We start from the raw sequence: 45,818 nt of genomic DNA on the forward strand, positions 1-45,818 counted from the left end.
CCGACGGTCCTCGCCGATGTCCCGCCGGACAGCCCGGTGGTGACGCAGGAGCAGTTCGGACCGGTCCTGCCGGTGCTGGCCTACCGGAGCGTCGACGAGGCCGTCGCGGCGGCCAACGACACCGGCTTCGGTCTGGGCGGTTCGGTCTGGGGGACGGACCTCGACCGCGCCGAGGCGGTGGCCGACCGGCTGGAGTGCGGGACGGCCTGGATCAACCACCACGCCGAGCTCTCCCTCGCCCAGCCCTTCGCGGGCACCAAGGAGAGCGGGGTCGGCGTCGCGGGCGGGCCGTGGGGGCTCTACGGGAACCTCAGGCCGTTCGTCGTGCACCGCCCGGAGGAGGGGTGAGGTTCCGCGCGGCGGTCCTGCGCTCCCACCAGGGGCCGTTCACGGTCGAGGAGGTGGCCCTGGGGACGGGGCCGGCCGACGGCGAGGTCCTGGTGAGGATCGCGGGCTGCGGGATGTGCCGGACGGACCTCGCCGTCCGGCGTTCGGCGGGCCGCTCACCGCTGCCGGCCGTCCTCGGCCACGAGGGGGCGGGAGTCGTGGTGGAGACGGCCGGCCCGGACACCGGCCTGCACGTCGGGGACCACGTCGTGCTGAGCTTCGACTCCTGCGGCCACTGCCGGAGCTGCCGGGGCGCGGCCCCCGCCTACTGCGACTCCTTCGCCGCGCTCAACCTCTTCGGCGGGCGCACGGAGCACGCCGCGCGGTTCACCGACGCGGCCGGGGGAGGACTGGCCCCCCGGTGGTTCGGCCAGTCCTCGTTCGCCGAGTACGCGGTGGTCCTGGCCCGCAACGCCGTCCGGGTCGACCCCGCACTGCCGGTTGAACTGCTCGGACCGCTCGGCTGCGGCTTCCTCACCGGCGCCGGAGCGGTCCTGAACACCTTCGCGGCCGGTCCGGGCGACACCGTCGCGGTCTTCGGCGCCGGAGCGGTGGGCCTGGCCGCGGTGATGGCGGCCACCGCCGCCGGCGCCGTCACCGTGGCCGTCGACCGGTACACCGAACGGCTCGCCCTCGCCGAACGGTTCGGCGCCGTCCCGCTGCCCGCCACCTCGGCCGACCTGCCCGGCCGCATCCGGCGCCTGACCGACGGCGGCGCCCGGTACGCGCTGGATACCACCGGCTCCGTCCGGCTGATCAACGACGCGCTCCTGGCGCTGCGCCCGACCGGACACCTCGGACTGGTGGCCCGGCTCAGCGGCGCGCTGGCGATCGAACCGGGGGCACTGGACCGGGGCCGGCGGATCTCCCACCTCTGCGAAGGGGACGCGGTGCCGGGGCTGCTGGTGCCGAGGCTGACCGCACTGTGGCAGGCCGGGCGGTTCCCCTTCGACCAGCTGATCCGGACGTATCCGCTCGCCGCGGTCAACGAGGCCGAGCGCGACTGTGACGAGGGGCGCGTGGTCAAGCCCGTGCTGATCCCGGCCGGGTGAGCCGCCGAGCGGGTGCCTCCGCACCGGCTCGCCGCTCCGCACCCGGCTCGCCGCTCCGCACCGGCTCGCCGCTCCGCACCGGCTCGCCGCCCCGCGCGGGCTCGCCATCCCGCGCGGGATGCGCGCCGCCGCGGGGGAGAGGTGCCGCCGCGCGGAGTACCTACCGCTTCGCGCCCCCGCGCGGGATACGTTCGTTGGCGTATCTTCCGCCGCGATCCCCCGGGACCGTTGACCGCCGTGCCTCCCGACGATTGGCTCGTCGGGAGCCCGCTTCCGGGAGGGAGCCCGGCCGGGCGATCACCAGGGGAAGGGACAGACCCATGGCACGCACCACCCGCACCACCAGCAACCGGTGGCTGGCCGGCGGCGGCAGCGTCCTCGCGGCGGCTGCCGTACTCGCCGTGACCGCCGTGCCCGCCCAGGCCCGTCCGGCGGCGCGCGGCACCGTCCAGGTCAGCGTCGGGGTGAACGGCGCCGGGCCGGACGACCAGTCCTGGAACCGGCAGATCAGCGCCGACGGCCGCTACGCGCTCTTCACCTCGTGGGCGACCAACCTGGTCTCCCAGCCCGCGAAGAGCGGACGCGACGCCTACGTCCGCGACCTGGCGACAGGCCGCACCGAGCGGGTCAACCTGTCCGACGACGACAACGCGCTGGACGGCTTCACCGACTACGCCGCGATCAACGCCGACGGCCGCTACGTCGCCTTCGAGAGCGACGCGGTGAACGTGGTCCCCGGCCTGCCGGTCCCGGGACGCACCGAGGTGTACGTCCGGGACCGCCGCACCGGCCGCACCGAACTGGTCAGCGGCGGACCGGTCAGCACCGACACCGACCGGTTCCACGCCTCGTACGCGCCCTCCGTCAGCGCGAACGGCCGCTACGTGGCGTTCGTCTCCAGCCGGACCGACCTCGTCCCGGCCCCCCAGGGCGACGGCGCCTCGCTGGCCAGGCCCTACACCTGGGACTACAACATCTACGTCACCGACCGCTGGACGGGGAAGACCCGCCTGGTGACCCGCGGCGTGGACGGCAAGCCGGGCGACAGCATGTCCCTCAACCCGACGATCAGCGCGGACGGCCGCACCGTCGGCTTCACCTCGCTGGCAGGCAACCTGCTGCCCGCCGACCAGACCCCCGCCGACCAGAGCTCCGCCGACCGAACCCCCGCGCCCGCGGCCGGCGCCGCCGGTCCCGCCGCCGACGTGGAGCTCGCCCCGGGCAGCGGCGCGGACCTCCCCCGCGGCGCCCGGCCCGGCCTGGCCCGGCCGACGACCGGCGTCTACTACACGTACGACGTGGCGTCCGGCCGGATCTCCGCCGCCAGCCTCGCCCCCGACGGCACGCTCGGCTACGCGAGCTTCGACGCGACGATCAGCCCCGACGGGCGGCGTGCGATCTACGCCCTGCCCGAGCCCGGCGGGTCGACCAACGGCCACCGGTACCACACCGTGCTGTACGTCCGGGACCTCGGGGAGGGCACCGTCACGAAGATCAGCGGGGGCCTGCCCGGCACCGCCTCGGTCGGCTCCTCCGACCACGGCCGGATCACCGCCGACAACCGCTGGGTGTACTACTCCTCCGCCGCCGACAACCTGGTGGCGGGCCCGCAGCACGCGGCCTGGGACGTCTACCGCCACGACCTGCGCACCGGCCGCACCGAGCGGGTCTCCACCGCACCGGACGGCTCGCTCGGCAACGGATCGTCGGTCGACCCGGCCGTGGACGCCCGCGGCGACACGGTGGTGTTCGGCTCGACCAGCGGCAATCTGCTGACCGGCCCCGGCGGCCCGGAACACACCGACTACCAGGTCTACGCCCGCACCACCGGGCACCACGGCGACGGCGACGACCAGGGCCAGGGGCAGGGGCAGGGGCAGGGGCAGGGGCAGGGGCAGGGCCGGGAGGACTGACCGGCGCCACCGCTCGGACCTCGGAGCGCGGACGGCGGTGGGCCGTGCGGTGGGGGCGGGCCGATCCGCCCCCACCGGAAGGATGGGTTGCCGAGAGGTGGCGCCCTGTCAACTGCGTTGTACCCGACCGAATGTCACGGTTCCGTCGCCGTCCTGTCCTCATGATTGTGACGCTGTGCATGCCACCATTCGCGGTCGGCCGGTCGTCCTGTGGTGTGTCCGAACACAGTTCAGTACGCGCCACCATCGGGGAGCCACCATGTTCGTCCGCCGCCGCCGTCCGCTGCTCGCCTCCGTCGTGCTCGTCGCCGGGGCGGGTCTCGCGTTGACCGCCTGCGGGCCCGACAACACCGACGCGGTCGGCGGCTCGACGGCGCCCGCGACCACCGCGGTGGCCGTGACGCCCTCCGCGACGGGCGCGCCGGCCACCGGTGCCCCCTCGGCGCCGGCCGGTGCCACCGGTGCGCCCAGGACGAGCGCGCCGGCCACCGGAGCGGCGTCGCACACGCCGTCCGGGGTGAGCCCGTCGAGCGGCACCCGGCCCGACGGCGGGAGTGCCGGCGCCGCCGCCCGCCCGTGCGCCATCGACAGCCTGGCGATCCACGCGACGGCCCGGGCCGGGGCCCCGACCCAGTGGGTGATCGAGGTACGCAACAGCGGTACGGCCGCCTGCAGCCTGAGCTCCACCCCGGGGGTCGACCTGGGCAACTCCACCGCCGCCGACCGGAGCAAGAACATCAAGCCGGTGCTCGCGAGCGGCACAGCGCGGTTCGCCGTCCCGGCGGGCCAGAGCGCCTACGCGGTGATCGACCTCGACCCGAGCGGTGCCACCACGGGTACCGTCCCCGGCATCAACGAGCTCAATGTGCTGGTCGACGACGACGACACCAACATGCCGCTCGCCAACACCCGGAACTTCCCGCTCGGCAGCGGCGCACGGGTCCTGAACCCGCAGATGGGCATCTACCGGTCCAGCGTGGCGGAGGCGGTCACCTCGATGGCCGCCGCCCCCAACTAGCCGACCCGCCCGGCTCGGCCCGGCTCGGGGGAGGGCTGGCGGGCACGGCCGGGGTCCTGGCGACCCCGGCCGTGCCCGCCCGCGCGTTCTGCTCCCGTGCCCGTCCGGACACCGGTACCGCGCTCGGCGGCGCCGGTGGCTCAGCGGCGCCGGTCCTTGCCCGTCGCGGGCGGGTCCTCGGGCAGCTCCGCCTCGATCCGCTCCTTGCGGACCGTGCCGGTCACGGTCTCCTGCTCGACGAGCTCCTCGGTGGTCAGCCGCACCCGTTCCACCGGCACGGCCTCGGTCCGGACCACCGGCCGTTCCTCGTGCAGCACGACCTCGTGCTCGGCCTCGCCGATGGGATCACCGGCGAGTGCGGCGTCCCGGTCGGCCTCGGTGATCGGCTCGCGTTCGACGCGGACCTCCTCGTGGCGCACCGGTACGGTCCGCTGCTGCTCCTCCTCCACGACGTACTTGCGCAGGCGGGCGCGGCCGGCCTCGTGGCGTTCGGTCCCGACGGTCATCCGTTCCTCGGAGCGGGTCATCGCGTCGTCCTGGTCGGCCGCGGTACCCGCCCGGGCGCCCGTACCCGCGGTGGCGGCGGCAGCGCCTGCCGCGCCGGTGGCCGAGGTCCGGTCCCCGGAGTGGGCCCACCCGCCGTCGCCGGGCTGGTTGGCCTCGTGCCAGGCGTTGTCCCAGGCGATGCCGTAGTGGTCGTACAGACGGTGCTCCTCCTGGGCGGAGAGGTGGTTGCCGCCGTCGACGTCGACGTTGGGCGCGTCCTTGACGGTGGCCTTCGGGTAGGGCACTTCGAGGTGGTCGTCGACGATCCGGGCATCGCGGATCGGGACGAACGACTCGCTCGTCCCGAACCATCCGGTCTTGACGCTCACCCACTCCGGCTTGCCCGTCCTGTCGTCGAGGAACAGGTGGTCGGCCTTGCCGATGCGGTGGCCGTCGGCATCGTGGACCGGGTGGTCGAGGACGGTACGGATCTGCTGTTCGGTGATCATCAGTTACGCCTCCTCCATGGGTCTGAGGAGCGCCTTGCCATCGGGGTCGGGCCGAAACGGCCTCCCGCATGACGTTCGCTCAGCGTCACCGGTGTCGTGAACCCGCTTGCGCCACCGCCTGGATGGGGTTGCGGCCGTGGGTGGCGACGGAGCGTTGCCGGTGTCGGTGAGCGGGCCCCGGGAACGGGGCGTACCCGTGCTGGCGGTGACACGGTGGGTGGCGGGTGGTCGGCGGCGGGAGAGCCTGCGGTTCACCCGTTCGGCCCACCGTCGGGGTCGGTGCCGGTCACCCTCCGGAGCCGGTGGGGAGGACCTGGTCGGGTGGATTCGGGACCGGCCGCCCGAAGGTCTCCGGCCTGCGGCTTCGGCCCGTGACATCGGCCCGTGACTCCGGCCCGTGACTGCGGCCGACCCGTGGGGCACCATCACCGGTGCGTCCGGAGCCACCGCTGCGGACAGCCCGCCCCCGCCGCCGGGTGGCCCGGCCTCCGCGTTCTCCGGACTTCGTCCTCGAACCTCCCGTACAGTGCGGTCCAGAGGGTGGGCCCATCGGTCGGCACGAGCCGATCCCGGACATCTTCGCCCCTTCGACGGGGGCGGAACTCCGGACCTTGCTACGAGACCGGCCCCGGTTCCGGCCGGGACGCCGACGGGGGAGACGACGTGGGGGAACTGGACGGCAAGGCCGCCCTGGTGACGGGCGGCTCGCGCGGGATCGGGCGCGCCGTCGCCCGACGGCTCGCCGCCGAGGGGGCGTTGGTCGCGGTCCACTACGGTGCGAACCGAGCGGCCGCCGCCGAGACGGTGGCGCTCATCGCCGAGGCCGGCGGTGTGGCGTTCGCGGTGCGGGCCGGGTTCGGCGAAAGCGGCGCGGTGGACCGGCTGTTCGAGGAACTGACCGCGGGGCTGGCCGAGCACGGCGCCGACGGTCTGGACATCCTGGTCAACAACGCGGGTGTCCACTCGGCCAGTTCGATCGGGCAGCTCACCGAGGACGAGCTGGAACGGCTGCTCGCGGTCAACGTGCGCACGCCGATCTTCGTGATCCAGCGGGCGCTACCCCTGCTGCGGGACGGCGGCCGGATCGTCAACGTGGGCTCGGCGGCCACCCGGATCGCGAGCCCCCTCCAGATCGGCTACACCGTGACCAAGGCGGCGCTGGCCGCTCTCGGCCCGTCGCTCGCCAACGAGTTCGGCCGGCGCGGGATCACCGTGAACACGGTCGAACCCGGGGTGGTACTGACCGACATGACCGCCGGGTGGACGGGCGCTCCCGAGGCGGTGGCCGGACTGGAGTCGATCACCGCACTCGGACGGATCGGCGAACCGGAGGACATCGCCGATGTGGTGGGCTTCCTGGCGGGGCCGCGGGGCCGCTGGGTGACCGGCCAGACCCTCGACGTCTCCGGCGGCACCTACCTCGGCCCGATCCCTGCGGGGTGATCCGCAACCCCCGACGACCACCGACGGGTTGACACCGTACCGGCCGGGCGGAACGTCCACTGGGCACTCGACCCACTTCACCTACTGAGCGGGGCCCGGCCGGTTCGTCCGCTGCTTGTCGGGTGCGCGCGTGCGGAACGCTCGACCGGGAGATCCCGGTCGAGCGTTCCGCGGTAGCTGACTTGCCGTCAGTTGGCGGCGAGGAGCTGGAGCGTATCGATCACGCGGTTGGAGAAGCCCCACTCGTTGTCGTACCAGGCGACCACCTTGACGTGTCGGCCGTCGACGCGGGTCAGGGCCGAGTCGAAGATGGACGAGGCCGGATTGCCCGTGATGTCGGACGACACGAGCGGGTCGTCCGAGTACTCGAGGATGCCGGCGAGCGGCCCCTGCGCCGCGGCGCGGTACGCGGCGAGGACCTCGTCGCGCGTCACGTCGCGGGTGACGGTGGTGTTGAGTTCGACGATCGAGCCCACCGGCACCGGCACGCGGATCGAGTCGCCCGACAGCTTGCCGTCGAGGTTCGGCAGCACGAGGCCGATCGCCTTGGCGGCGCCGGTCGTGGTCGGCACGATGTTGACGGCGGCGGCACGGGCCCGGCGGGCGTCGCGGTGCGGGCCGTCCTGCAGGTTCTGCTCCTGCGTGTAGGCGTGCACCGTCGTCATGAAGCCGTGCTCGATGCCGGCGAGGTCGTCGAGCACCGCGGCCAGTGGCGCGAGGGCGTTGGTCGTGCAGGAGGCGTTCGAGACGATCGTGTGCGCGGCCGGGTCGTAGGCGTCGGTGTTGACCCCGTACGCCAGCGTCACATCGGCACCGTCCGACGGTGCGCTGACCAGGACCTTCTTCGCGCCGGCGGCGAGGTGGGCGCGGGCGGCCCCGGCCGAGGTGAAGCGACCGGTCGCCTCCAGCACGATGTCCACGCCGAGTTCGGCCCACGGCAGCTGCGCGGGTTCACGCTCGGCGAGCACCGTGATGCGACGGCCGTCGACGACGAGGGCGTTTCCGTCGACGGTCACCGGGCGGCCGAGCCGGCCGGCCGTCGTGTCGTAGGCGAGCAGCCGCGCGAGGATGGCGGGCTCCGTGAGGTCGTTGACCGCGGTGATTTCCAGGTCGCTGTCACGTTCCAGCAGCGCACGCAGCACATTGCGTCCGATGCGGCCGAATCCGTTGATGGCGATGCGCGTCATGAGTGGTGTCCCTTCGGTTCACCACCAAATCTCGCGTACGGCGCCCGCTCACGACAGCGGCGTGATTGCCACGGTTCAAAAGGATCACGCCAGCTCACCCGTCCTCGAAGGTGATCCGAGCGGGCCCCGGCCGTCGTCCAGGAAGGCGAGGAGGCGAGGTCGTGCTCGGCCTCCCCGCCCCCACCGTCGCCGGCTTCGCCCGGGACGGGATCGTCGAAGCGCTCGGCCCCGACCGCTGCCGACTCGTCCTCGGATCCTGGCCCTGGACCGGCCTGGCCGCCGCCCCGGGCAGCTTCGACGCCGACATCGAGGTCGTCGGCCCGCCCGAACTCGGGAGCGCGTTCGCGCACCTCGCCACGCGTTGCGCCAAGGCCGTCGGAGCCTCCGGCCCGCCCCCGGCCGGGACGCCGTAGACCCGGAACACCCCGCGTGGAACGGCCCGGGCTGCTCCTAGGACTGCTGGGCCGTGAAGGTGCGCCGGTACTCGCTCGGCGTCGTGCCGAGGATGCGACGGAAGTGCAGCCGCAGATTGGCACCGGTGCCCAGACCGACGTCGGCGGCGATCTGCTCGATGTGCCGCTCGGAGCGTTCCAGCAGCTCACGGGCCCGGTCCAGGCGGGCCCGCATGACCCACTCCATCGGCGTGTACCCCGTGTCGTCGACGAAGCGCCGCGAGAAGGTGCGCGGCGACACCGCGGCGTGCCGGGCGAGCAGGTCGAGGGTGAGGGGCTCGCCGAGCCGGTGCAGCGCCCACTCGCGGGTGGCGGCGAACCGCTCGCCGAGTGGCTCGGGCACACTGCGCGGCACGTACTGCGCCTGGCCGCCGCTGCGGTAGGGGGCGGCGACCAGGCGACGGGCGGCGTGGTTCGACGCGGCCACCCCGAGGTCGCCGCGCAGGATGTGCAGGCACAGGTCGATGCCCGAGGCCGCGCCGGCGGACGTCAGGACGCTGCCCTCGTCGACGAACAGGACGTTCTCGTCGACCTGGACGAGCGGGTGCTTCGCCGCGAGCGCCCGCGCGTAGTGCCAGTGCGTCGTGGCGCGCTTGCCGTCGAGCAGGCCCGTGGCGGCGAGCGCGAAGGCGCCCGTCGAGATGGCGGCGAGCCGCGCGCCCCGGTGGTGGGCGGCGATCAGCGCGTCCACGACGGCCCGCGGCGGGTCGTCGCGGCCCGGGAACCGGTACCCGGGGACGAAGACGATGTCGGCCCATGCCAGCGCGTCGAGGCCGTGGGCGACGAGGTACGACAGGCCGTCGCCGCCGGTCACCGGACCTGGCGCGGCCCCGCACACCCGCACCTCGTACGGCATGCTCGCGCGGGTCGTGAAGACCTGGGCGGGAATGCCGACATCGAGCGGTTTCGCGCCCTCCAGGACGAGGACGGCGACGCGAAGCAGGCGGGAGTCGGGCACAGGAAGAGGTTACGTGGAGCCTTGACCCCGGTCGGCCCCGGACGCTGGCCGGCCGGCGGCGCACCGGCCGGACGGCCTTCGGCGGTGCGCCCGGTGGGTGCGTCAGTTGCCCTGGCCGGCGCTTCCGATCGGGCCGACCTCCACCGGGGAGCCGCCGCCGTCCGTGACGGGCAGGGCGCGGGTGCCCGGCCAGGTGAGGTGGACCGGCTTCGTCTCGTCCGGCGGGGTCACGACCAGCCCGGTGACGCGAACGCCCGAGCCGCGCCCGTCCCGCCGCGCACCCTCGCCCCCGGCGCGCGCGGGCGGACCGGCCTCGGCTAGCCTGCCCCCTCGTGGACGATCGACCCGAGCCCTCGACCCTGCGCGTCTTCGTGGCGCTGGCCCCGCCCGACGATGCCAAGGACGAACTGGCCCGGGCCCTGCGACCCGCCTACGCCGGGTACCCGCGGCTGCGGTGGAACCGGATCGAGGACTGGCACATCACCCTCGCCTTCCTCGGCGAACTGCCCGCCACGGCGGTGCCGCTGCTGCGGTCGGCGCTGGCCGGCCAGGCCGCGTCGCGCCCGGCTCTGCGCCTGGGCCTGCGGGGCGGCGGCCACTTCGACCAGCGCCTGCTGTGGAGCGGGATCGACGGCGACCTGGACGGACTGCACCTGCTCGCCACCGACGTCCGGAGCGTGATCAGGTCCTGCGGGATCACGTTCACGGAACGCCCCCTGCGCCCCCATCTGACGCTGGCACGGTCCCGCCGCGACGACCCCACCAGCGTGCCGCAGGCCGCGGCCGGACTCGCCGGGTTCGTGGGCCGGTCCTGGCGGACCGAACGCCTCCACCTCGTCGGCAGCAACATCGGCCGCGGCCCCGGGCCGATCCGCTACCGCGACATCGAGGCATGGCGATTCGCCGCCGCCCGCACCGGCGGCGAGGACGTTCCCAGCGAGCCGTGACTGAGGCCTTGCGGCCTTGCGGCCTTGCGGCCGCGGTGGGGGCGGCCGGGGGATCAGCCGCCTCCGAGCGGTGCTCGACCGCTGGCCGAGGCGCCGTACCCGGCGGTGCGTTCGGGGAGGTGACGGGGGGCTGTCGGTGATGACGGCGATCTATCAGTGATCGGTGAGTCGGCCGCTGTGTGATGGGTCAGGTCGGCGCCGCCGTCCCGCACACCTCCCCCAGCCGAAGGAGCCGCTCGTCATGACCCCCGCACCCCTGAGCCCGCCGTGGGACGTCCACCGGTTGCCGTCCGCCGCCGGCAAGTCCTTCCTGGTCACCGGAGGCAACGCCGGGATCGGCTACTTCGTCGCGGAGCAGCTCGCCGCGACCGGGGCCGTCGTGGTGCTCGGCTGCCGGGACCGGGGGAGGGCGGGTGCCGCCATGGCGGCGATCCGGTCGCGTGTTCCCGCCGCCCGGCTGCGCCACCTTCCGCTGGACCTCGCCGACCTGGCATCCGTGCGCGGCGTGGCGGACGGCCTCGGGCTCGACCGCCTCGACGCGGTGGTCCACAACGCGGGCGTCGCGCTCGACGACCCGCCGCGGCGGACGACGGAGGACGGTCACGAGCTGATGTTCGGGGTCAACCACCTCGGCCACGTCGCGCTGACCCGGGCACTGGCGCCCCTGCTGTCCGCGGCGCCGGCCGCCCGGATCGTCACGGTGGGGAGCTTCGCGGCGCGCTCCGAACGGCTGGACCCGGACGACCTCCAGTCGCTTCGGGACTACCGCGCCAGTCGTACCTACGGCCGGTCGAAGCTGGCGCAGATGTCCTTCGCCTTCGAGCTGGACCGCCGCCTGCGCGCCCGCGGCAGCACCCTGCTCAGCGTGGTGGCCCACCCCGGCGGCGCCCTGGACTCCCTGACCCCGACCCGCCCGGGGGTGCACGCGGCGTCCCGGGGCACCCGGCTGCGCGCGCTGCCCGCCGGGCTGCTGCTCCAGGGCAAGGACGCCGGGGCGTGGCCGATCGTCCGGGCGGTCCTGGACCCGCGGGTGCGGGGAGGGCAGTTGTGGGGGCCCAGGGCCTTCGGCCTGCGCGGCGCGCCGCGGCTGGAGCCCGCGCGGGCCCACATGACCGATCCGGCCGTCGCCGGGCCCCTGTGGGACGCCAGCTGCGACGAGGCCGGCGTCGAGGCCCACCTGGGCCTCCTCTAGACGCGGCTCCCGGTGTGGAAGCGGCTCCCGGTGCTCCGTGCCACCGTCGTGGTCGGCGCCGCCCCGGGAGCCGGGACGGTCAGCGCCGGGCGGGTCAGCGCCGGGCCGTGGCGGTCAGCTCGGCGGTGGCGAGGATGTGTCCGCTCATCGCCATCGAGAAGGAGGCCACGGCGGGGGTGCTGGTCGCGGCCAGGCCTAGGCCGGGCACGTCCAGCGCCACCACCCGGAGCACGTAGTGGTGCGCGCGGTCGCCGGCCGGCGGGCAGGGGCCCAGGTAGCCGGTGGCGCCGGTGTCGTTGGGCCCCGCGACCGCGCCGGCCGGTGTGGCGCCGGTGAGGGTCGTGACGGTGGCCGGGATGTCCCAGGTTATCGCGTGCCAGAAGCCGCTGCCGGTCGGCGCGTCCGGGTCGAAGAGCGAGACGGCGTAGCTGCGGGTGCCGGCGGGGGCGCCGGACCAGTGGACGGTCGGTGCCTGGTTGGCGCCGGAGCAGCCGAAGGCGTTCGCGTAGCCGGCCGCCGGGACCGTCCCGTTCCGCCAGTCGGGGCTGGTCACGGTGAACCGGGGCGTGTGCCGGGGGACGCCCGCGCGCACCTCGGTGTGCCCGAAGCGGTCCGATTGGGTGGCGGAGTGGGCCGCCGTCGAGGCGGCGCCGGCGAGGGCGACGGTGGCGGCCGTGGTGGCGGCGAGGGCGGTCACGCGGGTCGAGCGCTTCATGGGTGGTTCCGTTCCGGGTCGCACGGTGGTGTTCGGTCGGGACCAGCCTTCCGGCGCCCGGCGCCCCGGGGGAGGCCGCGCGCATCCTGGTACGCGGCGTGCCACCCTCCGGCGTGGACCGCGCGGCGCCCGACCGGCGACGATGTCGCTGTGAACGATCGACAGAACGGGCCCCGCGCCGAACTGGGCGCGTTCCTGCGGGCGACGCGCGAGCGGACCCTGCCGGGCGACGTCGGCCTGCGGGCGGGCGCGCGCCGCCGCACCCCGGGCCTGCGCCGCCAGGAGGTGGCCGAGCTCGCGGCGGTGAGCGTGGACTGGTACATCCGGCTGGAGCAGGGCCGCGCCGGGACCCCCGGCTCGGCGGTGCTGGAGGGGATCGCCGACGCGCTGCGGCTGACCCCCGCGGAGCGCGAGTACGTGCACCTCACCGCGCGCGGCGAGGTGCCCCCGCGCCGGCACGTCGCCACCGCGCCGGCGGCGTCCCTGCGGGCGGTACTGGACGGCATGCCGCTGCTGCCCGCCTACGTCATCGACCACCGCCTCGACGTCCTGGCGTGGAACAGCGCGGCCCGCGCGCTGTTCGGCGACGGGTTCGGCACCGGTACGGCCGCCAACACGGCGTGCCTGACCTTCCTGGACCCGGAGAACCGCCGGACCCAGCCGTCCTGGGAGCAGTTCGCGCGGGAGACGGTCGGTGCGCTGCGCTCGGCCTCCGCACGGCATCGAGGCGACCCGCGGCTGCACGCGGTCGTGGCGCAACTCCTGGACGGCAGCCCGGAGTTCGCCCAATGGTGGGAGGACAGGACGGTGCGCGAGCGGTCCCACGGCAGCAAGCGGATGCGACACCCGGTGGGCGGGGAGCTGGCCCTCTGCTACGACCAGCTCGCCGCCACGGACGGCTCCGACCAGCGGCTGATGGTGCTTACCCCGGCGGACGGGGCGACCGAGCGGGCGCTGCGCCTGTTGATCGCCGGCTACTCGCAGGGCGCCGTGGGCACGTCGGCCCAGGTGCTCAAGGCGGCCCGGACGGCCTGAGTCGCCGGACCGTCCGGGCGGGTCCCGCCCGGGTGCTGGTTCGGCCTGTGACGCTCGTGCCGGTGATCCCCGGTCAGCGGCGGCCGGTGGCCAGGGTGACGAGGAACTGGCCGCCGCCCGGCTCGATGTGGGCGGTCACCGGCAGGTCCGGTACCAGCCGGGAGAACCGGTCCACCAGCCAGTCCGCGGCTTCCTGGGCGTCCTGCCTGGTCGGGCAGCGGCCCACGATCTCGCGGCCGCCCTTGCGCTCCAGCCTCGCGGCCACGGCGATCAGCGGCGCGGGCTCGACCACGTACAGGCGGTCCGGCCAGGCGATGACCACCTTGACCGCGCCCTTGCGGGAGTTGCACGCGCGGTGCGCGAGCCGCTCGGCGACCTTGGCCTTCCGGTCGGCGGTCCGGCTGTCAACGCTTGGCCCGCGCGGGTCGTTCACCGACTTGTCGGGGTCGACCGGTTCGTCGCACACCCAGCATCGCCAGCTGTCGTGCTCGGCCACATCATCGAGGAGACTCACCCGGGTAACCTAGCCTGCCCCGCCGCCGCCCCGTGCAGCAGGGCCTCGGCGACCGGGTGGAGCGGCGCCCGCCCCTCGCGCGGGCGAGGTCGCGCCGGCCCGGCGCCGGCCGGTCCCCGGTCCTGCCGGCGTCCGCCACCCGGGTGCGGCGGACGCCCGCGCTCTCCGGGCCGGTCGGAGCCGGTCGGGCCTCGGCCGGAGTCAGCCGGGGCTGAGGAGACAGAACTCGTTGCCTTCCGGGTCGACCAGGATCGTCCAGTGGATCTCGGACTGGTCGACACCGGGGTCGGTGGCGCCCAGGGCGCGCAGCCGGTCCGCCTCCGCCGCGTGGTCGTCACCGCGGTAGGGGCGGAGGTCGAGGTGGACGCGGTTCCACCCGCTCTTGGTGTCGGGGGTGCGGATGAACTCCAGGTAGGGGCCGACGCCTGCGGCGGAGCGCATGGTCGCGTAGTCGTCGGTGACCTCGTGCAGCGTCCAGTCCATCGCCTCGCCCCAGAACCGGGCCATCGCCCGTGGGTCGGCGCAGTCGACCACCACCGCGGCGATCGGCCCGGTGTCCCGGTAGACCGTGCGGGGCTCCAGGACGCAGAACTCGTTGCCCTCCGGGTCGGCCATGACGGTCCAGGGGACGTCGCCCTGACCGACGTCGGCGAGCGTCGCGCCGAGGTCCCGCAGCCGTGCGACCAGCTCCGTCTGATGGGCCGTCGAGGTGGTGGCCAGGTCGAGGTGCACCCGATTCTTGACCGTTTTGGGTTCCGGCCGGGCAATGAGATCGATGCAGACGGCCGTGGGATCGGGGTAGCTGAAGCCGACGGGTTCGAGGTTGGTCACGCCGGGCCCCTCGCTGTCGAGGCCCCAACCGAGCGCCTCCGCCCAGAACCGGCCGAGCGCGGAGTCGTCCCGGGCCTTCATGTTGATCTGCACAAGTCGGGTTGCCATGCCGAAGATCATAGAAGCTGTCGCGGGCCCGCACCCGAGTGCGCGCGGAAGACCCGTCTCCCCGGCAACCTCACCGGCCCGCGGCGTGCAGCCCGGCGGTGGCGACGACCGGCCGGACCTTGGTGAGCATCAGGTGCAGGAACTGGTCGGGGTGGCGGAAGGACGCGAAGTGGCCGGCGTCCCTGATCAGGGCGAACTCCTTGACCGGCGCCTGCACGTCGTCGAGGAAGCACCGGGCCCGGTCGGTCGGGTTGAGCACGTCCTGGTCGCCCTGGAAGACGAAGAACGGCAGCTCGAAGCAGGTGCCGTCGGCCCGGTCGTCGAAGCCGGCGGTGTCGGGGAGGATCTGCTCGGAGAGCTTCATCCCCTTGCCGAGGGTGCCGAGTTCGCTCAGCGAGTGCAGCGGGGAGAACCAGAGCGACCTCATGACCACGGACTTCATGGTGCTGAAGGTCAGCGGGTCGGTGGTGGCGGCGATCTTCGCGTAGGTGCCGTACTGCTCGGCGGTCCACGTCCGGCGGTCGCGGTCGATCGCTCCGACGGCGGCGAGCTCCTTGCGCTTGCCCGCGGCGCGCAGCCGGGCCAGCAGGGCGACGTGGTCGGCGTCGTCACCGTCGGCGTCGTGGATCTTCTGGTCCGTGCCGACGTAGGCGCAATAGCGGTCGGGGTACTGGCGGGCCAGGCGCAGTCCGAAGGCGCTGCCGAAGGAGTTGGCGACCAGGACGACCCGGTCGACGCCGAGCCGGGCGCGCACGAAGTCGGTGACCTCGACGGCGTCCTGGTACATCCGGGCGAAGCCGAGCTCGCCCTGGTGGTCGGCGCCGGAGCGGCCGAGGGTCTTGCCGGTGCCGCGCATGTCCCAGCGGACGATCGTGAAGTGCTTCTCCCAGGCCCGGGTACGGGGCCCGTAGATCGCGTTGGAGGCGCCGGGCCCGCCGTGGATCTCCAGGATCACCGGGTTGGCCAGGTCCTCGCCTCGGATGGAGATCCACTGCTCGATCCCGCCGATGCGGACGAACTCCTGCTCGTCGACGCCGTCGGGGGTGGTGATCCGCATCAGCCGGGCGTTCGCGGCCTGCCTGATCCGGCGGTGGCCGAGGAGGAGGGCGACGGGTGTGGCGGCGACGGCGGTGGCGGCGGCGGTGGCGATGAGAACGGTGTCGAGCATGGCTGGCTCCCCTGAACTGTGTATCGAATAAGCAATTGAGTTTATGTTATACACAGTTCTGAGGCGTCGTCAACGAGAAGCGGTGGCCGCCGACGAGAGGGAGCGGCCGGTCGACCGGTCGCACGCAGTGAGGAGCCCGCATGGCCGCCGGCAGGGAGAAGAAGCGCGACCCGAAGGTGAGCCTGGCGCTGCTGTGGGGCGAGCAGGACCAGCCCCGGCGCGGGCCGAAGCCGTCACTGACCGCCGGGCGGATCGTGGCCGGCGCCATCGAGGTCGCCGACGCCGAAGGCCTGGACGCGGTCTCCATGCAGCGTGTCGCCGCCGAACTCGGCGTCACCACCATGGCGTTGTACCGGTACTTCCCCGGCAAGGCCGAACTGGTCGACCTGATGGTGGACTCCGCCCTCGGCGTACCCTCCGAGGCCGTCGCCGGGTCCGCCGGCTGGCGCCCCGGGCTCACCGAGTGGGCCCGCCAGTGCTGGGCGCTCTACCGCCGCCATCCCTGGATCCTGACCGCCACCGCCATGCGCCGCCAGCTCATGGGCCCCAACCAACTGGCCTGGCTCGACGCCGCCCTGGCCGTGCTGGCCCCGACCGGACTGTCCGCCGCCCAGCAGCACGACACCGTCCTCCTGGTCATCGGCCACATCCGCAACCTCGCCCAGCAACTCGTCGACCGCGACGAGGAGGGGGAGCAGGAGTGGAACCGCCTCGCCGCCGACACCCGCGACCGCCACGCCCACCGCTACCCCGCCCTCGCCGCCGCCATCGCGGCCGGAGCCTTCGCCCCCCGGGCCGAGGACCCGCTGGACTCCGGCCTGAACCGCATCCTCGACGGAACCGCCCTCCTCGTCGACCGGGCCTGACCGCCGCGCCGGCCCACCCGACGGTGGTGGGGTGGGCGACGCCGGGCGTGGGTGCCGCTGTCCGCTGTCCGCTGTCCGCTGTCCGCTGTCCGTTGTCCGTGGGAGGGCCGACGAGAGTGGGAACGAAGGGGGCCGGGTGGTACCTGGACGACACGGCGTGCGGCCCGTGCCCCGACCCGGCAGGGGCCGGACTGTCGTACCCGCCGTCTAGCCTCGCGGGGAGAGCCGACCGCTGCACGGAGGGACTACGGATGAGTGGCCTGGGCTGGATGTACGGGACGGACCTGCCGCTGCTGAGCGTCACCTTCGCCCGTGACCTCACTGCGCGCGGGCTCCTGGAGCGGATGGGCGCGGACCCCGACACGCTGGCCGAGCGCACCCAGGAGGCGTTCAGGGACGAGTTCGACGACCTCCTCTACGAGGACGACGCCTATGTGGTGACCGCCGGCCGGTACGGGGCGTGGGCGTGGGTCTGGGAGCACGGCAGTTGGCTGTGCGTCGAGGACGAGGAACTGCTCGGTGAGCTCTCGACGGGGACGGCGGCGCTGTCCCTGCACGCCAACGAGAAGCCCCTGGTGGACTTCCGCTACGCCGAGGACGGGCAGCTGGTCACCGGTCTGCACACCCTCCTCGGCATCGAGCCCCGGCACCGCACCGGCCGGGACCCCCACCGCTTCGACGCCGAACTGCGGGCGCTGGGCGCCTGCCCGGACACCGGGGAGACCGGACCGCTGGGCATGCGCGGCCTCTTCTACCGTCTCGCCGAGGGGCTCGGCGCGGGTGTCGACCCCGCCGATCTCTCGGGTGGGGCTGTTCTCAGCGCCCAGCTCCGGCCGCGTCCCGACCGGGTCGGGTGATCCGCCCGGTCCGGTCGCCCGGCACGGGCTTCTACGCCGCTCCCGGCGCGCGGGCGATCCGCCGCCGAGGTGCCGGTTCCCGAGAGTGATCATTTAGCGTGTGCTCCCATGGAGAAGGCTCAGGAGTTCGAGGCGCACCGGCCTCGCTTGTTCTCGTTGGCGTACCGGATGCTCGGATCGGCGGCGGAGGCCGAGGACGCCGTGCAGGACGCCTACCTGAGGTGGCACGGGGCCGAGCGGGAGCGGATCGCCGCGCCGGGGCCGTGGCTGGCCAAGGTGACCACCAACCTGTGCCTGAACCGGCTGACGTCGGCGCGGGCCCGACGCGAGGAGTACGTCGGACCGTGGCTGCCGGAGCCGGTCCGGACCGACGGCGGGGCGCTCGGGCCGATGGAGACGGCGGAGCAGCGGGACGCGGTGTCGCTGGCCGTCCTGGTGATGATGGAGCGGTTGACCCCGCCCGAGCGGGCGGCGATGGTGCTCCGCGACGCCTTCGACTACAGCCACCGGGACGTCGCAGACGTGCTCGACTGCTCGGAGGCGAACGCGCGGCAGCTGTACCGCAGGGCCAAGCAGCATCTGGGCGACGAGCGGCCGAGGTTCGTCTCCTCCCAGGGGGAGAGCCGCGAGTTGGTGCTGCGGTTCCTGGAGGCCGCGGCGCACGGCGAGCTGGCGCAGCTGGAGGAACTGCTCGCCGGACAGGTGGTCGCCTGGTCGGACGGCGGCGGCAAGGTGGGCGCGGCGCGTCGGCCGGTCGTCGGCCGGGAGAACGTGGCCCGGTTCCTGGCGGGTCTGTTCGCCCGGTGGGCGAACGGGGTGCGGATCGAGGTCGTCGAGGCGAACGGCACCGCGATGGTGCTGGGCTGGGAGGGTGGCGCACTGACGTCCTGCGGTGTGCTGGAGCTCGGTGGAGCCGGAATCACCGGCGTGCGGCTCATCAGGAACCCGGACAAACTGGCCTTCCTGGCGCATCAGTGCTCCGGGTTGTCACAGAACACGTGAGTCGTCGGTTCCTCATCGGTGACGGCAGAACGAGAAGGGCTGTGGCTGATGAAGTACGACGCGATCATGGTGACCGGCGCAACGGGCGTGCTCGGCCGGGAGGTACTGGACCGGGCGCGCCGCACCGGGCTGAAGGATCGGCGCCGCCTTCCGCTCCGGCGCCCTGACCGCGCCCGACCGACCGGCGGGCAGGCGGACCTGGGAGGCGTACCTGGCCGAGAAGGTCGCCCGCTGACTCCGGCGCGACCGTACGCGGCGACGCCGGTCGGGGCGGGCCGGCCGTGCGGACGGCCCGCCCCGTCGGTGCGCGCTGCGGTCGTCGTGGGCGCGTGGGACGTGGGCGCCTGCCGACCACCCGCTACGCGGACGATCCGGCCGGCGCCCCGGACCTCGCGGCACTGGTCACCGTGCTGGTCCGCGCCACCCGGCGTCGGGCGACCGTGCGGCGGGAGACGTCGTCGCTTCTCCGGGCGGGTGAACGTCCGGTAGTGGGCGGCCGAGGGCTGTGCGGCCCGGCGTGATCGCCGTCGTCGGACCCGGCCGTCCGGCTCGTCCCGGTCTCTCCGTCGTCGGAGCGGGGTCCGGGTGGCCGGTGTGCGGCTTCCTCAGGTGAGCCGTCGGCGGTGGCGCTGTGGCGGTGACCTGTGGAAGTGGCCGGCGGAGGCGGGCGCCTCGTGCGGTCGCTGCCGCGCGAGGCGCCCGGGTGGTGCGGGTGGGTCGTGCCTCAGCGGAACGCGGCGATGTTGCGGGTGACCCACTCGGTGAAGGGGTGCGGGGCGCGGCCGAGGACTCGTTCCACGTCCGGGCTGATCCGCAGTTCGGCCGGGTTCGGGGCGGAGATGATGTCCAGGGTGTCGTCGGCGAGTTCCACCGGCACGAACCGGGTCATCGTGGCCCTGGCCTCCTCGCGGGTGAGTTCGTGGAACCGCAGGGGGGAGCCGAGCACGGCGGCGAGCGCCTCCGCCTGCCGTCGGGGCGTGATCACCTCCGGTCCGGTCAGCTCGTACACCCGGCCGGTGTGCCGGTCGTCCAGCAGGCAGGCCGCCGCGACCCCGGCGATGTCCAGCGGGTCGACGACCGGCACCCCCACGTCGCCGAAGGGCGCGGCGACCGTCCCCTCCGTGCGGACGGACTGCGCCCAGGCCAGGGCGTTCGAGGCGAAGCCGCCCGGACGCAGGACGGCCCAGTCCAGGCCGGACTCCCGCAAGGCGTCCTCCACCGCGCGCATCGCCACCCGTGACGGATCGAGCGGCCTGGTGGCCACGCCCTGCGAGGAGAGCAGGACGACCCGGCGGACCCCGGCGGCCGCGGCCAGGCCGATGAGGTCGGCCGGCCTGGCCCCGGCGGCGTGCAGGTCGCCGGACAGCAGGAGGAAGAGCGCCTTCGCCCCGTCCAGCACGGGTACGAGGCTCGTCGGCTCCGCCAGGTCGGCCACCACGTGCCGGACTCCGTCCGGCACCGCCGCCGCACGCCGCGACACCGCCGTCACCTGCTCGCCCACCTCGGCCAGCGCCTGCGTCAGAGGACGGCCCACGTTTCCGGTAGCCCCGGTCACCACGATCATGTTCAGCTCCTGGTTCGTCGTGTACTGCGGCAACTGACGCTAGGAGAGAGGCTTACTTCTCGTAAGGACGTACCCGGAGGTAAGCTCCGGACATGAGGGAAGGTGCGCAGTTGAGGCAAGCCGGGGCGGGCCGTCGGTATGAGGTGTTTCACACCGACTGCCCCGCGCGAGACGTGGTCGACCACGTGACCAGCCGGTGGGGCGTCTGGGTGCTGATCTCCCTGCGGAGCAATGACCTTCGGTTCTACGAGCTGCGCGACAGCATCCAGGGCATCAGTGAGAAGATGCTCGCCCAGACCCTGCGCGCCCTGGTCCAGGACGGCCTGGTCTGGCGGGAGGTGGAGCCGACGACGCCGCCTCAGGTCACCTACGGGCTCACCGAGTTCGGCCGGGACGTCAGCGAGCCGCTGACGGACCTGTTCGACCGGATCACCGAACGGCTGCCGCCGCGCGGCGCGCAATAGCGCCCGGTGCCGCGTCACCTGCCCGACCCCGTCGCCGCGTTGCGGTGACCGTTGCCGTGGACGGGTGACCGTCTTGTCACGCCTGACGGTTCGTGGGGCCACCGTCCGGCCCGGTGTCGGTGCCGGCTGGGATGCTGGCGGCATGGACGACGAGGCACTGCTGCGCGGCCGCGTGTACGGGGCCGACCACGACGACCCGGACCCCGGGCCGCGCCCCGGGCACGAGTACCGGGAACTGGTCGGCGGCCCGCTCGACGGCCTGCTCCTGGACGTCACCGGCTGGGACGCCGAGCGGCTCGACCACGGCGCGGCGCTGGCCACCGAGCTCGGCGCGTTCGGTGCCGGCGGCCGCGCCCACTACCGACAGCGACCCTCGGACCGGCGCCGCTGGGACTGGCAGGGCGACAGCCCCTGACGGCGCCGGACCGGTGCGTCCGCCGGGCTGTCCGCCGTCCTTTGAATTCCGGCGAGAACCATTCCGGACAGCGGCGGAAGGGCCCCGTCAGCGCTTGCCGGGCGGTGGCGTCGGCGAAGCGGCGCCCCTCACGCCGCCCGCAGGACTCCGGCGGTCCACTACTGCTGCCGGGGCGCGTCCATGTGCAGGCGGATGGTGGTTCCCCCGGCGCGGCTGGAGCGGATCTCGACGAGGTCGCAGAGCTGGTGGGCGAGCCACAGGCCGCGGCCGCCGATCTGATCAGCGGTGGGGCGGCTGCGGCCGGCCATCACGTCGGAGATGTAGCCGGAGTCACGGAACTCGCAGAGGAACGTCGCGTCCTGGGCCCAGGTGCGCAGGGTGCCGTGGCCGCCCCCGTGGCGGATGCTGTTCGTCGCGATCTCCGTGACGGCGACGGCCAGTTTCGGCAACCGCTCCCGCAGGACACCCGCGTCGCTCGCGCACTGCGTCACCTTCGTGCGGATCGCGGCCATATCACCCTCTGTGTAGCTCAGTTCCTGGAAGGGATCGCACGGGCCGGCCAGCTCCTCGAAGGGGTACTCCTCGGCGCTCAGATACTCCTCGTTGGCCGCATCCCGGTCGGCCCGGCGGATCAGCGGATGGCAGCGCGACAGCGATCGCAGGGCGTCCTCGTCGTCGTCGGCGGCGTCGTAGGGGCACAGCATCGACCAGGTGGCGCTGCGCGCGAAGGCCCGGTTCAGCAGCCACTCGTGGTACCGCAGCTCCGAGAGGTGCGCTGTACTGCGTGCATGGCGCCAGGCGGTCTCACCGATGGCCCGTACCGGCCTGCCGCCTTCACCCCGCTCGGTCATCCAGGCCGACCAGGCCGCGATGTGCCGACCGGGATTGGGCCCGGCCGTCGTCGTGTCGACGAAGGTGACGGCGGGCTCGTCGACGAGTTCGCCGCGCAGCAGCGAGGTCTTGTCCGAGGGGACCGCGACGACCACCGCCTCGTCGGCCTCCAGGGCCTCGTGGATGAATCCCAGGGTCCCGGACAGGAACTGCGCGTCGCCGCGATAGGGGTACAGCTCGTGGCGGAACGGGCTCTCGCCCCGGTCGGACGTCGGGGGTACGGTCGCGGTCATGTCGCCATCACCACCGGCAGGTCGGCGGCCGCGAAACCCGCCAGCTCCCAGCAGAGGAGCACGGTCTCGTTGGCGCCCTCCACGACGACCCGGTGGCCCGGCAGGTGGCGGGCCGCGTCGACCAGAGCCTGCATGCCGGCAGCGTCGATGAGCTCAAGATCGTGGAACCCCAGCTTCACCATCGACGACTTACTGACCGCGGCGCGGACGACGGCGTTGAACGCGGCCGCGCCCTCAAAGTCGACCACTCCGTCCACGCTCCACCTGTTGGCGCCCGTGCTGAACATCCGAAAGGACGGACGCGCAGCACGTGTGCCCACCTCGTGAGGATGCATGCACGCCACACCGTCCAGGGTAGTCCGGTCCCACCGCGACGGCCGGAACGCGCACACCACCATGGCGCCGCTCTCCGAAGCGAACTCGTCGAGTTTGAGCTCCCCGGCCAGCAGCTCCTCGGCCCCGGAGGCTGCCGTCGGGGGCATCCGCTCGGTGAGGACCCGTACGGACCGGAAGCCCTCCCGGGTCGCGGTGTGGACTTCCCTGCGCACCGCAGCAAGCATCATGTCCATGTCCAGTGCGTCCGGCAGATCGAGGACCACCGAGGTGGAGGGATGACCGTCGCGTTCGATCTCGGCGGTGCCGAGGGAACCGATAACCACGACCTTGTCCCCGTACAGGGCTCCGTCCGCCAGAAAGGCCCGCGCGTCGGCGAACGTGGCAGCGGGGCCCATCCGCCAGCAGACGTGGTCACCGAGACCGACCTCGTCCAGGGTCGCCAAAGCCCGCGCCGCTCTCACCCCGCCCCCTTCCCAGGTCACCCCCGCCAGCAGTGATAGGAGAATAACGGTTCCCGGCAGATGCCCGGCTGTTTCGGGCGGCCGGAGTGCGGTCTACGCCTGCCCACCATGGGGAACGCCAACCCTCCCACGTCGGGGCCCCGCGTGAACGAGGCCGCTGCTCGGCCCGGAGAAGCTGTTCGCGGGGGCCGTGGGAAAACCCGTTTGGTGGACGAGGGGTGCGCTGCTACATTCCCGGTGACCGTGCGAGAGATCGAGGAGGTGGTACCCGTGGACGCAGTATCGACATGGGTGCTCCCCTCCGGGGTCACGGTCGGGCGATAGGCAGGTCGTCCGGGAGCGCCGTTCAGTGCACTCCCGAAAGGCACGACCATGCGCTTCACCTCCGAGCGGCGCCTCGACGAAGGCGTCCTCGAACGCGAATTCACCCTCGGTGAGATTCCGGGCATCCTGTGGACGCCCGCAGCCGTATCCTCACCGCTGCCGCTGATCCTGCTGGGCCACCCGCCCCTCGGACTGCGGAAGATGTACCCCCGGCTGGTGGACCGGGCCCGGCACTCCGCCGCAGAGGGCTTCGCCACGGCCACGATCGAACTCCCCGGAAGCGGTGACCGGCCCCGTTTGGCCGCCGTCGATCAGGCCCGCGCAGACCTGCGCCGGGCGATGGAGGCGGGCGAGCCGGTCAGCGACGAGATCGTCGACGCCCTCGTCCTCCCGCTGGTCGACAAGGCGGTCCCGGAGTGGCAGGCCGCCCTGGACGCCCTCCTTGCGCTGCCCGGGATCGGCGGCCCGGTCGGGTACTCGGGGGGTGTGATCTCGATCGGCATCCGGCTCGCTGTGGTCGAGCCGCGCATCGTGGCCGCCGGGCTCTTCGCCGGGAGTCTCGTGCCTCGCGCCATGTTCGAGGAGGCCCGGCAGGTCACCATCCCGCTGCACGTCCTGCTGCAGTGGGACGACGAAGGGAACGACCGGCAGGCTGCTCTGGACCTCTTCGACGCCTTCGGCTCCCAGGAGAAGTCCCTGCACGCCAACATGGGCGGACACACCGGCGTCCCGCGGTTCGCGGGAGACGTCGCGGCCCAGTTCTTCGCCCGTCACCTGAGGAAGTGAGGTCGGCACCGGGCCGGTGACAGGCGGTCGCTGAGGTCGGCCGGTGTGCCGCTCGGACGGAGGCCGGCCCTCCACGGCGGTCCAGACCGTGGGCCCCTGCTGAACTCCGGCAGGGGTCCACGGCGGCGCCACGCCTCCTCGGTCTCCTCGTCATCACTGCGGGCTGCCCCAGGCGCCGGTGACGGCGATGACGTCTCGGGCCAACGCCACGGGTCGCTCCCGGGCGATGAGGTGTCCGGCGCCGTGGACGGAACGGACGGTGGTGTGCGGGGCCAGGCGCAGCAACTGGTCGATGTCCTCGGCGGTGACGGATGAACCGGTGTCGCCGTGGACGAGCAGGAGGGGAAGGTCGAGTGCGCCGGTGATCTGCCGTAGCCGGGGGACCTGGGCGAGGATGTCCTCGACGAGCTCGGTGTGGGTGCCGGCCAGGCCGCCGGCGGCGAGGAAGCGGCGGACTCGGGCAGGTTCGAGGCAGGGGACGACGTCGACCAGTACCAGCCCTGCCACCCTTGCCCGCGCCGCCGGATCGCCGAGGGCGGCGACGGCGGCGAGCCCGCCCAGTGAGGCACCGACGACCACGCACCCCGGCGGCTCGGCGAACAGCATCGCGGCGACGTCCGCCGCGCACGCGGACAGCGTCCGAGCACGGCCGTCGCTGTCGCCGTGGCCCCGCTGGTCGAAGGCCACGCAGCGGAACCCGGCTTCGACGAGCAACTCGCTGACCGGCGCCCACACCTGACGGCGTTCGCCACCGGCATGCAACAGGAGACAGGTCGGTCCGGCACCGATTTCCTCCCCCCGCAGGATCGCATCGGGGCGAGTGATCCGCCGCGCCCGCGGAACGGTCGGGTCGATCATGTGACTCACGTCTTCCCCTCTCCCACGCGCGCCCGCGGAGGTCGGCTCGTTGGTGGACCGGTCGGTCCCCGAGCCGAACGCGATGCCTCCCAGCGTCCGAAAGGGCGCTCCGGGAGCCGAAGCTACACCGACCCGGATGCCGCCGGGAGGTACGACCGTCCTGTCACATCGCGCTCCGCAGGCCGGCGGCGGCGGGTTCCTGGGTACGGAGTCGGGCCGCCGGGCGGCGTCGGCCGGACAACTGGTCGCCGCGACGTTCGCCACCATGCCCGGCGACGCTGCGGGGATCTGGCGGCATGCTCTCGACCTGCGGGATGCGGGCCGCATCGAGCCGGCCATGAACGGCGAGCGCTTCGTCGGTGGGAGCAGGCACCACCAACCGATGGGGGCATGCCGTGTTTCCTGGCCGTCATGACGTCGTCGAGGGCACCTCGGCCGAGCCGCGGGCGTACCGGCGGTAGGCGGCAAGGCTGCGCCGGGCGGCGGCGACCTCCGAGCGCCGGACGGCCGGTCTCCGGCTGCGCGTCCAGGAGCCCCACCAGTCGGGGGCGAGCGGCAGGGCGGCGCGGGCGGTCGGCTGGTCCGGGTGCAGACCCAGCGGGCGTAGCGCACCGGCTCGGACCGACACGGTCACGAAGCCCCGCCATCGACCCGACTCGCGGTCGGGCCCGCAGGTCAGGTCACAGCGGATGTCCTGCTCGTCGACCGGCGACCAGTCGATGCCGTGGTCGCGCAGTCACACCGCGAGGGCCAGCCCGGGCTGCGGCATGCCGGTCGCGTTCTCGACGGTGAAGATCCTCACCCAGTCCTCGTCAGCCATCCGTTCAGACTGTCACACGGGCTGCCGCGCCTTCGCCTCGGGTTCGCGGCGCCGGCCCGCAGGTACCGTCGCCCGGATCGCCGCGCCGGCCGGGTCGTGCTCTGCGGAAGGACGTCGGACACCGCGCTGAGATCGCCTGGGGAACGTCTGTCGCGAGACGAATCACTGGGCAAGCGACGGTCCTCACCCGTCAATCGGCGGGGGCGGCGCTGCCGCTGTGCTGGATGCGCCGAGCACGACGACGACGCTTTGGGGCGTCTGCGCTGAGGCTGAACTCAGGTCGTCGGCCGGGGACGTGCCGGACCGGCCGGTCGGTGTGGCGACCGACCGGCCGGTCCGGAGGGGGTCAGCCCATCGTGCAGGCGAGCTGGGCCTTCACAGCGTCGCGGAGGTTCTCCTGGGCGCTGCAGTCGGCGCTGAAGACGTCCTGCCACTGGGGGCTGATGAAGTGGACGTTCACGATCTCGGTGACGATGTCGACGTTCTGGGCCTTGATGGTGTTCTTGGCGATCAGCACCTGCGGTGTCGGAGCCGTCTGGGCGCCGATGACGCCGCCTTCACCGTAGAACAGGTTGGTGATCTTGGTGTAGACGGTGACCCTCTTCCCCTTGATGTCGTTGCCGACGATGGCGACCGTCCAGTCCTTGTAGTTGCGCTGCCAGCCGAAGCTGGTCGCCCGGTTCAGGGCGGACACGGTGCCGTACTGGGCCTTGATGATCCAGTGGTGCCTGAGCAGCGGGCGACCGCTCGGGTGGTCCCGGGGGTGCGCCGGTTCCCCCGCCTGCACGGCGTCGCGCAGGTCCTGGTTCCCGGCGACCGGACCGTCCGCCGCCGAAGCCGCTGGGAGCGTCGCCGCGCCGGCCGGTGCGGCGACGCCGCCGGCGACGGCGAGGGCCGCTGCCCCGGTGACCACGACCGTCCTCCACCGTGCGACGGACCACTGACTGGTTGCCATCCTGGTACTCCTCGTTCACGTGCGTCGACGGGCCTCGCGGCACGCCCGCGCGCCCGCCACCGGGAAGTACCCGGTGCCCTCGACCCTGGCGGACCCGAGCGCGGTGCACATCAGTCGTTTGACTGACGGAGCAGAAGACCCGTCAGTGACCGACGACGGCGGTCACCGGGGAGGCCGCTCGGAGGGCAGCGGGTGGCGGAGTGCCGGACGCCCCGCTCAGTGCCAGCCGGAGTTCCAGTCCTGGTTCGCCGGTCCGGCGTCACCGCCCAAGGAGGAGAGGAGGCCGACCACGAAGAGGACCACCACGATCAGCCCGAGCAGTACCAACCAGAAGGTGTCCTCAAATCCGTTCTGGTACGGGCCTCTTGCTCGATCCGGTCGATCCGGTCGATCCGGCTGGTCACCGCCGCCCTCGTCGCCCCGGCCCTCGTCGCTCCGGTCCTCGGCATCGCTGCCCTCGTCGGCCACCGTGTGCCCCCTCCGTCGGGACTCATGGCACCGCGTCGCACGGTCGGCGTCAAGTCTTTCGGCGGTGGCGCAGCCGGGTGGGCCCGCTCAGCTCCCGGCCTTGCGGGGGCCACACCAGCCAGTGGTGGCCACCATCGCCCAGGCGCGCGCCATCGGACGGCGACGTCCCCGGTACGCGAGCCGATGGCGTCGGCCCCGTAGAGCGCCCACGCCATCGGGACGGCGGTGATCGCCGCAACGGTGAGTTGCGTCCGGTCCGTGGGAACAGAGCTCCCGGGTCGGCGGAGTTCACGGCGCCCGGCCGCGCGCACCGCAGGCACCCGCGTGACGAACACCCGACGCCGAGGGGCCGGGTCGGTGCGGCCGTGGTCCCGGGTCAGGGCGCGGCGAGGAGGGCGGTCAGGCCGGAGGTGCCCCGGCGGGTGCCGTCGGACAGGATCACGAGGGCTTCGATGCCGCTGCGTCGCTCGGCCCAGTGCAGGGCGGCGGCTGGCCCCATGGCGAAGGCGGCCGTCGCCAACGCGTCGGTGAGCGCGATGTCCTGGCCGATCAGGGTGACCGAGAGCGCGCCGCGCGGCGGGAGCCCGGTGTGTGGATCCAGGATGTGCGGGCCGCGTTCGGCCGTACCGGATCCGGCGACCGCGAGGCGGTCGCGCGCCTCGACGACGGCGGCCAGCCGGCCGGGGGCCGCCGGGTCGGCGATGCCGACGCGCCACGAGCGGCCGGGCGCCGGGGCTCCGGCCGTCTGGACGTCTCCACCACCGGTCAGGCTGTGGTGCGGGAACCCGGCAGCCGTGAGCAGGTGGGAGGCGCGTTCGATCGCCCAGCCCTTGACCCAGCCCGACGGGTCGAGGGAGCCGCCGGCCCGTACGGAGAAGTAGCCGGCGGTCTCCCGTGCCACGGCGGCGCAGTGGTCGAGGGCCTTGGTCACCAGCGGATCGCACTGGGCGAGGGTCAGCTCGCCGCGGGCGAGACGGCTGGTCTGGCTCAGCGGCTGGTAGGTGGAGAAGAGCCGGTCGAGCCGGTGGAGTTCGGCGAGGGCCGGGGCGAGGTCGGCGGGCGCGGCGTCGCGGACGGCGAAGGAGAAGACCGTCCCCATGGCGTGCTCGGTGTGTCTGAGCATCAGACGCCCGCCTGGTCGAGGGCGCTCTGCAACGACCGCTGGTAGCCCTCGCTGGTGTAGGTGGCGCCGGCGACGGCGTCGACGCGCGCGCTCTGCGCGGAGACGGCCTCCTGGTTGAGCCGGGGCAGGGCGAACTGGTTGATCTCCAGGTCGCGCCTGCTCTCCGACGGGTACCGCACCACCTCGGCCTTGGTGATCCGGCCGCCGCTGAGGGTGATCCGCACCTGGACCGGTCCGTAGCGGGTGTCGACGGCGTTGCCGGTGACGACCCGGGTGCCGGAAGCGTTACCCGCTCCTGCGGCGGCCGAGGGCGACGAATCCCCGGCCGACGGCTCCCCGGCCGACGACCCCCCGGGCGTCGCCGGGGCGGCGGACGCGGTGCCGCCCGGATCGGAACCGATGACGGGGGCGGCCCCGGGGGAGGCGGAGCCGTGCGGCTTGAGGGAGAGCAGCAGGACGACGCCGGCTGCGGTGACGGTGCTGGCCAGAACGGCGCGGCGCATGGCGGGCTCCTTCAGAGGTCGAACGACTCGTGGTGGATGCGGTGGGCGGGGACGCCGGCGGCACGCAGCTCGCGCGTGACCGCCCCGGTCATGGCCGCCGGCCCGCACAGGAACACGTCGTGCTGCGCCAGGCCCGGCACCAGCCGGCCGAGCGCGGCGGCGGAGAGCGGGTCGCCCGTCTCGTCGCGACGGCCGACGAGGTAGGACAGGCGGGCCGAGCGCGTCCCGGCGATCCGCTCCAGTTCCCGCCGGAACAGCAGGTCCTCGCCGTCCCGGGCCCGGTAGAGCAGGGTCAGCTCACCGGGCCCGGCCGGCAGGGTCTCGAACAGGGTCCGCAGCGGGGTGATGCCGACGCCGCCGGCGATCAGCAGGACGCGCCGCTGGGTCCGCCGGCGGGCGGTGAAGGCCCCGTACGGGCCCTCGGCGCGCACCCGGGTCCCCGGGTGGAGGCCGGCGAGGGCGGCGCTGTGGCCGCCGAGTCCCTTGACGGTGAAGCGCAGGAACCGGTCGGTGGGCGGTGCGGAGAGCGAGTACGGGTTGGCGGCCCACCGCAACCCGGGGGCGAGGAACTGGAGCCGGAAGAACTGGCCCGGTTCGGCGCGCAGTTCGGCCAGCCGCTCACCGGTCAGGAAGACGGACACCACCCCGGGGCCCTCGGGACGGACCTCCGCGACGTGCAGCCGGTGGCGGCGGTCGCGGAGGAACGGGACGGCGAGCCGGTACCGGCCCAGCACGGCGAAGGTGCCGAGGTAGAGCACGTACCAGCCGGCGCGGGCGGGCCCCCGGCCGAGGTCGGCGCCGTTGGTGAGCTGGTGGGCGAAGCCGAGGGCGACCGCGAGATAGGTCGCCAGGTGCAGGTAGTACCAGGTCTCGTAGCCCAGCCTGCGGCGGGCCGCCCGGGCCGAGACGGCGCCGGTGCCGAGGAGGAGCAGGGTGGCCGCGGTGGCCTTGAGCATGTCCGGGTCGTGGAGCACCATCCGCACGGTTTCGCGGACGACGGCCCGGTGCGCGGTGAGCGCGGACCCCCAGACGACGGTGAGGACGTGGACGGTGACCAGGCCGACCAGGTAGCGCCCGCCGATCGCGTGCCAGCGCGCCAGCCGGTCCGCGCCGACGTCCCGCTCCAGGGCGGGTATCCGGGCCATCAGCAGGAGCAGCACCGGCGCGGCGTACCCGGCGAGCAGGCCGGTGATCCGGCCCGCGCCGGTGAGCCACTGGTCGGCACCGGTCACCGCGTAGGTGTCCTGCCACCACAGGGCGAGCACGGCGCCCGCTCCGGTGGCCACGGCCGGTGGGACGAGCCGGGCGAGCAGCCACGGCGGGAGCACCGGCCGCTGCGAGGTGCGCTGGTGCCGACGGTGGCCGGCAGGCGCGGCGCGACGCGGTCGCTGGACTGCGGTACCCATGGTCCTGTTCCTCTCTGCGCGGCTCCGACGTCCTGCGCGCGGCCCGGCAGGGTACGCGGACGACCGTGATCCGGAGACCGGCCCACCGTGTCAGCCGTACCTCTCAGTTCCCTCTGAGTTCCGCCGCCACAGACCCTCCCGCAGAGAGTTCTGCCAGCTCAGGGCCATGATCGACGGTTCGCGGTCTCAGCGGATTCTCACCCTGGCACGGCACAATGGCGCGGAGAGCTACTGCACGCCCCCTGCGACCGGGAGCGCCGACCGGATTGGATGCCATGCCCGTGCCCACCCCGCGTGTCCTGGTGGTCGACGACGAACCCGACCTGGTCGAGGTTCTGTGCGCCGCCCTGCGCCACGAGGGCTGGGAGTCGCGCGGGGCGGCCTCGGGGGAGGAGGCGGTGCTGGAGTGCCGCGGCTGGGAGCCCGACGCCGTCGTGCTGGACATGATGCTCCCGGGCCTGGACGGCATGGCGGTGCTGGCACGCATCCACGCCGAGCAGCCCCAGGTACGGGTGCTGTTCCTGACCGCCCGGGACGCCGTCGAGGACCGGATCGCCGGGATCGAAGCCGGCGGCGACGACTACGTCACCAAGCCCTTCAGCCTGCAGGAGGTCGTGGTCAGGCTGCGGCGGCTGCTGCGGCGGGCCCAGGCGGCGGACACCTCCGCGGCCGCAGTGCCGGCGGGCGCCCTCGTGCTGGGTGACCTCGTCCTGGTGGAGCAGTCCAGGGAGGTGCTCCGGGGCGGCACCCCGGTCGAGCTGTCCCCGACCGAGTTCCAACTGCTCCGCTACCTGATGCAGCACCCGCGCCAGGTGCTGAGCAAGGCCCAGATCCTGGATGCCGTCTGGTCCTACGACTTCGGCGGGCAGGCCCACGTCGTGGAGCTCTACATCAGCTACCTGCGCAAGAAGGTCGACGCGGGCCGGCCGGCGATGATCCACACCGTCCGGGGCGCCGGCTACCTGATCAAAGCGCCAGTCGCGTGAAGGGCCGCTCGGTGAAAGGCCGGCTGGTGGACAGCCGCCTCGTGCCGCGCACCATCCGCAGCAGGCTGGTCGCAGGCCTGCTGGCCCTGCTGGCCGTCACCTTCGCCGGTGTCGGCCTCGCCGTCACCACCGCGCTCGACCACTACCTGGTGAACCAGCTCGACCAGCGCCTCGCCGACGCGGGCGGACGGTACGCCGCCAGCCTGGAACACGGCGGCGCCGGCCCGGGACCACGCGGCGACACCCGCGCCCAGAGCCCCGGCACCTTCGGCGCCCGCCTGGTGAACGGCCAGGTCACCAACGCGGGCGTGGTCGACGGCGACGCCGACGACGACGGGGTCGCCGAGGGCACCCTCCCGGCCGACACCGACGACACCGTCGCCCTCACCCAGCGGGACCGGCAGAACCTCGCCCGGCTCCCGGTGGGCGGAACACCCGGTTCGGTGCGCCTCTCCGGCCTGGGCCCCTACCGCCTCCGCGCCGTCGCCGGGCGCGACGGCGACGTCCTGATCACCGGCCTCCCCCTGCACCAGGTCCACGAGACCGAGAACCGCGTCGTCGCACTGGAGCTGGTCTCCTTCGCGATCGCCCTCGGCATCACCGGCGTGGCCGGCGCCCTCTGGGTGAGGCTCTCGCTGCGCCCGATGAACCGCATCGCCGACACCGCGGAACGGATCGGCGCCCTCCCGCTCGCGGAGGGCGAGGTCGTCCTCGACGACCGGGTACCGGGGGCGGACCCGAGGACCGAGACCGGCCGGGTCGCCCTCGCCTTCAACCGGATGCTGGGCCACGTCGAGCACTCCCTCGCCCAGCGCCACGCGTCCGAGAACCGGCTGCGCGCCTTCGCCGCCGACGCGGGCCACGAACTGCGGACGCCGCTCGCCACCATCCGGGGCCACGCCGAACTCGCCCTCGGCCACCCGGGAGGCACCCCGGCCGAGGTGACGCACTCCCTGCGCCGCATCGATGCCGAGTCCGTCCGGATGGGAGCCATCGTCGAGGACCTGCTGCTGCTCGCCCGGCTCGACGCGGGGCGGCCGCTGGCCCGCGAGGAGGTCGACCTCACCCGCATCGCCCTCGACTGCACCCAGGACGCGCGGGTCGCGGCGCCCGGCCACCACTGGCGGCTCGAACTGCCGCCCGAGCCGGTCGTCGTGACGGGGGACGAGCACCGGCTGCGCCAGGTCGTCACGAACCTGCTCTCGAACGCCCACCGCCACACCCCCGACGGCACGACCGTCGTCCTGCGGGTCGAAGCCCGCCGCGTCATGGTCTCCGACGACGGCCCGGGGATCCCTCCCGAGCTCGCCCCGCACGTCTTCGAACGGTTCGTCCGGGGCGACAGCTCGCGCTCGCGCACGAGCGGCGGCACCGGGCTCGGCCTCGCGATCGTCGAGGCGGTCGCCACCGCCCACGGCGGCACGGTGACCCTGGCCCCGCGCCCGGGCGGCGGCACCGTCGTCACGGTGACTCTCGGCTGCCCCGATGCCCGGGCGGCGGCACCGTCGTCACCATGACTCCCGGCCGGCCGGCGCCCGGCCGGCCCGCGCGTCACGGCCGTCGGTGCAGCAGTCGGCCACCGAGGCGTGTTCAGCCCCGGCGAAGCAGCCTGCGCGCGCCGTAGACGGTGGCGCCCAGCGCGAGCACGGCGGCGCCCCACAGCACCGAGGCGGCCGGCAGGGCGGCGGCAAGGACGAGGCAGCCCGCCGCGCCGACCACCGGCACGACCCGGGGTGGGCGTCCCTCCGCGGGCGTGAGGGTCCAGGCGCAGGCGTTGGCGACGGCGTAGTAGGCGAGTACGCCGAAGGAGGAGAGGCCGATCGCGCCGCGCACGTCCGCGGTGGCCGCCAGGACGGCGACCACCGCGCCGACGGCCAGCTCCGCGCGGTGCGGCACGCCGAAACGCGGGTGGACGGCGGACAGCCGGTGCGGCAGGTGGTGGTCGCGGGCCATCGCCAGGGTGGTGCGCGAGACCCCGAGGATCAGTGCGAGCAGCGAGCCGAGCGCCGCCACGGCCGCACCCGCGCGCACCACCGGGGCCAGGCCCGGGGCGTCGGCGGCCCGGACGGCGTCGACCAGCGGCGCCGCCGAGTGGGCCAGAGCGGCCGGGCCGAGTACGGCGAGGACGGCGAGCGCGACGAGGGCGTACACCACCAGGGTGATGCCGAGGGCGAGCGAGACCGCCCGGGGGATGGTCCGTCGCGGATCGCGCACCTCCTCCCCGAGCGTGGCGATCCTCGCGTACCCGGCGAACGCGAAGAACAGCAGGCCGCCCGCCTGCAGGACGCCGTGGAAGCCGGCGTCCGCGCCGACCGCCCAATGGCCGGCGTCGGCCGTCGAGCCGGCCAGGCAGGCGGTGACCACCGCGGCCAGCACGGCCAGGACGGCGGCGACGATTCCGCGTGTCAGCCAGGCGGCTTTCTGGACCCCGACGTAGTTGACGGCGGTCAGCACCACCACTGCCGCGACCGCGACGGCGTGCGCCCGGGCGGGCCACGCGTAGGAGCCCACGGTGAGTGCCATCGCCGCGCACGAGGCCGTCTTGCCGACCACGAAGCCCCATCCGGCCAGGTAGCCCCAGAAGTCGCCGAGGCGCTCGCGGCCGTAGACGTAGGTGCCCCCGGACCTCGGGTAGCGCGCGGCCAGCCGGGCCGACGAGGTGGCGTTGCAGTACGCCACCACGGCCGCCAGGGCCAGGCCGACCAGCAGCCCGGAGCCGGCCGCCGAAGCGGCGGGCGCGAGCGCCGCGAAGACTCCCGCGCCGATCATCGACCCGAGCCCGATCACCACGGCGTCGAACAGGCCCAGATGCCGTCCCAACGCCCCCGGAGCGGCTGGTGACGCCGACGTGTTCATGGACTGCCCTTCGCGGATTCCGATGTCGGCGCACGATACGCGAACGAGGTGGCGGGTACCTGAACGGGCCCGCCGGCCGGCTGCGGCGGTCCTCGGTAGTCTCGGCCGGATCCTTCGGGAGCCGGGGCCGCGCCGGTCCGGCCCGACAGCGCCAGGAAGGGGCGGTCGACGCCCATCCGCTCGCGCGGAAGTCGATCGCCTGGTCCGTGAACAGCGACGCGAGGCAGCGCCGGCAGGCGTCGATCACCGCGTCCGCGCCCCGCACATCGAGAGACGTCTCCCGCTGGTCCGCAGCCGACTCAGACCAGCCCGGCGCCCCAGGCCCGTGCCCGCTCGATCTCGCCCTGCCGCAGGGGACCGTCGGTCTCCTCGACGACGAAGCCCTCGGGGTCGGTGACGAGGTCGTAGCGGTGGCGGGTGAGCCGTTGGGCGATGCCGTCCGCGGCTCCGCCGCTCATTCGCGTGCCGGCGCGGGTGTCGAAGGCGGCGGCGTGAGTGCCGGGTTCGGTCTTGGGGAGCGAGTGGAACCAGGAGCGCAGACCCGGACCCCCGGCGGTCTCGTGCGCCTCGTGGGCGGCGTCCTCGTGGCCCTCCTTCTTCGCCTCGGCCATGGCGGCCAGCCGGCGGCTGACGCCGGAGGACATCCCGTGCATGTGGGTGGGGCCGCCGACGACCAGCAGGTCCGCCGTGCGGGTCACCTCGGCGTCGGCCCGCGACACCGGGAGGCAGTCGACGGATGCCTCCGGGTCGGCCCGGTGAACGCCCTCGGCGATGGCTTCGGCGATCTCGCGGGTGTTGCCGTACATGCTCTCGTACACGACGACTGTGTGCATCGTTCTCACCTCTCGGCACCAGCCTGCGTCGTCACCCGGGCTGTCAGCGGGGGCCGTTCGGCCCCGATGGGCGAGCCGGACGGCCTTCCGCGGGTTCAGCCGTAGGAGACGACCGCGACCGGGCAGTGGACGTGGTGGATCGCGGCGTGCGCCACCGGCCCGAGGTGCGCACCGAGCGTCGCGCGCCTGACCCGGCGGCCGACCACGAGGAGCCCGGCATCCGCGGCGGCCTCGACGAGGCCGACCGCCGCGTGGCCGCGGACCAGGTCCGTCGCGACGGTCACCGTGGGGAAGCGGGAACGCCAGGGACCCAGCACGTCCGAGAGCTGCTGCCGCTCGGAGGCCGACAGTTCCGCGTCCATGGCACCGATGGCGGCGAACGCCATGTACTCGCTGCCGGCGGGAGGGTCCCAGGCGTGGACGACCCGAAGCGGCACGGAACGCAGCCGGGCCGCTTCGAAGGCGAAGGCGATCACGTCGTCGCAGGGGCGGCGGAGGTCCAGGCCCAGGAGGACCCCGCCGTCCGCCGCCGCGTCGTCGGCGGCGTCTTCCGCCTGAGCCGGCTTCCTACCGGCTTCCTCCGCCCGGACCAGGACCACCGGGCAGGTCGCCCTGCGCAGGACCTCCTGGCTCACGGAACCGACGAGGAAGCCCCGCAGGGTGCTCAGGCCCCGTGAGCCGAGCACCAGCATGGTGGCGCCCCGGCCGGCCGCCTCCAGGGCCTCCGCCGGGTCCTCGGGGACGTGGGCCGAGGTGACCTCGGCACCGGAGGCGAGGACGGCCCGTAGCTCCGCCTCCTTGGCGGCCAGCCGCTGTCGGCTCCAGGCGATCGCCTGGTCGGTGCCGAGGACGTCGGTCTTCGGCCACGGCCACGCTTCGACGAGTTCCAGAGGCAGTCCGCGGAGCAGCGCCTCGCGGGCTGCCCAGCCGGTCGCGGTCACGCTCTCGGGTGAGCCGTCGAAGCCCACCACGATCGGTCCGTTCATGATGTCCTCCGAGGTCGGGACGGGGGTCTTGGGGGTTGGTCAGCAGGTCCGGCGGCAGGACACCGGGGCTGGCCCTGTTTCCACGGCCGACGGCCCACGGCGACGGCCTCCGACGTCCGGCCCACCCTCGTGTCGACGGCGGGTTCATCGTGCCGGTGGTGAGGGACCCGGGTGTCCGTCGCCGAGATCGACCCCGCGCCGGCCGCGGCGGCCGCCGTCGCGCCGCGCTGCTCCCGGACGGGTGCCCTGGACGATGATCCGGTCTCCCCGTGCGGCTCCCATGGCGTGCTCCCAGCTCGATCCGGCCGGCTCGTCCTTCCATGGCACCACGGTCGGCGGGTCACGGCAGGGGCCGGACGGCCCCCGATCGGGGCTGTCCGGCCCGCTGTTCCGGGGACGGGCGGGCCGCGCGACCGATCCGGCGGACCCTGTGCCGTCCCGGTCGCCGCGGGAAGACTGATTGCAGGGCCGGCGGGGGACCGGTCCGACACTGAGGAGGCGCGTCATGTCCGGTGCAGTCACCACTCATGGACACCCGGCCATGCACACCCGCCTGGGGCAGCACCTCCGCCGCGCTGTGGGGCACGACCGCAACCCGCTCTGCCGCAGGGTCGACCGGGCGTACAGCCGCCTTGTCACGGCGCTGGCACTGGCGCTCGTCGCCGCGCTGGTCGGCGCCGCCGGCGTGGGCCTGCTGCTGTTCCGGGCCGGGGCGCACGACGCCCACGAGATCGCCCGGCACCGGCACACCGTCACCGCGGTCACCTCGGGGCCCGCCCAGCCGGACGACCTCCGGGCGGGCGGCACCCGCTCCCACGCGCAGGCCAGGTGGAGCTATCCGGCCGGTCCCGGAGCCGGGCTGATCGCGGTTCCGGCCGGGGCCGGTGCGGGCACGGCGGTCGTGATCCAGGTCGACGACGGCGGCCTCCCGGCGGCTCCCGCCCCGTCCAGCGGTACGGTCCTCTCGAACGCCGCGATCGTCGGCGCCGGTGCGTGGATCGCGCTCTCCCTGCCGGCCGTCGGCGGGTACGTGATGCGGCGGTGCCGGCTGGAGCGCGGGGCCGGTCTGGAGTGGGAGTCCGCTTGGGAGCAGGTGGAGCCGCTCTGGTCCGGCCGGCGGTGACCGCGGCGGTGTTCGTCGGCGTCAGAGCGGCAGGACGCGCGTCTCGCCGGGTGCGACGCTGGTCGTCGTCCCCCGGAGGCGGATCCGGACGGGATCCTGCGGGCTGTCGCGCAGGCTCACCGTCACCGCCCTGTGGTCGACGGCGAGGACGACGCCCCAGTGGCCGCGGTAACGGAGCTCCAGGGTCAGGCAGCCGAGGGCGGACGGCAGGTGCGGGTCGAGCCAGAGGGCGTCCTCCCGGATCTCCAGCCCGGTGTAGCAGCGCTGGAGCAGGTCCACGGCGCCCGCCATGGCACCGAGGTGGATGCCCTCCGCCGTGGTCCCGCCCTGGCCGTCCCTGAGGTCGGCGACCAGGGCGTCGCGGAAGTACCGCCAGGAGGCCCGGCGATCGGAGCGGGTGAGCACCCAGGCGTGCACCACCGAACTGAGCGTCGAGCCGTGGACGGTGCGCCTCAGGTAGTACGCGGTGGTGCGGCGCTGCAGCTCGTGCCGGGCCGGGTAGCCGAGCTGGCGCAGCAGGTCCCGGACCTCGCGGGCGGAGAACAGGTACCAGAGCATCAGCGCGTCCGCCTGCTTGGAAACCCGGTACCGATTGACCGTGTCGCCCTCGGCCTCCAGGATCCGGTCGAGTCGGCGCAGGTCGGTGTAGCGGCCGCGGTAGGCCGCCCAGTCGAGCTCGGTGAGCCGCTCGTAGCCGTCGAACTGGCTGAGCACTCCGTCGTGGAAGGGGACGTACAGGCGCCGGCTCACCGCGCGCCAGCGGTCGAGTTCGCCGGCGTCGAGCCTCAGGCGTTCCACCAGTTCGTCGTGACGGTAGCCGGGCAGGAGGCGCAGCGTGTCGAGGGCGCGGGCGAGCACCCAGGAGGCGAGGACGTTGGTGTACGCGTTGTCGTCCAGACCCGGCCCCTCTGCCCAGGGGTAGGCGTCGTGGTACTCGTCCGGGCCGAGCACGCCGCGGATCGACCAGCGGTCCCGGGCCGGGTGGTAGCTGGCGGCGGAGGACCAGAACCGCGCGATCTCCAGCAGCATCTCGGCGCCGGGGCCGGCGAGGAAGTCCATGTCGCCGGTGGCCTGGTAGTACTGCCAGATGTTGTAGGCGACCGCCGACCCGACGTGCCGCTGGAGGTGGCTGTGGTCCGGCAGCCAGCGCCCCGAGAGCGGGTTCAGGTGCAGTAGCTGCGACTCCTCCCGGCCGTCGCTCGCGCTCTGCCACGGGTACATCGCGCCGCGGAGCCCCGACTCGTGGGCAGCCTGCCGGGCGGCGTCCAGGCGGCGGTGGCGGTAGCGCAGCACGGCGCGGGCCAGCTCCGGGAACCGCAGGTTGAGCAGCTGGAGGACGAACAGCTCGTCCCAGAAGACGTGGCCGCGGTAGGCCTCGCCGTGCAGCCCGCGCGCGGGTACGCCGACATCGAGGTCGACGGAGTGCTCGGAGTAGGTCTGCAGCACATGGAACAGGTTGAGGTGCAACGGACCGGCGCCCCCGAAATCCGCCTCGATCCGGCACCTGTGCCACAGCTCGGTCCAGCGGAGGGCGTGTCCGGCCAGCAGTCGGTCGAATCCGGGCGCCTGGGCGGCCAGCAGCCGGGAGGCGTGCAGGGGCGTCTCGATCGCCGGGTCGTGGGAGGTGTGGACCGCCACGGTCTTCTCGACCGTCACGGGCCGGCCCCGTTCGCCGTCCACCGTGAGGATCTGTGCCACCCGGCCCTCCGCGGGATCGTCGGCCGACCGCAGGCGCTCGTCGCAGCCGCGGATCGAGGTTCGGGCGGCAAGGGCGATGCGCAGCGGCGAACCGGCGGCCGTGGCCTCCAGCCAGAGCACGCCGTTCTCGTCCGTGCCGTGGCCGGCCGGTTCGAGGTGGCGGTCGGTGAGGCCCCGGTAGCGGGCCACGCCGGTGTTGGCGACGACACCGTCCAGGGCCGAGCGGATCTCCAGCGGCCCGGACCAGTTCTCGGGGGTGAAAGTGCTCTCCAGGGCGACGAGGTGGGGCCGTGCCTGGCTGGCCAGACGGCGTTGCACGAGCCGGGTCCGTCGCCCTGCGGAGTCGACGACGAGGGCGTGCCGGGTGAGCACGCCCCGTCTCAGGTCCAGTTCCACGCTCTGTTCGGCCGGTGGGCCGGTGAACCAGTGGCCGCCGGCGGGGCGGAAGGTCAGCGGGAGCCAGTTGGGGCAGTTGACCAGGTCCTCGTTGGTGACCACCCGGCCCGCGACCGTCGAGGCGGCGCGGTCGTAGCAGCCGGCCAGGTAGGTGCCCGGATAGTGCACGCCGTCGGCCACCGCCTCGGGGGCCGCGCCGCGCGTCACCAGGTAACCGTTGCCCACCGCGCAGAGCGCCTCGCGCAGGCCCTCCTCGGCAGGCTCGAAGCCCTCGTAACGGAGGGTCCACGGGTCCGGCATCGCCGGGTACGCGGGCCCGGTACCGGTGGATGTATCCGCTGCCACGAGGCGACCTCCGCGCTGCCGGCCTGCTCCCAGTGTGCGCACGGGGCCGCCGCGCCGCTCACCGGGCGGCGTCCCCCGGAGCCCGATCACCCGACTCGTCCTCGGTCCGGATGATCCGGCCGGTCACCGCGGTGGGGTGCAGACGGATCCACACGTCACGCTGTCCGCCGGCCCACGGGTCCGGGTCGCCGCGCCGGGCGAGCCGTTCGATCGCCTCGGGTTCGTCGAAGGCGGCGGCCCGGCCGGTGACCAGAACGCTCCAACCGCTGCGCAGTGCCTCGTCGACCCGGTCGACCTCGAAGGCGATCCGGGTACCCGGGGCGGCGGCGAGGGTGCTGTGGGCGGCGGTTCGCAAGAGCAGGGTGCCGTCGAGCACCCGGTAGTTGACCGGGAGCACGACCGGGCCGTCCGCGGTGGTCAGTGCCACCCGCCCGACGCCGCCGGGCACCAGCCTGTCCCAGCACGCGGTGACCGGCAGCTCCGCCAGCACGGGACGGGCCGCGGCGGCCCCCCAGCCGGGCGGGAGGTCGACCTCGCCGCCGAGCAGCCGGGTGACGGTGGTGCCGAGCGCGTCGGCCAGCCTGATCAGCGGCCCCGCCTCGGCGGTGGACGGAGAGGACTCCAGGTAGTCGAGGAAGCCCTCGGCCATCCCCGCCCGGGCGGCCGCCTCGGCCCGGCTGAGCCCGAGCTCCCGGCGGCGCTGTGCGATACGACGGCCCAGGTCACCGGGGTGCTCCGGCCCACGCGGTGCCGCCGGGCGGGGCCCGGCGGCCTCGCCGTCTGAAAGCTTCATGAACACGGGGTGCTCCTCTGCTCCGCGAGCCCTCACGGGCACGGTCCCGGTGCCGCCGGACGGTCGGCTCGGTTCCCAGGATGGGCCGGTGGCGTTCCTGCCGGAAAGGGCCGCCCGGGCCCCGCCGGCACCGCCGCGCGGCCCCCTGCGCTGCCGTCCGGAGGGCCGGTCGGCCCTTTGCGGGACGGGCGCCACGGACCAGGCTGGAAACGCGCACAGGTCGACGGGCCGAGGAGGGCCGCCATGTCCATCGCCCACCCTTCACAGGCCACCGCCGAGGCACTGCTCACGGACGGTACGACCGTCGTGATCCGCCCGCTCGGCCCACAGGACCGCCAGGCGGTCCTGGACCTGCACACGTCCGCAGGGCTCGCGGATCTCGCGCGCGGCGCCGGAGCGGATCACCGGGGGAGAGGAGGTCGTCGGCGTCGGCACTCGCGAGGTCGCCGACGACGTGCGCACCCCAAGCGGTCCGCGGCGCGGGGCGCTCACGTCGTCCGCCGCCGGCGCCGTGCCCGTCGCGGTCGTTCCGCACGGCTGAACCCTCCGATGCGCCGGGGCGACCGGGCGCGCAGAATCATTGGGGAGACCACGTACACCCCCGGGGAGCACGCGATGGACGCGACCGAGTCCACCCGGCCCGTGCAGGTGTTCCTGCTGGACGACCACGAGGTGGTCCGGCGCGGGGTACGCGACCTGCTGGAGGCGGAGCCGGACATCGAGGTCGTCGGCGAGGCCGGCACCTGCGCGCAGGCGCTGGCGCGGCTCCCGGCCCTTCGGCCCGATGTCGCCGTCCTCGACGTACGACTGCCGGACGGGGACGGCGTCACCGTCTGCCGGGAGCTGCGCGACGGGATGCCGGACCTGGCGTGCCTCATGCTGACCTCCTTCGACGACGACGACGCCCTACTGGACGCGATCATGGCGGGTGCGGCCGGGTACGTGCTGAAGCAGGTCAAGGGGGCCGACCTGGTCGGGGCGGTGCGGACGGTGGCTTCCGGACAGTCCATGCTCGACCCGGCGACCACCCGCAAGCTGATGGAGAGCCTGCGTCACCACGAGGAGAGCGGCACCGACGCCGCGCTGGCCCAATTGACCCCGCGCGAACGGGAGATCCTCGTACTGGTGGGGGAGGGGAAGACCAACCGGCAGATCGGCCGGGAACTCTTCCTCGCCGAGAAGACCGTCAAGAACCACGTCTCCCGGATGCTCGCCAAACTCGGCGTGGAACGCCGCCTGCAGGCCGCCGTCATCGCCGCGCACGCGGATACCGACCAGCAGCACCCGCGCCCGCACTGACCGGCCGCACCGAGACCGGACGGCCCGGGTGATTGAGCCGGTCGGCCCAAGCGCCGGGGCGCTTCCCGGTCGCACGCTGGAACGGAAGCACCGACCCGGTCCCGTCCGGCCGAACTCCGCACCGTCGGTCGTCCGCCTCCGGCCGACCGCACACCCCGGGGAGCCCGTCATGCCCGCCCTCGCTCTCGACGCCGCCGCACTGGAGAAGCTCGTCTCCGCCGCGGTCGCCGCACCGTCGATCCACAACAGCCAGCCCTGGCACTTCCGGCTCCAGCCGGAGACCTCGCTCCTGGAGGTCCGCGCCGTGCGGGAACGTGCCGTTCCGGCCGCCGACCCGCAGGGGCGCGCGATGCACGTCTCCGTCGGCGCGGCGGTGCTCAATCTGCGGGTCGCCGCCCGGTATCTCGGGTGGGCCCCGGAGGTGCGCCTGCTGCCCGACCCGGGTGAACCGGACCTGTTCGCGACCGTCCGGCTGGACGAGTCGTCCCCGGTGCACCTCCCCGGTACGGACGACCTGTACGAGGCGATCTGGCACCGCCACTCCATCCGCACGCCCTTCACCGGCGATCCGGTCCCGCCGGGCGTTCTCGACGAGCTCGTCGCAGTCGCAGGGGCGGAGGGCGCGGTGCTCCACCTCCCCGGCCACGACGAGACGGCCAGGCTGCTGGAGCTCACGGCCGAGGCCGAGCGCCGCAACACCACCGACGAGGCCGCGCGGACCGAGAGCCGCCAGTGGATCCGCAGCGGGGAGCTGCCGGCGTTCGGCATCCCGGTCCGTGCCCTCGGACCGCAGGACCGCGCCGGCCGGCTGCCGATGCGTGACTTCGCCGCCCTCCGGGCCGGCGAGCACCAGGCACCCGCCACATTCGAGCGGGAGCCTCTGATCGCGGTACTCGCCACCCGGGGCGACCGCCCCGGGGACTGGCTGCGCGCCGGGCTGGCCCTGGAGCACGTCCTTCTCACCGCCACGGTGCACGGCGTCCGCGCCTCGCTGCTGCACCAGGCGATGGAGTGGCCGAACCTGCGGTGGGAGGCCCGGGAGCCGCATGAGCGGCCGGGCCACGTCCAGATGCTGATCCGGCTCGGTTACGGACCGGAGGGCGCCCCCACACCGAGGCTGCCGGCCGGAGACGTCCTGGATCCGGAGACCTAGGCCAGCGGGACCCGCCACACCAGTTCGGTGCCGCCTCCGGGCCGGGCGCGGGCGGTGAAGCTGCCGCCCAGGACGGCAGCCCGTTCGGCGAGGTTGGCCAGTCCGCTGCGCCGACCGCCCGCGGGCAGGCCGATGCCGTCGTCCGTCACGGTGAGTGCCAGCTCGCCCCCGGCGGCGATCGTGACGTCGACGGTGCTCGCGCCGGCGTGCCGGGCGGCGTTGGACAGGGCTTCCTCCAGCACGGCGATCGCGCCGTCCGCTGCCTCGGTCGGCACGGTGACGTCGAGCAGACCGGTCATCCGCAGGCCCGGGGTGAAGCCCAGGGTCCGCGCCGCCCGTTCGACCGTCGCGACCACACGGGAGCGCAGCCCGGCGGCCGCCGGGCCGCTCTCGCGGGCGCGGAGGCCGAAGATGGTGGCCCGGATGGTCTTCGCGGTGTCGTCCAGGTCGTCGATCGCGCGCAGGACGCGGTCGGTCGCCTCCGGGTGCTCGATGAAGCGGCTGGCGCCCTGGAGGGTCATGCCGGTGGCGAAGAGGCGCTGGATCGCCAGATCGTGCAGATCGCGGGCGATCCGGTCCCGCTCCTGGAGCAGGGCGATCTGCTCGGACTCCCGGCGCCGTTCGGCCAGCTCCATCGCGACCGCCGCCTGGGCGGCGAAGCCGAGCAGCGGACCGGACTCGTCCGGCCCGAACGGGGCAGCCCCGGTCGCCCGCGCCAGCACGAGCACGCCGCGCACCCCGTGCTCGGGGGTGCCGACGGGCACCGCCACGGCGGGACCCAGCCCCTCCCAGCGCGGCGGCCCGGCGGTGATCCTCGGGTCCTTGCTCACGTCGGGGCTGACCACGAGGCCACCGGTCCGGGCAACCGCACCGACGAACGACCCCTCCCTGGGCAGGACCAGCCCGCGGTGCCGCTTCTCACTCAGGCCGACCGCGATCCGGACCTCCAGTTCGTCGGTGTCCGCGAGGGGAAGGGCGACGACCGCGAGGTCCGCGCCGGAGATCTCGGCGGCCCGGCTGACCAGCAGGTCGAGCACCCGTTCCTCCGGGCTGCCGGACAGCAGACTGCTGGTGACCTCCGCGCTGGCCGCCAGCCACCGCTCGCGCAACCTGGCCTGCGCGTACAGGCGGGCGTTGTCGATCGCGACCCCGGCCGCCACGGCGAGGGTGGCCAGTACCGACTCGTCCTCCGCGTCGAACTCACCGCCGCCCCGTTTCTCGGTCAGGTAGAGGTTGCCGAAGACCTTGTCGCGGATGCGGATCGGCACGCCGAGGAAGCTGCGCATCGGCGGGTGCCCGGCCGGGAAGCCGTACGAGGCGGGGTGATCGGAGATCCTGGCCAGGCGCAGCGGCTCGGGGTGGCGGATCAGTTCGCCCAGGACCCCGTGCCCGGAAGGCAGGTGTCCGATTCGTTCGACCTGCTCGTCCGAGAGGCCCACCGGGATGAACCGGGAGAGCTTTCGGCCCTCGCCGACGACCCCGAGTGCGCCGTACTCGGCGTCCACCAGAGTGATCGCCGCCTCCACGATGTGCCGCAGCGCCTGGTCCAGCTCCAGGTCGCGACCCACCGACAGGACGGCCTCCAGCAGGCTGTGTACCCGGTCGCGGGTGCCGCGTGCCGCGTCCAGCCGGGTCTGGAGCTCGTCCAGCAGGTCGTCCAGACGCAGCTGCGGCAGGGGAGCGGGACGCTCCGGTGTACTGCCCAACGGATTCCTCCGACTCCTGCGGAACTCGCCGGATGCCACTGACCAGCGTAGGCGCGCACACCCCCAGGCGCCGGGCGGGCCTACCGGAGACCGGGGCCCAACGGCCCCAGGTGTCGACCCACCCGCCCCATGGCGGCCACCGGTCACAGGGGCAACGCTGGAAGGGAAAGGCGAGGCGGTGAGCCGCCGCCCGGCGTACACGCCCGACAGCGACCCGCCACCCCCGCACGCACCCGCCCGACAGGGGTGATCAGGACATGAAGGCGCTGACGTACCACGGACCGGGACGCCGCACCTGGGGCGAGGTCCCCGACCCGGCCGTCCGTGATCCGGAGGACGCGGTCGTCCGGGTCGACGCGGTGACCATCTGCGGCACCGACCTGCATATCCTCAAGGGCGACGTGCCCGAGGTCACCGAGGGCCGCGTCCTCGGCCACGAAGCCGTCGGCACCGTCGTCGAGACCGGACCAGGCGTCCACACCGTCGAGCCCGGCGACCGTGTGCTCGTCTCCTGCATCTCCGCCTGCGGCCGCTGCACGTACTGCCGGGAGGCGAGCTACGGTCAGTGCACGGGAGGCGGGGGCTGGATCCTCGGGCACCTGGTCGAGGGTGCCCAGGCCGAGTACGTCCGTACCCCCTTCGCGGACAACTCCCTCCACCGCCTCCCCGACGGGGTCGGTGACGAGCAGGCCCTGCTGTTCGCCGACATCCTGCCCACCTCCTACGAGGTCGGCGTCCAGAACGGCCGGGTCGGCCCCGGCGACACCGTCGCGGTGGTCGGTGCGGGCCCGATCGGGCTGGCCGCGATCATCACCGCCCGGCTCTACAGCCCCGCCCGCATCATCGCGATCGACCTCGCCACCAGCCGTCTGGAAGCCGCCGAGCGGGCCGGCGCGGACACCACCCTGACCGTCGCCGACGCCACCCCCGAGACGGTCCGCGCACTGGGCCGCGACGGACTCGGCGTGGACGTGGCGATCGAGGCGGTCGGCGTCCCCGAATCCTTCGAACTGTGCACCCGGGTGGTGTGCCCGGGTGGGCGGGTCGCCAACGTCGGCGTGCACGGCAAGCCCGCGGTCCTGCACCTGGAGGAGCTCTGGATCCGCGACGTCACCATCACCACCGGTCTGGTCGACACCCACAGCACCCCGCTGTTGCTCGACATGGTGGCCGCCGGCCGGCTCGACGTCTCCGGGCTGGTCACCCACCGCTTCGGCCTCGACGAGATGCAGGACGCCTACGACGTCTTCGCGGACGCGGGCGACAACGGCGCCCTCAAGGTCGCGCTCTTCCGGACCTGAGCCCCTGGCACCGAGGAGTCGATGTGGACCAGAACCCCGGACCTGAAGCCGCTCAGCGGGTGGATCCGGCCGTCGTCGCCCGGCGGATCGATGACC

General features: G+C 74.0%; 44 protein-coding genes and 1 pseudogene (1 of these 45 cut by a window edge). 21 read left to right on the plus strand and 24 right to left on the minus strand.

Annotation, left to right across the window (positions count from 1 at the left end; all coding sequences use genetic code 11):
- The 4 genes from ACZ34W_RS27580 to ACZ34W_RS27595 all read left to right on the plus strand — a co-directional run.
- Positions 1-348: the 3' portion of an aldehyde dehydrogenase family protein gene (locus tag ACZ34W_RS27580; protein ID WP_465607908.1), read on the plus strand. The gene continues 1,059 nt to the left of window position 1, outside the view; only the last 348 of its 1,407 coding nucleotides appear in the window; its start codon lies off the left edge, out of view; the stop codon is at positions 346-348.
- Positions 345-1,439, plus strand: a complete 1,095-nt coding sequence (locus tag ACZ34W_RS27585) for an NAD(P)-dependent alcohol dehydrogenase (protein ID WP_329491657.1) — start codon at positions 345-347, stop codon at positions 1,437-1,439. Before ACZ34W_RS27580 ends, ACZ34W_RS27585 begins: the two co-directional genes overlap by 4 nt.
- Before the next feature lie 320 nt (positions 1,440-1,759).
- Positions 1,760-3,352 carry a hypothetical protein gene (locus ACZ34W_RS27590; RefSeq protein ID WP_465607910.1) on the plus strand — a complete coding sequence of 531 codons (1,593 nt, stop codon included), beginning with the start codon at positions 1,760-1,762 and terminating at the stop codon, positions 3,350-3,352.
- 259 nt (positions 3,353-3,611) lie between these two features.
- A complete protein-coding gene (locus ACZ34W_RS27595; RefSeq protein ID WP_465607912.1) occupies positions 3,612-4,370 on the plus strand; it encodes a DUF4232 domain-containing protein in 759 nt (252 codons plus the stop codon).
- Positions 4,371-4,510: 140 nt separating this feature from the next.
- Here the strand turns inward: ACZ34W_RS27595 and ACZ34W_RS27600 are convergent, their stop codons facing one another.
- Positions 4,511-5,365, minus strand: a complete 855-nt coding sequence (locus ACZ34W_RS27600) for a PRC and DUF2382 domain-containing protein (RefSeq protein WP_465607914.1) — start codon at positions 5,363-5,365, stop codon at positions 4,511-4,513.
- A gap of 663 nt (positions 5,366-6,028) precedes the next feature.
- On the opposite strand from ACZ34W_RS27600, the gene ACZ34W_RS27605 reads away from it, so the two are divergent.
- Positions 6,029-6,808 (plus strand): SDR family NAD(P)-dependent oxidoreductase, encoded by a 780-nt coding sequence (locus ACZ34W_RS27605; RefSeq protein WP_465607916.1) that lies wholly within the window; start codon positions 6,029-6,031, stop codon positions 6,806-6,808.
- A gap of 188 nt (positions 6,809-6,996) precedes the next feature.
- On the opposite strand, the gene gap is transcribed toward ACZ34W_RS27605, so the two are convergent.
- Positions 6,997-7,995, minus strand: a complete 999-nt coding sequence (gene gap / locus ACZ34W_RS27610) for a type I glyceraldehyde-3-phosphate dehydrogenase (RefSeq protein ID WP_465607918.1) — start codon at positions 7,993-7,995, stop codon at positions 6,997-6,999.
- Positions 7,996-8,156: 161 nt separating this feature from the next.
- Between gap and ACZ34W_RS27615 the strand changes: the two genes are divergently transcribed.
- Positions 8,157-8,408 (plus strand): hypothetical protein, encoded by a 252-nt coding sequence (locus tag ACZ34W_RS27615; protein ID WP_465607920.1) that lies wholly within the window; start codon positions 8,157-8,159, stop codon positions 8,406-8,408.
- Positions 8,409-8,445: 37 nt separating this feature from the next.
- Here ACZ34W_RS27615 and ACZ34W_RS27620 read toward each other — a convergent pair whose 3' ends face one another.
- Together ACZ34W_RS27620 and ACZ34W_RS27625 are read right to left on the minus strand one after the other, a co-directional pair.
- Entirely contained in the window at positions 8,446-9,405 is a 960-nt protein-coding gene (locus ACZ34W_RS27620; protein ID WP_465607922.1) for a GlxA family transcriptional regulator, read from the minus strand.
- Between the two features lie 102 nt (positions 9,406-9,507).
- Positions 9,508-9,675, minus strand: a pseudogene (locus ACZ34W_RS27625) (DUF4232 domain-containing protein); the annotation flags it as partial.
- 62 nt (positions 9,676-9,737) lie between these two features.
- On the opposite strand from ACZ34W_RS27625, the gene thpR reads away from it, so the two are divergent.
- Both thpR and ACZ34W_RS27635 read left to right on the plus strand, forming a co-directional pair.
- The gene (thpR, locus tag ACZ34W_RS27630) at positions 9,738-10,352 is read left to right on the plus strand and encodes an RNA 2',3'-cyclic phosphodiesterase (protein WP_465607923.1); all 615 of its coding nucleotides are present in this window, start codon (positions 9,738-9,740) and stop codon (positions 10,350-10,352) included.
- Between the two features lie 241 nt (positions 10,353-10,593).
- On the plus strand, positions 10,594-11,544 hold the full coding sequence (locus tag ACZ34W_RS27635) for an SDR family NAD(P)-dependent oxidoreductase (protein WP_465607925.1): 951 nt from the start codon (positions 10,594-10,596) through the stop codon (positions 11,542-11,544).
- Between the two features lie 94 nt (positions 11,545-11,638).
- Here ACZ34W_RS27635 and ACZ34W_RS27640 read toward each other — a convergent pair whose 3' ends face one another.
- Positions 11,639-12,259, minus strand: a complete 621-nt coding sequence (locus ACZ34W_RS27640; protein ID WP_465607927.1) for a YbhB/YbcL family Raf kinase inhibitor-like protein — start codon at positions 12,257-12,259, stop codon at positions 11,639-11,641.
- Between the two features lie 150 nt (positions 12,260-12,409).
- Here ACZ34W_RS27640 and ACZ34W_RS27645 point away from each other — a divergent pair, with 150 nt between their 5' ends.
- Positions 12,410-13,294, plus strand: a complete 885-nt coding sequence (locus ACZ34W_RS27645) for a helix-turn-helix domain-containing protein (protein WP_465607929.1) — start codon at positions 12,410-12,412, stop codon at positions 13,292-13,294.
- A gap of 73 nt (positions 13,295-13,367) precedes the next feature.
- On the opposite strand, the gene ACZ34W_RS27650 is transcribed toward ACZ34W_RS27645, so the two are convergent.
- The 3 genes from ACZ34W_RS27650 to ACZ34W_RS27660 form a co-directional block, all read right to left on the minus strand.
- Positions 13,368-13,808: a hypothetical protein gene (locus ACZ34W_RS27650; protein ID WP_465607931.1), complete on the minus strand. Its 441-nt coding sequence runs from the start codon at positions 13,806-13,808 to the stop codon at positions 13,368-13,370.
- A 201-nt stretch (positions 13,809-14,009) separates the two neighbouring features.
- Complete coding sequence (locus ACZ34W_RS27655; RefSeq protein ID WP_465607933.1) at positions 14,010-14,747, minus strand: VOC family protein; 738 nt, start codon at positions 14,745-14,747, stop codon at positions 14,010-14,012.
- A 70-nt stretch (positions 14,748-14,817) separates the two neighbouring features.
- The gene (locus tag ACZ34W_RS27660) at positions 14,818-15,915 is read right to left on the minus strand and encodes an alpha/beta hydrolase (protein WP_465607935.1); all 1,098 of its coding nucleotides are present in this window, start codon (positions 15,913-15,915) and stop codon (positions 14,818-14,820) included.
- Positions 15,916-16,055: 140 nt separating this feature from the next.
- On the opposite strand from ACZ34W_RS27660, the gene ACZ34W_RS27665 reads away from it, so the two are divergent.
- The 3 genes from ACZ34W_RS27665 to ACZ34W_RS27675 all read left to right on the plus strand — a co-directional run bounded on the left by ACZ34W_RS27665 (position 16,056) and on the right by ACZ34W_RS27675 (position 18,640).
- Positions 16,056-16,781, plus strand: coding sequence for a TetR/AcrR family transcriptional regulator (locus ACZ34W_RS27665; RefSeq protein ID WP_465607937.1), 726 nt, complete (start codon positions 16,056-16,058; stop codon positions 16,779-16,781).
- Positions 16,782-17,032: 251 nt separating this feature from the next.
- Positions 17,033-17,638 carry a DUF6461 domain-containing protein gene (locus ACZ34W_RS27670; protein WP_465607939.1) on the plus strand — a complete coding sequence of 202 codons (606 nt, stop codon included), beginning with the start codon at positions 17,033-17,035 and terminating at the stop codon, positions 17,636-17,638.
- A gap of 108 nt (positions 17,639-17,746) precedes the next feature.
- Positions 17,747-18,640: an RNA polymerase sigma-70 factor gene (locus tag ACZ34W_RS27675; protein WP_465607941.1), complete on the plus strand. Its 894-nt coding sequence runs from the start codon at positions 17,747-17,749 to the stop codon at positions 18,638-18,640.
- Positions 18,641-19,364: 724 nt separating this feature from the next.
- On the opposite strand, the gene ACZ34W_RS27680 is transcribed toward ACZ34W_RS27675, so the two are convergent.
- Positions 19,365-20,204, minus strand: a complete 840-nt coding sequence (locus tag ACZ34W_RS27680; RefSeq protein ID WP_465607986.1) for an SDR family oxidoreductase — start codon at positions 20,202-20,204, stop codon at positions 19,365-19,367.
- Positions 20,205-20,296: 92 nt separating this feature from the next.
- On the opposite strand from ACZ34W_RS27680, the gene ACZ34W_RS27685 reads away from it, so the two are divergent.
- Together ACZ34W_RS27685 and ACZ34W_RS27690 are read left to right on the plus strand one after the other, a co-directional pair.
- Positions 20,297-20,668 carry a winged helix-turn-helix transcriptional regulator gene (locus ACZ34W_RS27685; protein ID WP_329491676.1) on the plus strand — a complete coding sequence of 124 codons (372 nt, stop codon included), beginning with the start codon at positions 20,297-20,299 and terminating at the stop codon, positions 20,666-20,668.
- A gap of 142 nt (positions 20,669-20,810) precedes the next feature.
- Positions 20,811-21,083: a hypothetical protein gene (locus ACZ34W_RS27690; protein WP_329491677.1), complete on the plus strand. Its 273-nt coding sequence runs from the start codon at positions 20,811-20,813 to the stop codon at positions 21,081-21,083.
- Between the two features lie 158 nt (positions 21,084-21,241).
- Here ACZ34W_RS27690 and ACZ34W_RS27695 read toward each other — a convergent pair whose 3' ends face one another.
- Both ACZ34W_RS27695 and ACZ34W_RS27700 read right to left on the minus strand, forming a co-directional pair.
- Positions 21,242-22,207, minus strand: coding sequence for an anti-sigma factor RsbA family regulatory protein (locus ACZ34W_RS27695; RefSeq protein WP_465607944.1), 966 nt, complete (start codon positions 22,205-22,207; stop codon positions 21,242-21,244).
- Positions 22,204-22,986, minus strand: coding sequence for an MEDS domain-containing protein (locus tag ACZ34W_RS27700; protein WP_465607946.1), 783 nt, complete (start codon positions 22,984-22,986; stop codon positions 22,204-22,206). The genes ACZ34W_RS27695 and ACZ34W_RS27700 overlap by 4 nt, the downstream gene beginning before the upstream one ends.
- 390 nt (positions 22,987-23,376) lie before the next feature.
- Between ACZ34W_RS27700 and ACZ34W_RS27705 the strand changes: the two genes are divergently transcribed.
- On the plus strand, positions 23,377-24,114 hold the full coding sequence (locus ACZ34W_RS27705; RefSeq protein ID WP_465607948.1) for an alpha/beta hydrolase: 738 nt from the start codon (positions 23,377-23,379) through the stop codon (positions 24,112-24,114).
- A gap of 153 nt (positions 24,115-24,267) precedes the next feature.
- Here the strand turns inward: ACZ34W_RS27705 and ACZ34W_RS27710 are convergent, their stop codons facing one another.
- The 7 genes from ACZ34W_RS27710 to ACZ34W_RS27740 all read right to left on the minus strand — a co-directional run bounded on the left by ACZ34W_RS27710 (position 24,268) and on the right by ACZ34W_RS27740 (position 30,247).
- Positions 24,268-25,311: an alpha/beta fold hydrolase gene (locus ACZ34W_RS27710; protein ID WP_465607988.1), complete on the minus strand. Its 1,044-nt coding sequence runs from the start codon at positions 25,309-25,311 to the stop codon at positions 24,268-24,270.
- Between the two features lie 70 nt (positions 25,312-25,381).
- Positions 25,382-25,606, minus strand: coding sequence for a hypothetical protein (locus ACZ34W_RS27715; protein WP_465607950.1), 225 nt, complete (start codon positions 25,604-25,606; stop codon positions 25,382-25,384).
- A 532-nt stretch (positions 25,607-26,138) separates the two neighbouring features.
- Positions 26,139-26,747, minus strand: coding sequence for a hypothetical protein (locus tag ACZ34W_RS27720; RefSeq protein ID WP_465607952.1), 609 nt, complete (start codon positions 26,745-26,747; stop codon positions 26,139-26,141).
- Positions 26,748-26,963: 216 nt separating this feature from the next.
- Positions 26,964-27,215, minus strand: coding sequence for a hypothetical protein (locus tag ACZ34W_RS27725; protein WP_465607954.1), 252 nt, complete (start codon positions 27,213-27,215; stop codon positions 26,964-26,966).
- 376 nt (positions 27,216-27,591) lie between these two features.
- On the minus strand, positions 27,592-28,338 hold the full coding sequence (locus ACZ34W_RS27730) for an FAD:protein FMN transferase (protein WP_465607956.1): 747 nt from the start codon (positions 28,336-28,338) through the stop codon (positions 27,592-27,594).
- On the minus strand, positions 28,338-28,841 hold the full coding sequence (locus ACZ34W_RS27735; protein ID WP_465607958.1) for an FMN-binding protein: 504 nt from the start codon (positions 28,839-28,841) through the stop codon (positions 28,338-28,340). The genes ACZ34W_RS27730 and ACZ34W_RS27735 overlap by 1 nt, the downstream gene beginning before the upstream one ends.
- An 11-nt stretch (positions 28,842-28,852) precedes the next feature.
- Positions 28,853-30,247, minus strand: coding sequence for a ferredoxin reductase family protein (locus ACZ34W_RS27740; RefSeq protein ID WP_465607960.1), 1,395 nt, complete (start codon positions 30,245-30,247; stop codon positions 28,853-28,855).
- Between the two features lie 275 nt (positions 30,248-30,522).
- Here ACZ34W_RS27740 and ACZ34W_RS27745 point away from each other — a divergent pair, with 275 nt between their 5' ends.
- Positions 30,523-31,233, plus strand: coding sequence for a response regulator transcription factor (locus ACZ34W_RS27745; RefSeq protein ID WP_442906910.1), 711 nt, complete (start codon positions 30,523-30,525; stop codon positions 31,231-31,233).
- 26 nt (positions 31,234-31,259) lie between these two features.
- Positions 31,260-32,750, plus strand: coding sequence for a sensor histidine kinase (locus tag ACZ34W_RS27750; RefSeq protein ID WP_465607963.1), 1,491 nt, complete (start codon positions 31,260-31,262; stop codon positions 32,748-32,750).
- Positions 32,751-32,823: 73 nt separating this feature from the next.
- Here ACZ34W_RS27750 and ACZ34W_RS27755 read toward each other — a convergent pair whose 3' ends face one another.
- The 3 genes from ACZ34W_RS27755 to ACZ34W_RS27765 all read right to left on the minus strand — a co-directional run bounded on the left by ACZ34W_RS27755 (position 32,824) and on the right by ACZ34W_RS27765 (position 35,908).
- Complete coding sequence (locus ACZ34W_RS27755; protein ID WP_465607965.1) at positions 32,824-34,089, minus strand: APC family permease; 1,266 nt, start codon at positions 34,087-34,089, stop codon at positions 32,824-32,826.
- A gap of 299 nt (positions 34,090-34,388) precedes the next feature.
- Complete coding sequence (locus tag ACZ34W_RS27760; protein WP_465607966.1) at positions 34,389-34,922, minus strand: flavodoxin family protein; 534 nt, start codon at positions 34,920-34,922, stop codon at positions 34,389-34,391.
- A gap of 95 nt (positions 34,923-35,017) precedes the next feature.
- On the minus strand, positions 35,018-35,908 hold the full coding sequence (locus tag ACZ34W_RS27765) for a universal stress protein (protein ID WP_465607968.1): 891 nt from the start codon (positions 35,906-35,908) through the stop codon (positions 35,018-35,020).
- Positions 35,909-36,413: 505 nt separating this feature from the next.
- On the opposite strand from ACZ34W_RS27765, the gene ACZ34W_RS27770 reads away from it, so the two are divergent.
- On the plus strand, positions 36,414-37,031 hold the full coding sequence (locus ACZ34W_RS27770; protein WP_465607970.1) for an Rv1733c family protein: 618 nt from the start codon (positions 36,414-36,416) through the stop codon (positions 37,029-37,031).
- Between the two features lie 21 nt (positions 37,032-37,052).
- Here the strand turns inward: ACZ34W_RS27770 and ACZ34W_RS27775 are convergent, their stop codons facing one another.
- Complete coding sequence (locus ACZ34W_RS27775) at positions 37,053-39,425, minus strand: glycoside hydrolase family 65 protein (protein ID WP_465607990.1); 2,373 nt, start codon at positions 39,423-39,425, stop codon at positions 37,053-37,055.
- Between the two features lie 103 nt (positions 39,426-39,528).
- A complete protein-coding gene (locus tag ACZ34W_RS27780) occupies positions 39,529-40,263 on the minus strand; it encodes a pyridoxamine 5'-phosphate oxidase family protein (RefSeq protein WP_465607972.1) in 735 nt (244 codons plus the stop codon).
- A 615-nt stretch (positions 40,264-40,878) separates the two neighbouring features.
- Here ACZ34W_RS27780 and ACZ34W_RS27785 point away from each other — a divergent pair.
- Both ACZ34W_RS27785 and ACZ34W_RS27790 read left to right on the plus strand, forming a co-directional pair.
- Positions 40,879-41,562 carry a response regulator gene (locus tag ACZ34W_RS27785; protein WP_465607974.1) on the plus strand — a complete coding sequence of 228 codons (684 nt, stop codon included), beginning with the start codon at positions 40,879-40,881 and terminating at the stop codon, positions 41,560-41,562.
- 169 nt (positions 41,563-41,731) lie between these two features.
- Entirely contained in the window at positions 41,732-42,715 is a 984-nt protein-coding gene (locus ACZ34W_RS27790) for an Acg family FMN-binding oxidoreductase (protein ID WP_465607976.1), read from the plus strand.
- Here ACZ34W_RS27790 and ACZ34W_RS27795 read toward each other — a convergent pair.
- On the minus strand, positions 42,712-44,421 hold the full coding sequence (locus ACZ34W_RS27795; protein ID WP_465607978.1) for a GAF domain-containing sensor histidine kinase: 1,710 nt from the start codon (positions 44,419-44,421) through the stop codon (positions 42,712-42,714). The two genes, ACZ34W_RS27790 and ACZ34W_RS27795, sit on opposite strands and share 4 nt — an antisense overlap.
- Positions 44,422-44,678: 257 nt before the next feature.
- On the opposite strand from ACZ34W_RS27795, the gene ACZ34W_RS27800 reads away from it, so the two are divergent.
- The gene (locus ACZ34W_RS27800) at positions 44,679-45,722 is read left to right on the plus strand and encodes a zinc-dependent alcohol dehydrogenase family protein (protein WP_465607980.1); all 1,044 of its coding nucleotides are present in this window, start codon (positions 44,679-44,681) and stop codon (positions 45,720-45,722) included.
- Positions 45,723-45,818: the final 96 nt, after the last annotated feature.

It is taken from the genome of Kitasatospora sp. NPDC022856, from assembly GCF_055561235.1.

Excerpts from the sequence above, each read along its gene's own strand:
- ACZ34W_RS27590 (WP_465607910.1), top strand. The coding sequence starts at position 1,760 with ATGGCACGCACCACCCGCACCACCAGCAACCGGTGGCTGGCCGGCGGC.
- ACZ34W_RS27595 (WP_465607912.1), top strand. The coding sequence starts at position 3,612 with ATGTTCGTCCGCCGCCGCCGTCCGCTGCTCGCCTCCGTCGTGCTCGTC.
- ACZ34W_RS27600 (WP_465607914.1), bottom strand. The coding sequence starts at position 5,365 with ATGATCACCGAACAGCAGATCCGTACCGTCCTCGACCACCCGGTCCAC.
- gap (WP_465607918.1), bottom strand. The coding sequence starts at position 7,995 with ATGACGCGCATCGCCATCAACGGATTCGGCCGCATCGGACGCAATGTG.
- ACZ34W_RS27635 (WP_465607925.1), top strand. The coding sequence starts at position 10,594 with ATGACCCCCGCACCCCTGAGCCCGCCGTGGGACGTCCACCGGTTGCCG.
- ACZ34W_RS27640 (WP_465607927.1), bottom strand. The coding sequence starts at position 12,259 with ATGAAGCGCTCGACCCGCGTGACCGCCCTCGCCGCCACCACGGCCGCC.
- ACZ34W_RS27655 (WP_465607933.1), bottom strand. The coding sequence starts at position 14,747 with ATGGCAACCCGACTTGTGCAGATCAACATGAAGGCCCGGGACGACTCC.
- ACZ34W_RS27660 (WP_465607935.1), bottom strand. The coding sequence starts at position 15,915 with ATGCTCGACACCGTTCTCATCGCCACCGCCGCCGCCACCGCCGTCGCC.
- ACZ34W_RS27665 (WP_465607937.1), top strand. The coding sequence starts at position 16,056 with ATGGCCGCCGGCAGGGAGAAGAAGCGCGACCCGAAGGTGAGCCTGGCG.
- ACZ34W_RS27670 (WP_465607939.1), top strand. The coding sequence starts at position 17,033 with ATGAGTGGCCTGGGCTGGATGTACGGGACGGACCTGCCGCTGCTGAGC.
- ACZ34W_RS27675 (WP_465607941.1), top strand. The coding sequence starts at position 17,747 with ATGGAGAAGGCTCAGGAGTTCGAGGCGCACCGGCCTCGCTTGTTCTCG.
- ACZ34W_RS27680 (WP_465607986.1), bottom strand. The coding sequence starts at position 20,204 with ATGATCGTGGTGACCGGGGCTACCGGAAACGTGGGCCGTCCTCTGACG.
- ACZ34W_RS27685 (WP_329491676.1), top strand. The coding sequence starts at position 20,297 with ATGAGGGAAGGTGCGCAGTTGAGGCAAGCCGGGGCGGGCCGTCGGTAT.
- ACZ34W_RS27690 (WP_329491677.1), top strand. The coding sequence starts at position 20,811 with ATGGACGACGAGGCACTGCTGCGCGGCCGCGTGTACGGGGCCGACCAC.
- ACZ34W_RS27695 (WP_465607944.1), bottom strand. The coding sequence starts at position 22,207 with ATGACCGCGACCGTACCCCCGACGTCCGACCGGGGCGAGAGCCCGTTC.
- ACZ34W_RS27705 (WP_465607948.1), top strand. The coding sequence starts at position 23,377 with ATGCGCTTCACCTCCGAGCGGCGCCTCGACGAAGGCGTCCTCGAACGC.
- ACZ34W_RS27710 (WP_465607988.1), bottom strand. The coding sequence starts at position 25,311 with ATGGCCGGCTCGATGCGGCCCGCATCCCGCAGGTCGAGAGCATGCCGC.
- ACZ34W_RS27720 (WP_465607952.1), bottom strand. The coding sequence starts at position 26,747 with ATGGCAACCAGTCAGTGGTCCGTCGCACGGTGGAGGACGGTCGTGGTC.
- ACZ34W_RS27730 (WP_465607956.1), bottom strand. The coding sequence starts at position 28,338 with ATGCTCAGACACACCGAGCACGCCATGGGGACGGTCTTCTCCTTCGCC.
- ACZ34W_RS27735 (WP_465607958.1), bottom strand. The coding sequence starts at position 28,841 with ATGCGCCGCGCCGTTCTGGCCAGCACCGTCACCGCAGCCGGCGTCGTC.
- ACZ34W_RS27740 (WP_465607960.1), bottom strand. The coding sequence starts at position 30,247 with ATGGGTACCGCAGTCCAGCGACCGCGTCGCGCCGCGCCTGCCGGCCAC.
- ACZ34W_RS27745 (WP_442906910.1), top strand. The coding sequence starts at position 30,523 with ATGCCCGTGCCCACCCCGCGTGTCCTGGTGGTCGACGACGAACCCGAC.
- ACZ34W_RS27755 (WP_465607965.1), bottom strand. The coding sequence starts at position 34,089 with ATGAACACGTCGGCGTCACCAGCCGCTCCGGGGGCGTTGGGACGGCAT.
- ACZ34W_RS27760 (WP_465607966.1), bottom strand. The coding sequence starts at position 34,922 with ATGCACACAGTCGTCGTGTACGAGAGCATGTACGGCAACACCCGCGAG.
- ACZ34W_RS27765 (WP_465607968.1), bottom strand. The coding sequence starts at position 35,908 with ATGAACGGACCGATCGTGGTGGGCTTCGACGGCTCACCCGAGAGCGTG.
- ACZ34W_RS27770 (WP_465607970.1), top strand. The coding sequence starts at position 36,414 with ATGTCCGGTGCAGTCACCACTCATGGACACCCGGCCATGCACACCCGC.
- ACZ34W_RS27775 (WP_465607990.1), bottom strand. The coding sequence starts at position 39,425 with ATGCCGGACCCGTGGACCCTCCGTTACGAGGGCTTCGAGCCTGCCGAG.
- ACZ34W_RS27780 (WP_465607972.1), bottom strand. The coding sequence starts at position 40,263 with ATGAAGCTTTCAGACGGCGAGGCCGCCGGGCCCCGCCCGGCGGCACCG.
- ACZ34W_RS27785 (WP_465607974.1), top strand. The coding sequence starts at position 40,879 with ATGGACGCGACCGAGTCCACCCGGCCCGTGCAGGTGTTCCTGCTGGAC.
- ACZ34W_RS27790 (WP_465607976.1), top strand. The coding sequence starts at position 41,732 with ATGCCCGCCCTCGCTCTCGACGCCGCCGCACTGGAGAAGCTCGTCTCC.
- ACZ34W_RS27800 (WP_465607980.1), top strand. The coding sequence starts at position 44,679 with ATGAAGGCGCTGACGTACCACGGACCGGGACGCCGCACCTGGGGCGAG.